Genomic DNA, 57,671 nt, shown 5'->3' on the forward strand with positions numbered 1-57,671 from the left:
CGATCATTACAAAGCACCGCATGAAATTGCCAACCCAGTATTGGATGCCCATCCTTACCTTAGTAACGGCTTTGCTTTTTTAAGTCGTAATAGGGAAGGTCAAAAAATGGTATATGGCCTTTTTGCTTTTAATTATTCCGCTTTAATTAGCTGTGGAATTTCTGCATCCGCTCTTTCAGGGCTAAAATATGCGATACCAAAGCTCGTCTCAGAAGTCGCCAATCAGCTTTTTATTGATAATCGCCATGAGAATTTAACTAATTTCTTTGACTATGATGAGCCTGAATTTATCGGCAGCTGGTCAAAAGACGCTAATCAAGTGAAAACAACATAATAAAACTACATTTTTAACAATGAAAAAGGTGAAGCATATGGAGCCGATCTCTAAAAAGAAGATAGCTACTTTGTATACTCAAATTAGCCAAGAAATTTTTAATGTAGGCGTGAATACTCAAAAAATAGATATTATTGATAATAAAATTCTTATACTAGCTCAATCAAAAAGAATGCCAGCGCTAGACGCCCTCAGTGAAGAATATAAAGAATTAGTGATGTCTCTTGATGCGGCTTTGTCGACTAAATATAAAAAAATGCTAAAGCAAAAAGTGGAGCTATTATTCGATATCCAGGTCACTTCTTTATTTAGAGATTATGATCCTGCTACTGAGAATTCTTGTACGGTTATTTGTTTTAAATAACTTCTATATATAAATAGCAAAACGTTCGATGAAATCGTTTGTTTTGCAAAAAACGTAAAAGACGGATGCTTATCTTCTGTTTACAGAAGCAAAGAGCCGTGAAGATAGAAGGGTTTCCTTCTGTTTTCACGGTTCTTTTTATACATATTTTCATAAAAAAGGAGTGGGGAAATGACTGAATATACACTTGTTGATAAAGCGGCTGTAAAAACTAGTTGAAAAAATCCAATCGATTATTAAAGGAGTGAAAAGCAAGTGGCGATGAATGAAAAAATGGAAACTCAGCATATGGAACTAACAAAAAAATCAGCACCTAATCCTTCATGGGTAGATAAGCTGTTTCATTTAACAGAACGTAAAACAGATGTAAAAACAGAAATTCTTGCGGGAATTACGACTTTTGTGACGATGAGCTATATTATCTTTGTTAATCCGACGATTTTAGCAGATGCAGGCATTCCAAAAGAAGCGGCAATTGCGGCAACAATTTTTGCCACTGTTTTTGCAACTCTTTTGTTTGCACTGTGGGCGAACATGCCTATTGCAGTAGCACCAGGGATGGGGCTAAACGCTTTTTTTACATATACAGTGGTATTGGGTGAAGGGTTAACATGGCAAACAGGTTTAGGAGCCGTGTTTATTTCAGGGGTTGTATTTTTTATTTTAACCATAACAGGCTTACGCAGGAAGATTATTGAAGGGATACCCGCTATTTTAAAAAGTGCTATTTCCGTTGGAATCGGTCTATTTATCGCTTTTATCGGTTTTAAACAAGCAGGAATTATTGTAAGCAACAAAGAAAATTTAGTAGCCCTTGGTCAGCTTACAAAACCGGGCCCATTCCTTGCTTTATTAGGTTTTATCGCGGTAACTGTATTAACTGCTCGAAAAATTAAAGGAGCTGCCCTGATTAGCATTTTGCTAGTATCAATTGCCGGGATGGCGCTGGGCATAGTAGAAGCACCTAAAAGCATCAGCAGCGTTGTGTCATTTTCAATGCCGAGCATGTCAGAAACTTTTTTACAAATGGATATTAAATCAGCTCTTCATTACGGTCTTTTTTCTATTATTTTTTCATTTACGCTTGTGGAGCTATTTGATAATTTAGGATCGATGATTGGATTATCTAAAAAAGCTGGATTAATGGATGAAAAAGGGGAAATTAAAGGGTTAGATAAAGCGCTTATGGCAGATTCTCTTGCGACAGTAGCCAGTGCTGCTATGGGATCTACCGCAATGAACGCGTATGTAGAAAACGCGGCAGGAATTGCAGAAGGAGGCAAAACGGGTCTTAAAGCACTGGTTGTTGCCATGCTGTTTTTAGTCAGTATTTTGTTCACTCCATTGATCAGCATTATTCCTGCTTTTGCTACAGCGCCTATTTTAATTATGGTTGGAGCTCTCATGTTAACGGAAATCAAAAACATCCCTTTAGATGAGATAACAGATGCTGTACCTGCTTTTTGCACTATTATTTTGATGCCGTTAACGTTTAGTATCGGCGAAGGCTTAGCGCTAGGGTTTTTATCTTATACGTTCGTTAAATTGTTAGCCGGCAAGGCGAAAGAAATCCACTGGATTATGTACATCATTAGCGCCGCTTTTATTATCAACTTCATCTGGGCTGCCTGAGCGCATATATCTAGAGCAAAAAAGACTTCTCAGCTGAGAAGTCTTTTTTACTGATCGTGTAGATTTTAATCTCTCTCCCTTACAGAAATAAAAGATAGCGAAGGAAGATATATAACGTTGAAATTAAAAGAGATACGAGCGTGATTGGAGCTCCAATTTTCAAAAAGTCCATAAACGAAAATTTATGTCCTTTTTTAACAGCCATACCAGCTACAATGACGTTGGCAGACGCTCCAATTAACGTACCGTTTCCTCCCAAACACGCTCCTAGAGCCAGTGACCACCATAGTACACTGATTTGAGCAGAATCAGGGCTCATTCCCATTCCATGAGCCATATCTTGAATAAGTGGAATCATTGTAGCAACAAAAGGAATATTGTCAATAACAGCTGAGGCAATTCCGCTAATCCATAAAATGAGGTAAGCTGACAGTGCGATATTTCCGTCTGTAACGTTTAACGCACCAGCAGCCAGCTTTTTAATGATGCCTACATCGATTAAGCCTCCGACAAGAACAAACAAACCTGCAAAGAAAATAATGGTTGTCCATTCCACAGAATCAAACGCGCTTTCTACTTCATCATGAGTTCTTAATCCGATTACTAGTAGCACAGCTGCACCTGTAATAGCTACCATAGCAGCATCGATATGTAAAACGGAATGCAGGGTAAAACCTAGAATCGTTAATACTAATACCGTTAACGATTTTTTCATTAAAACGGAATCTTGAATATAATCTTTTTCATTTAAACTCATTAACTCTTGCTTTTTACTATCTTCTACTTTTAACTTTTTACGATAGATAAGAACAAGAATCCCCAGCGTAACAACACCGATAATCAGCACTGCAGGAGTTAAATTTAATAAAAAAGCATTAAAATCAAGGTGAGGATTCGCTGCCCCAATCATGATATTAGGCGGGTCGCCTATTAAAGTTGCCGTTCCTCCAATATTTGAAAACAGCACTTCTGATATAAGAAACGGAAAAGGATTAATGTTTAAAATAGTAGTAATCGAAAATGTAACCGGAACAATTAACAACACCGTTGTTACATTGTCTAAAAAAGCTGATCCGACGCCTGTTAAAATCGATAAAATAACTAGAATTCGAACCGGATCACCTTTAGCAATTTTAGCAGACTTGATGGCTGCGTATTGAAACACGCCTGTTTTATTTGTGATGCCGACTAAAATCATCATACCCATAAGCAGGACAATTGTTTCCCACTGAATGTGTTCGGTAATAGCATTATTAAAATCGACAATACCTAACAAAATCATCAATATAGCACCTAAAAGAGCTGCTGAAGCGCGATTGATCTTCTCAGTCATAATCAAAAAATATGTAATGATAAATATAATAATGGCTGCGTATACATGAAAACTTGTAATGTGTTGAATTGCATTGTGCATAACAGTAACCTGGCGATATGTCATCTAGTGACGAGAACTTTGGATGTTGTCCAGGTTTTCACCTCATCTTTCATCGTTTAATTTACATCCAACTTTACGGTGAAACTTCTATAAAATCCGCTTTCCTTTAACCAACCTCCTTTAAAAGCTTTGGTGTTCTTTAAAATGAAGACGAGTCCTTCAGCATTATATCATATTTACATAAAAGCTTTCTTGCTAATTATTCATGTGATTTTCAACCCACACGCTTATTATGCACCTTAAATTCAGTTTACATAATTGATTCCTCTAATATCGGACAAAGTTAGACAAAGTTGGAACAGTGTCCAATTTTGTCTAACTTTGTGAGAACAAATAAAACAATGGATTGCTAAGATAAAGCGGTTTTCATATTGGCACGGTACTTGCAAGAGTAATTAAGTGAAGTTTGATAATCAAATGAGGAGGCTTACCATAATGAAAACTGCTCAAAATAAAACAGAAAAGCTTACGAAAGAAAAAGCCAGCTGGATGTATCAGAAAATGGTAGAAATTCGAAAGTTTGAAGATGAAGTACATCAAATTTTTGCAAAAGGTGTACTGCCTGGTTTTGTTCATCTGTATGCAGGTGAAGAAGCGATAGCGGTTGGAATGTGCGCTCACCTTAATGACAGTGACAGTATTACGAGCACTCATCGTGGACACGGTCATTGTATTGCTAAAGGCGGCGATTTAGATGGAATGATGGCTGAACTATTTGGGAAGGTAACCGGGTTAGGCAAAGGAAAAGGTGGATCTATGCATATCGCGGATTTAGATAAAGGAATTTTAGGAGCAAATGGAATTGTAGGAGGAGGATTTCCGCTTGCATGTGGTTCTGCTTTAACTGCTAAGTATAAAAAGACAAAAGATGTAAGCGTTTGCTTTTTCGGAGACGGAGCGGGCAATGAAGGAACGTTTCATGAAGGAATTAACTTAGCAGCCATTTGGAAACTGCCTGTTGTTTTTGTTGCTGAGAATAATGGCTACGGAGAGGCAACTCCCTTTTCTTATGCTTCAAGCTGCAGCACGATTGCAGACCGTGCCGCATCTTACAATATTCCAGGCGTACGAGTGGATGGAAAAGACGTGATGGCTGTTTATGAAGCTGCTGCTGAAGCGATTCAACGAGCTCGCAGAGGGGAAGGCCCAACGTTAATTGAATGTGTAACGTATCGAAATTACGGGCATTTCGAAGGCGACGCACAAACGTATAAATCAGGCAGTGAAAAGAAAGAACATCTTCAGGAAAAAGATGCGATTGCTCTTTTTGAAAACTATTTGCTTTCAGAACAAGTAGTAACAGAAAAAGAGCTTAGAGATATTGAAAGTGACGTAGAAAGAGCAGTAAAACGCGCAGTTGAGCTAGCAGAAACAAGCGATTATCCTGATGCTTCCGAACTATTAACAGATGTTTATGTATCTTACTAATTAAAGGGGGAAAAGAAAATGACTAGAAAATTAAGTATGTCTGAAGCTATCAATGAAGCAATGAAACTAGCGATGCGAAAAGATGAGAATGTGATTCTGCTGGGAGAAGATGTAGCTGGCGGAGCGGAAATTGACCACCTGCAAGATGATGAGGCTTGGGGCGGTGTCCTTGGAGTGACAAAGGGACTTGTACAAGAATTTGGACGTGAACGAATTCTTGATACGCCTATTTCAGAAGCAGCTTATATAGGAGCTGCAATGGGAGCGGCAGCTACGGGGTTAAGACCGGTTGCAGAATTAATGTTTAATGACTTTATTGGCTGCTGCTTAGATCAAGTGCTGAATCAAGGCGCAAAATTTAGATACATGTTCGGAGGAAAAGCAGAAGTGCCCGTCACGATTCGAACGACTCATGGAGCTGGATTCAGAGCTGCGGCTCAGCATTCTCAGAGCTTGTATGCTTTGTTTACTAGCATTCCTGGTATTAAAGTAGTGGTGCCTTCTACCCCTTACGATGCAAAAGGTTTATTATTAGCAGCAATTGAAGACAATGATCCGGTTATCTTTTTTGAAGACAAAACATTGTACAACATGAAAGGTGAGGTTCCTGAAGGCTATTATACGATTCCATTAGGAAAAGCAGACGTGAAACGCGAAGGAACAGATTTAACTATTGTAGCGATTGGCAAACAAGTAAATACTGCACTTACAGCCGCAGATCAATTATCTCACAAAGGAATTGACGTAGAAGTAGTCGATCCGCGAAGTCTATCACCTTTTGACGAAGAGACGATTCTTTCTTCTGTAGAAAAAACGAATCGATTAATTGTTATTGACGAAGCTAACCCAAGATGCAGCATCGCAACAGATATTGCTGCGCTAGTTGCTGATAAAGGATTTGATATGCTTGATGCACCTATTAAACGAATTACAGCACCACATACACCTGTACCATTTTCACCTCCATTAGAAGATATTTATCTGCCAACACCGCAAAAAGTAATTGAAGTTGTATCGGAGTTGCTAGGAGATACATCGCTTCTAAGCGTGTAAGTAAAGAGAAAGGAGGAGGAAGCAAATGGCTGCAGAGGTTGTAATGCCAAAACTAGGTATGGCAATGAAAGAAGGAACCGTTTCGACATGGAATAAAAAAGTGGGAGACTCCGTTTCAAAAGGAGATATGATTGCAAGTATTAATTCTGAAAAAATAGAAATGGAAATTGAAGCGCCGCAGGACGGTGTGATTCTTGATATCCTTGTGCAAGAAGATGTAGGTGTGCCTCCTGGAACGATTATCTGTTATGTTGGAAATCCAAACGAGCAGCTTACTGAGCAAAGCAGTTCAGCAAATGAGCTTCAGGCTCCTAAAAACGAGGTAGCCGCCACTATCTCTTTAGAAGAGCCACCAGCAAACGTAGCTTCATCAAAGAGGAGCAAAGAAACTGTGCGCATTTCACCAATTGCACGGAAAATAGCAGAATCTGAAAACCTTGACATTGAAATGATTAAAGGCACGGGACCAAAAGGAAGAATCACAAAAGCGGATGTAGAGAAAGTGCTGACAGAAAAAGCTTCAGAAACAAGTCATCCACCAGTTGAAATAGATAAAGCTACAAAAAAAGAAACGCTTCCAGTAGCGGGGATGAGGAAAGTCATTGCAGGCAGAATGCATAATAGCTTACTAAACAGTGCTCAATTAACGATTAATATGAAAGCTGACGTGACGGATTTGCTGTCTCTTCAACGAGAAATTAAAGAAGTGATTCAACAACGCCATAGTGTAAAAATCTCTCTAACTGATTTTATTGCTCGCGCTGTTGTTCTTTCACTTCAAGAACACAAGCAAATGAACAGTGCGTATATCGATAACGAAATTCATCTCTATCATCATGTTCATCTTGGAATGGCCGTGGCTTTAGAAAATGGGCTAGTTGTTCCTGTTGTGCAACATGCTGAAAAAATGCCGTTAGTTGAATTAGCTGCAGAGATAAAAACACGAGCAGCAGATGCTCGGCAAGGTCAGTTGAGTACTGATAGCATGCAAGGTTCCACATTCACTATTACTAATCTCGGTGCCTACGGAGTAGAGTATTTTACACCTATATTGAACCCGCCTGAAACAGGAATCCTTGGTGTGGGAGCTACTGAAGATGTACCTATGTATATAGGAGAGAATTTACAAAGAAGAAACGTGCTGCCTTTAAGCCTGACGTTTGATCATCGCGTACTGGACGGAGCACCTGCAGCTAATTTCCTTGGAACTATTAAACAATACTTAGAGCAACCTATTTTACTACTCTTATAGAAAGGTGGTGCATTCCATGAAACCTTTAGTTGTCATTGGCGGCGGTCCTGCAGGATATGTGGCGGCAATCACTGCCGCCCGGCAAGGAAAACAAGTTACGTTAATCGAACAAAAAGATTTAGGTGGAACATGTTTAAATGAGGGTTGTATGCCAACAAAGTCATTATTAGCAAGCGCGGAAGCCTATGAGAAAATAAAGCAAGCTGAGCAATTCGGCATCACTCTTCCTTTAGAACAAGTGAAAATTAACTGGGATGGCGTTCAGCATCATAAAACAACCATTGTTAAAAACTTGGTCAGGGGAATTGGCTATTTAATGAAAAAGAACAGTATTAAAGTCATGAAAGGAGAAGCTTCTTTTTTGACAAATCATCGCCTAGCCGTGCGAAATGAAAATCCAGTAGAAGAAATAGAGGCTGAACAGTTTATTATTGCTGTAGGTTCAGAACCTGCTAGCCTGCCGTTTGCTCCGTTTGATGGAAAGTGGATCATTCACAGTGGACAAGCGATGTCGCTGCCTGCTATCCCTTCATCTCTTTTGATAGTAGGAGGAGGGGTAATTGGGTGTGAATTTGCAAGCATTTACAGTCAAATGGGAACAAAAGTAACGATTGTGGAAGCGGCAGATCAGCTGCTTTCTGGTGAAGATGCCGATATCGCCTTTATGTTGCAGGAAGAGTTAGAGAAAAAAGGCGTAACGATTTATACATCCGCTTCGCTAACAAAAATGCAGCCAGAAGATAAAACGGCTCTATTTAAACATAAAGAAGAACTGCATGAACTGCAGGCTGACTATGCATTAATTTCAATTGGGAGAAAGCCTAGAGTGCTAGGTTTAGGTTTAGAAAAGCTTGGCATACATTTTTCAAAACAAGGAATTGATGTTAATGAGCATATGCAAACGAATATACCTAATATCTATGCTTGTGGAGATGTAGTCGGTGGAATTCAGCTTGCTCATGTAGCCTTTCATGAAGGCACAGTTGCTGCTTTGCATGCATACGGAAAAGATAAGAGCGTGAATTACCGAGCTGTACCACGCTGCATCTATACTCATCCTGAAATTGCAAGTGTGGGTTTGACAGAAAAACAGGCCCGAGAAAAATACGGTGATGTTCGTATCGGAGAATTTTCGTTTACGGCAAACGGCAAAGCGATGATTGAAAATGATTCTGTTGGAAAAGTGAAAGTAATCGTAGAACCGCAGTTTAATGAAATTATTGGGTTTTCCATTGTAGGTGCACATGCTACAGAATTAATTGGACAAGGAACCATCATGCTGCACGGGGAGTTGACCACGGATGTAATGGAAGACTTTATCGCTGCTCATCCTACATTATCCGAAGCAATTCATGAAGCTCTTTTGCATTCAACGGGTCAGGCCGTTCACTCATGATTATACAAGTGCTCAAGTTATTAAGCTCTTTAAGGATGAAAAGTAAAAATGAATGATTTAAAAAGTAAACTAGAGGATGAAGGAATCATGGGAGAGGTATAGGGATTTTCCTGCATCCTCGTCTAGTTTTTCTATTAATTTTTACATAACGTGAGCTTAAGAATCTATCTTTGGTAATGATAACGTTTTCTTTGTGATTTATAATAATAGTAACAAGCCTTGATTTACTATATTCAATTAAGTTTATAGGGGAGAGGTAAGAAATGGAATCCACACTTTCTTTAAACACATGGAAACGTTTTGTAAACGAAGGAGCACTTGAATCTTCAAGGTTAAACGACATCATTGTAAAATCGTGGCACCGCTGTAAAAGCGCAGATGTTAACCCTTACCTAGATAAAGGCAGATCGATTTTAAGAAACGAAGATTTTCATTCTCGAAAACAAATGAACTCTTTATTTCTTGAAACGGCGTTGCCGCACTTAGAAAGAATCAGACAATCAGCGGCAGATTTAGGAATGGTTGCTCTATTAATTGACCCAGAAGGCTATATTTTATCTATTACAGGAAATAGACTTACACTGAATGAAGCAAGAAAAATTAATTTTGTGGAAGGTGCCTGTTGGACAGAAAAAGAAGTAGGAACAAATGCAATCGGGACGGCTCTGCAAACGGAAGAACCCATTATGATAACAGGTACAGAACATTATTCGATTGCTTCGCATCAATGGAGCTGTTCGGCGGCGCCTGTTCGAAATGACGACGGAAATTTAATTGGGATTATTAATATTTCCTGTCCCGTAAACAGAGCGCATCCTTATATGCTTGGAATGGTTACGTCCATTGCGTATACAATCGAACGGGAGTTAAGCATTCGAATGCACAAAGACGAAATTGAGTTGGTTCATGCTTCTATGAATTTTGTCGATAGCAAGCAGCTCTTGCTGCTTTGCAATTACAAAGAAGTGATTGTAGGAGCAAGTAAAACCGTTCGGGAATGTATACCTAAATGGTCAGGACAACAGTTGAATACGATTGTACAACAGGGATTTCGTATAGTGATGGAAGTGCCTGTCATTTCAAAAAGACACGGTCGTTCTATTGGAAAGATTGTTTACTTATCAGAAGAAACGACTCATAACCAAATAACTAAACAGATCTCTGCTCAATCATTTTGTTTTAAAGGAGAAGCAGGCATAAGCCGATCCTTTCAGCGAACATTAGAAGAAATAAAGCAGGCGGCTCCTACGGATACAACGGTCTATATTTTAGGGGAAACAGGTACTGGAAAAGAAGTAGTGGCGAGAACGATTCATGAAAACAGTTCGCGTAAAAACGGGCCTTTTATTGCTCTTAATTGTGGTGCCATTCCGAAGGAACTTATGGAAAGTGAATTATTTGGCTATGCGGAAGGAGCCTTTACAGGAGCACGGCGTCAAGGATATCAAGGGAAGTTTGAACAGGCTAATCATGGTACGATTTTTCTTGATGAAATAGGTGAGCTTCCTCATTCTATGCAAGTTTCTTTGTTAAGAGTATTGCAAGAGCGCAAGGTCACGCCTGTGGGAAGCAATCAGGAAATTCCGGTAGACATCCGGATTATTACCGCTACTCATCGAGATCTTCGCCAACTTGTCAATGAAAGGAAGTTTCGAGAAGATTTATACTACCGGCTTCACGTGTACCCCGTGCATGTTCCGCCTTTACGGGAAAGAAAAGAAGATATTCCGCATCTTATGCGGTACTTTTGTCAAACGAATGATTGGAATATGAATTTCCCCAAGGAACTAGTAGATAAATTGATAGATTACCAGTGGCCCGGAAACGTTCGAGAATTATTTAATGTACTTGAACGCTTGAAAATTTCACTAAACGCGGACACAGAAAAAGAGACAATATTGAGTTATTTGAGTTCTTTACATCTTGGTGGTCAGAGGGACATCTCTCACTCTGATACTTCACAAGAAATAGAAGAAAACGGTTTTACGTCCCTATCCGCACTCACATTTCGTGAAAAAGTTCAAAAAGACTTGATGATGGATGCTTTACGTAAAACGCAGGGAAATGTGTCGCTTGCTGCTAAGCTGTTAGATATACCAAGAAGTACATTTTATAACAGATTAAAAAAATTCAATTTATAAGCTGAGAGTTTCTAGCTGTTTTAAATTTAGAAAAAGTAAAAAACGAACCATTGATTGATCAAGATTTTTGATTAGTGGTTCGTTTTTTTTGTTATGATAAGCGTAGTTTCGATTCGTTTTAAGTTCTTCTAGTAGTTGATTGGAGGGCAAGACGAAAACTCCTGCCGAAAAAGCGGAACAGGGGAGACTCCACAGGAGCGTATGCGACGAGAAGGCTCAGCGGCCGCCCGCGGAAAGCGAAGTCTTGTACGGAATCAACTGCCGTGACACAAGCGTTCAGCTCATGTATCCTATTTGTTCGTCGTTAGATTGAATTGCTTTCGTTATATCTCGATCTTTTTTAAATTTAATGAGGAGTGTACGTATATTTTATTATCAGATTATTCTGTACTATATACAGTATATTGTATACAATATATAATTTAATCAATATCTAATTAACAAAACCAGAGGTGATGAGTGAATGACAGACAAACAGTTTAAAAATGTACAAGACGGAACAAAAGCGGTATGGGCAGGAGAAAAAGAATCGCTTGCTTACAATGCCACTCAAGTTCCCGTCGTCTTCAGCGTAGCTTACAATTATGATGATGTAGACGAATGGCAAGAAGTTGCGTTAGGAAACAAACCAGGCTATACGTATAATCGCATGAGTAATCCTACGGTTAAAGCTTTTGAAGAAAAAGTAAGGATACTCGAAGAAGCAGAAGAAGCGGTCGCATTTTCTTCCGGCATGGCGGCTATTAGCAGCACATTATACACGTTTTTAAAACCCGGAGACCGAGTCGTATCGGTAAAAGATACATATGGAGGAACAAACAAAATCTTCACTGAGTTTCTTCCTAACATTGGAGTGGATGTAACCTTATGTAATACGGGAAATCATGAAGAAATTGAAGCGGCAGTAAATAAAGGATGTAAAGTGCTGTATTTAGAGTCACCTACAAATCCTACGATGAAAATTATTGATATTGAAAGAATAGCGAAAGCAGGGAAATCGGTAGGGGCAGTGGTCATTATTGATAATACGTTTGCGACACCAATTAACCAAAACCCTCTTCAATTAGGAGTAGATCTTGTCATTCACAGCGCCACAAAATTTTTAAGCGGACATGCGGATGCCTTAGGAGGAGTAGTATGCGGCTCTAAAGAATTAATACAGCATGTGTATCACTACCGTGAGATCAATGGCGCGACCATGGACCCTATGTCAGCGTATCTTATTTTAAGAGGAATGAAGACGTTAAAATTACGTATACGTCAACAAGAACGAAGCGCTTTGGAAATTGCTAAATTTCTTCAAAAGAAAGAAGCGGTTGAAGCCGTCTATTATCCTGGATTGGAAACACACCCTCATCATCATATTGCCAAAAAACAAATGAAAGGCTTTGGCGGAATATTAAGCTTTGTGTTAAAAGGAGAAATGGAAGCTATTAAAATTTTGCTGCCAAAGTTAACGTATGCAAATAAAGCCGGTAATTTAGGAGCGGTTGAAACGATTTACGGTCCGGCAAGAACGACTAGTCACGTAGAATGTACGCTTGAAGAACGTAAAGCTCTTGGAATATCCGAAGGACTGGTTCGCATATCTGTAGGAATTGAAGATACGGAAGATTTAATTGCAGACTTAGAACAAGCATTTGCTCACTTAGAATCTGCATCACCTATTAGTAATTAAAAAGACATGTATTACTTTTTTAAATAAAAATAAGGTAAGCAACTCTTTTTAGTTGGTAGACGTTTCTTCAAAATTGCAGAGATATTGTGGAATAAAGCTGAGAAATTAAACTGCACGTGTATTTTTTCGTCTGATTTTGTAGGTATACTGATAAATTAGATGAAATAAAAATGTTTTTACACGCTTTAAAAATAAACTAACTTACAATAGCCTACAAATAAGGAATGATAGTATGTCGAAACAAGAAAATGAATACACAATAAAAGATGCATCATTGTTTGGATTTAAATTAATGCAGGTAAGTAAAGCCATCTGGCGAGCTGCAGAAGATGATTGGGAGCAATGGGTGAAACCTTATGGTCTGAATGTAAATGAGCATCATATTTTATGTTTGGCTAGCAGCACGGGAGAAATCTCGATGTCAGAGTTAGCTAACTTAGGAGCTATGCATATCTCTACAGCATTTAATTTTTCGAAAAAATTAGAAAATCAAGGGTATCTGTATCTATCCAAAAGAGAAAATGATAAAAGAAACACCTATATCAAACTGACTGAAAATGGAGAACAATTATTGCTTGACACGCTCAAAGGGTATGAACCACATAACAGTAAGGTGTGCAAAGGCGCACTTCCTTTAAAAACGTTATACGGAAAATTTCCCGATTTTCCAGAGCTCGTAACCGTTGTTCGTCACGTTTGCGGCGGCGACCTAGTGACCGTTGCTGATCAACCTTTTGTGAATATAGAAGAAGCGGGAATAGAAGAAAATGAAGATAAGAAAGAAGTCCAGCTAACTAGTAATTGAACGCGCTGAATAATGGGCAGAGAATAGGGCCTCGTGAAAATAAGTGAATAACAGACCGAGCTGTTTTATCCGTGAGAAACTTCACGTATAAAACAGCTCTTTTTTATTTTGTGAATAATGATTCTCCATTATATTATGAGAAATTTAGGATAAGCTACCAGTAGTAAATTTACCGGAGAGAAGGAGTGGTTACCATGAATAAGTCAGACTCAATTTCTGTTTTTCAGCTGATCCTTCTTTCGATGACGTTTATTGGCTTAAAAACTCATGTGATGCTTATATCTCCATTAATTAAAACGGCAGGGCGCGATGCTTGGATCACTGTTCTTCTTACTTGTCTTTTAACACTCATATGGGTTCCTTTACTCGTATATGTAAATAAAAAAACAAACGGCGAACATCTTTTTCAATGGATGAAAAAACATATGAATAAGTCATTTACCAATGTTGTTATTTTTCTTATAATCGCTTATTTGACCATTATGGAAATTGCCACCTTACGAGAGACGATTACGTGGATCAATATTATTTTTCTTCAGCGAACACCTTTAATTATACTCATTTTATTATTTGGTTTTACCTGTTGCTTACTTGCCGCTACGAGCATGAGAACGATTAGTATTGTAAACGTGTTTCTTTTATTTTTTATTGTACTATTAGGTTTTTTTGTTTCTTTTACAAACTTTCAATTTAAAGATTATTCTTTATTGCAGCCTGTTTTAGAAAATGGCTATTTTCCGGTTATTAAAAGTATTGTATTTCAAGGATCAGGGATGGTAGAGCTGCTGCTGCTGCTTTTCTTGCAGCACAAAGTACCGCAGCCTATACGCTATAAGCATTTAGCGGTGGCAGGAATTCTCTTAACAGGCCTTACAATTGGGCCTCTCATTGGGGCAATTACTGAATTTGGTCCTGTAGAAGCCTCTAAGCAACGTTTCCCTCCCTATGAAGAATGGGGAATTGCATCGCTTGGAAAGTTTATAGAGCATATCGACTTTTTATCTATTTATCAGTGGCTGTCGGGTACCTTCATCCGCATTTCGACCTTTCTTTTTATTATGAAAGAATTAGTTCCATTTCAAAAAGGCCACAAAAGGTTTCTTTTACTCATTTTAGTGGTTATCACTGTATGCACGCTGGCTCCTATAACAGACTTTACTTTTTCAAATCTTTTATTTTTTACAATCATACCGGCTACTTTCTGGCTGTTTGTTGCTTTTTCTCTTTTCTTAGTAGTCATAGTCTTTCTAATTTCTCATAAAACAAGGAGGGGTAAAAGTGGAATTTTTTAAGAAGCAAAAAGACTACAGCTCTAAAAAACAAGAGAGCGAAAGTCTTTTAAAAGAAAGTTCTTCTTGTTCTCAGATCATCAATGAGCGTACGTTAAGAGATTTATTTGGAAAATGCGGCGATATTAACTTCGAGACCGTTTATTTCTATAACAAACGAGTGCTTATGATTTATTGTACCGGTTTAGTGAGTACGGAAATGCTATATGGAATGATCCCTAAAAGATTAGAGGAATGCTGCGCTAAGTTAGAGGGGGAAGTAGAAGGAGACCAGATCATAAAATTATTAAACCTTCCCTCAGTTTCTATCGTTCAAAATGAAGAACAGGCAGTTTCGGAAATTTTTTCTGGGAAATTATTCATTGATTTTGGATTACCGAACGCTGTTGTGTCTATCGATATTTCTGACCGTCCTCAAAGAAGTCCAGAAGAAACGAAAAATGAAGTAACCATATTGGGTCCTAGAGACAATTTTATTGAAGACTTACCTGTGAATATTGCTTTAATTCGTAAGTGTCTTAAATCGGTTTCCTTGTTAACAAAATCTTTAGAGATTGGAAAACGAACAAAAACAAAAGTAAGCATTTTATACATGGAAGACGTAGCTGACAAGAAGATACTTGACGAAATTATGGAGAAGTTAGGGAATATCGATATCGACGGTATTTTCAGCGGAACACAGCTAGAAGAGCTCATTAATAAAAATCCGTATAGCTTTTTTCCTCGCCACGCTTATACAGGAAGACCTGATTTTGCGGTTCAATCTCTGTTAAATGGCCGGTTCATTATATTAATTGATGGAACTTCATATGCGTATGTTACACCTATTAACCTTTTTTACTTATTAAAAGGATCTGAGGATAAAGAAAATACATATTTATACAGCTCTTTTGAGCGTATTCTTCGAATCTTCGGGCTTTCTATCGCTGCTTTTTTGCCCGGTTTTTGGGTTGCAATGACGGCTTTTCATCAAAATCAGCTTCCTCTCAGCTTATTAGCTACGATTGTTGAAGCAAGAAGAGGTGTCCCGTTTCCTACCTCTCTTGAAGCAATATTAATGCTCCTTTTATTTGAATTGTTTCGAGAGGCAGGGTTTAGACTCCCGACTTCTGTCGGGCAGACACTCAGTGTAATCGGAGGGCTTATTATCGGTGATGCAGCCATTAGAGCCGGTTTAACAAGTCCTGCCATGCTGGTTGTCATTGCAGGCTCTACGATTGCTACGTTTACGCTAGCTAATCAGTCTCTTATAGGAACAATTTCACTAATCCGCTTTTTTAGTATTATCTGTGTTAGCATTTTAGGTTTTTTTGGCTTTTTTATTTCCATCTTTTTAGTCATGATCTATATTACAAACATTCGAACGTTTGGTGTGCCATATTTCGAATTAGCAACCCGATTAGACGCGAAAAATATTTTAAAATCCCTCTTCCGCCTGCCCGAAAGTAAAAAAGCAACGAGAGCTAGTATGCTTAACCCAAGCGATTCCACCCGCGAAGAAGGAGGAAGTTAGTGAAAAGGACCATAAGGAACTTACTTATACTTATTATGAGCACTTTTTTATTGTTTCTTTCGGGATGCTGGGATACGAATGAACCGGAACAAATGGTATATGCACAAGGAATGGGGGTAGATTTTAAAGATAACCGTTACGTTCTTTACCTGCAGACCATCAATTTAAGTTTATTAGCAAAATCCGAGGCAAGCGGTGCTGGCGCGGGTCAAGTCAAAGTAGAAGTTGGTTATGCAACAGGGAAAACCATTGATGAAGCTATTTTTAGATATTATCAAATTTCTCAGCGCAGAATCTTTTTTGGGCACTTAGCTTTCCTTGTTCTAACGGACGATGCGTTAAAGCATGGCGCTGTCAAATCGGCAGTGGATTTTTTAGATCGTTATCGGGAAACGAGATACAACATCTGGATGTATGCTACGAAAAGTCCTTTGAAAAAAACGTTGTTAGCTACGCCTATGTTCGAAGTATCGAACGCTCTTTCTCGCTTGAGCGATCCTAAAGTGATTTTTAAGCAAAACTCGTTTATTCCACCAATCGATTTAAGAGAGCTCATTATCCATCTTAATGAACCTAGTCACGAAGTAAATATTCCTCTCGTTCAGACTAAAGAACATTTAACAACGGATCAAAAAAAAGAAACAGCTATTCAAGTAAACGGAGCAGTGGCTATTACATCATCTGAATTAAAAGGAGTTTTTTCAGAGAATAAAATCAAAGGACTTAGATGGATAACGGATGAATTTGTACGAGCTGGTTTACGGGTAAGGCTCCCTGATCATTCCGATATTGATCTTGTGGTAGACAAGAAAAAAGTAAAAATTGAACCTGTTATAAACGGTAGTAATTTAACATTTAATATAAAAGTTCGTGCAAAAACAACGATTTTAGTTATGCCGCAGCACGAAAAACTATCGACTATAAAAAAAGAAGCTGAACAGAAAATTAAGAAGCAAATTATGGAAACGTACGCGCAAGGCTTAAGTATAAACAGCGATGTTTACAGGCTTTCTCATGTTCTTTATAAAAAAGAACTGCGTAAATGGAAGGCTGTTCAAAGCAACGGGGCAATTCCTTTAACAAAAGACTCAATAAATGTGAAGGTCAACGTACAGGTTAAGCATGGAAACAAACAGCGAATAGGTCCGACTATAGATTAACATACTGAAAACCTGCACACCTCACCTGATAATGTTAACTCATTAAACAAAGGACAAAAGTGGAGGAATAGATAAAATAGAAAAGACCAACCTAAGAACAAATCAAATTAGGAGATTATAGATGGAAACAATCAAACCAATTAAAATAGGTTCAAAAAAAACAAGCGTGCAAGAAAAATTAACAGCCCCCGAAATGGGCAAACTTTGGGCAACCTATATGGGCAACAGCATGTCTTCGTATATTTTAAGTTATTTTCTTGAACACGTTGAAGATCCAGATATAAAAAAGCTGTTACAGCATGCAAAAGGTTTAACGGAAGAATTTCAAAGTAACGTAAAAGACATTTTTACAAAAGAGAATGTGCCAATTCCATACGGATTTACGCAAGAAGATGTGAACCTAGGCGCTCCAAAGCTGTTTGAAGATGAATTTTACGTGCATTATTTAAAATATGCTGCTAAAGCTGGATTAAGCATTTACAGTATCGCACTGCCTCTAATGTATAGAGAAGATGTAAAGACATTTTTAACGTATTGTATGAAAGCAACAATGGAACTGATGGAGCAAATAAAGGCAATCTTAATGGATAAAGGATTTATTATTAAGCCGCCACTTATTCCCGTACCAGAAAAAGTGAACATCGCTACTACTCATTATTTAAGCGGTTTTATAGGAGATGTTCGACCTTTGCATGCATTAGAAATTGCTCATCTGTATGATAACATCGAAAATAATGTGACAAGCAAAGCCTTAATTTTGGCATTTAGTCAAGTTGTTAAAAGTGAAAAAATCCGTACGTTATTTGTAAAAGGTGAAGATCTGACAAATAAAGCGGTAGAACGCTATATTGAAAAGCTTCATCGAGATAATTTACCAGTGCCATCCTTTCTTGATCATTTAATTACTACTTCGACTTTTTCACCGTTTTCGGATAAATTGATGCTGTTCCATAAAATGGATATGTTCTCGATGAAAATGAGGGCTTTTGGAAATTCAGTAGCCGTCAATGGAAGACATGATTTGGCGCTGTTATATGGAAAATCAATGACAAATATCTCGAGGTTTGTAAAAGATGCAGCGGATATTATGATGGAAAACGGCTGGATGGAAACACCACCGGCAGCCGTAGATAGAAATCATTTAAACTCCAACTAATTAAATGACTTGTCTTAGAATATGTAAAAGTTCTTAACCTATATAGCTTGAATGAGTAAAAAACACACAAAACAAATCTCCAAATTGTGTGTTTTTTATTTGAAGAGAAAAAAGCTGTAAATCCTGTTTTTATATTTGATGGTCATTAAACTAAAGCAATTTATGATTACAATTTGTATATGAGCTTAATGTCTCTATGTATAAAAAATGTTATTTATTTGCTGCTCATTATTTTATAGAAATTACTATACATTTATAAGAGATTAAAAAGAAATTAAAGAAATTATAAACATTGCTAAAACGTATATTGGTAAAAACCTTCTGCTGACTGAGTTTAAGAGGTATTAAAGAATCAAAAAAACTGCAGTTAACAACAAGAATTTTCACGAAAAAATATCGGTTTTTTTTATAACAGCTATATTTTTTGCGCAATAGTTAGGAAAATAACGTTTATTCATTGTATTTTTTGTTCATTTAGTTGATTTTTTTCATGAAAACGAAAATCATTATTATTTAAAGAGATTTATTATAGCTGAGAGACAAATATGTTTTAGTAAGTTAAAGAGAAAAGAAGAGTAGGAGGGAAATAGAGTAGAGATGAGGAAAAAAAGGCATAACAAAAAAGAGTATTATAGAGCGTTAATTTTTGCCTGATAATACCCGTTGGCAATTTTGCGGATATACGTAAAGAAGTTTGACTCCATTTCATGCACAAGAGGGCGAAATGCATCCATACTTTCTTCTATGTAAGTTTGTTGCAGGTAAAGCTGAACGGACGTTAATGATTTTTCGATTATATCTAAACCGAACTCATGTACAATGGAATGAATATCTTCCTTTTTAATTGAATAATGACCAAAAGATTTAAAGAAATTCTTAAACTGAGCAAATGCATGCTCTCCACGGATTTTTTCGATTTCTTTTTGTTTTTTACTATCATGAGCACCAGTTAAATTAAAGCTTAAAATAAAACCATCCTTGATTTTTTCAATAATTGCTTTTCTTGGCTGCTTTTCTTCTAATAATGTTTTGACACAATCATCTTTTTCTAGTATATCGATACGGAAAATTGTACTCAATTTACTAGCCATTTCTTTAATAGCAGCTTTATAGCCAATGTATTTTGGAAGAATGTGTTTTACCTCAGTGTAAGATAAAAGTGCTTCTGAATCTTTCTTTACGTTTACATCAGATTCGTATACATACAAAGCACGTAAAGCCAGGCGCAGCATGTTAATATTTTTGATAGCCAGCAATTGATAAATCACTTCCATTGAAACAGAAGTGTAACCACCTTTTGAAGTATATGTATTGTGATCTTTATCAAGCATTTCCGGAGTATATGATATGTTTTGAGCATCAGCAGCTTCTTTTATATGTAAATCTAAAAAATCCTCTAAATAGTTGTTTAAAGAAACTTGAATATAGTCTCCCCATAAACGATCCCAGCGAATGATGTCACAGTCTTCTAAAAGCTTATTATTATTTTGAACGGTCCGAACGGAACATTGGATTGTATTAGCCAGTTCTTGCTCAGAAATAATTGAAATATGACCTTGGCTGTTACATTTGGCTACGTAAGCTAAAATTTGCTTCATCAGAGAACCCGTCCACTTTATGTCTACAAAGTTTTTTGCTAGACCAAATGAATGTTTTTCATAGTAATAGCTGTTGTCTCGTTTCGTCTCTCTATTTAAACCGCTCATGACAATCAGCAGCTTGTTTGCTATAAGAGTGTGCCGCTTTAGTGCCAGCTTTTGTATACTCATGTAGTTACCTCCTTTCCAAAACTATATACGTCATCTTTTACAGTATAGACACAGTCATATAGGCTGTAAAATGACATATTTGCACGGAAAAATGGTGCATTTTTTTAAAAGACTAGTGATACCAAGGGACGAGACATCTATTTACAGGGTGACATATTTGCACGGAGATGTGGAGCAAAAATAGCGTTACATTTCATAAACGTTGATAAAACAGCATTCTTAAGACAAATGTCGTATTATGACGGATGAAATACACGTAATGTGACAAATTCAAAAAAAAATTTGATGTAAAAATGACATATTTGCACGGAGAATAGGAGCAAAAATGATAAAAATAAAGATTTGGGCAACAAAGTGACACATTTGCACGGAAAATAGGGACATAAAACAAAAAAATGCCCTTTTTTAGACACAGAAAGTTCACATTTTTACAAAGAATAAATGAACATTTGCAGAAAAAATCGCGGTTTTTTAAAAAAGTGGCATGTTTGCACGGAAATCTAGAGCAAAAAACACATTTGCACGGAGATTTGGAGCAAAAAATGCAGAAAACGGAGGGGGAAAGTCGCTGTCTCAAGAAAAATTATGTAAAAGTGGCATATTTGCACGGAAGATTGGAGCCAAACTTATAGTAAATGCAGTATAGAAAGAAAAACGACACTTTTGCACGGGAACCGGGAGCAAAAATTAGTTATAACACTTATTTTAGACATAAAAAGTTCACAAAATGATAGGGGAGGTGAAGTTTAATAACTATATCAGCAGGGGAAATAGTATGTTTATATGGAGAATTGGAGCAAAAAAACACTTTTGCACGGAAATGTGGAGCAAAAAATGCAGTAACTAATGGTAGGCAGATAAAAAGAATGCTCTTATAAAGATCATAAGAGCATTCTTTTTTAGCCTATAGAACTTGTTACGTTTTGATAGATAGAAAGGGGAGCATATTCGTAATCACCGGCTAATAAGTCTTTTACTTCACTTTCTCCCACAGGAATAAAGGTGATCTGAAACACTTGGCCCACTCTTTTATAAGATTGGACAGCTAGTTTTTGTTCGACTAGCTCGTCTAAGGCTGTTTCAATTTCGACAAGGTTTTCTTTTTTGCGTCTTTTTCGAAAGCGGACTCTTGTCGAAAAATATAAATAATCTCTTGTGACATTGTATGAAGATTTTGTTTCATAGCAAATGAGACGCTCTTTTTGCATAACGAATAGCAAATGGTAAGCGGCGTCTAAACTTAATTTTTCTACTTTATTTTTGTAAATACGCACCGTTTGGCGTTGAATATAGTCTCTATATATCACTTCATTGACGTGAATTTCAGCAATTCGCGTTCCGTTTGGCATCGTAGTAATATCCACAAAGTCAAAAATACCATAGGCAATTGTCTTATTATGCTGTACTTTTGACATGCTGTAGTGCTTCATTTTTGTAATTCTTTCTTCTATCATCTGGTAATTGCGCTTACTGTCTGTTTTATAAAGTGCTTTCACAAGGTCACCAATCTTTACATTAATGATTTTTTGTGTAGCGAACAACTCGTCGCGTTGGCTCATGATCTCTAAAAACACTTTATAATCAAACCGATCTAAATCACTAATTTTATTTCCATTTTCTTCAGCGTATTCTTTTTCTATTAACAATTCGTAATCTGTCCCGTCTTCAGAGTTATAAGTACTTAAGAAATATTCTTTTCCTTCTTTCTCTAATAGGGGTTGCTCGACGAGAAGCTTTGCTCTTGAGTTAGAGAAAAAAGGGTTCTCTACAGTTGAAAAAGGGCTTTCGATAATACTATGGTTTCCGTTTTGGAAGCTAGGGTCCAGTATAGTCAGCCCAATAATAATAGATATATCCGTATGGATTGCTTTTTCTCGCTGCGTTTTGGTTTTTTGATGAATATAAGGATAATCTGTTAAGAAGAAGCTATCTTCTTGACTCCATTCACGTAGGATATCAATTCGTTTATTAATGACTTCTTCCGGAGACGGTATGTTTTCAAACTGTTTGCAAAAGAGTTCTTTTCCGTTTGTTTTATAATAAGCTGTTAGCGCTCTGTATTCCCCAATCAGCTCTTTATTCTTCTTGGGCTTTTTTTGCTCATAGTCGCGTATAGCAGCATCTAACCACCTGCGCTTCGTACGATTAAGAAAGTCTTTTTTTAAAATCCTCAACGCTTCGTTTACATCTTTATTTTCAAAGTGCTGCTGATAAAGAGGGAGGATGGTGCTCTCTAAATCACCTTTTATACTTTCGTTATAAACAGATAAGAGGCGTAATTTAGATACTCTATCAATGACTTCGCGTATGAGTAAAGATGAATAATCCATACACATCTAACCTCCTTGATCTTAAGTTAGTCATTTTAATTCTTAGTTGGATAGTAGCTTTAAATCTATTGTAATGCACGAAAGTTCGATGCCACAAACAAAAGACGGCTACTATCTATAGTCTATTTTTCATTATACACGTGCAAAGGGGGCGAAGGGGGAGATTTTCTTATTTTCTTTTTTCGCAATCCAAGTTTGGTCATGAAGTATATACATTTGCTGTGTAGCTTATGTAAGAAGGATAACTCTGTTCGCAAGACTGCTAATTCTGCTGCGGAGTTTACTGGATGAATAGCAAGCAATTTAACATAAAAGGATATCAGCGGTTAAAAGAGAATACTTTCTAAAACTACTAAACATACCCTGGAGGTCATGAATGAACCCTATATTAAATGAAGTAGGCACGATTTTTATTCCTGTAGAAGATATACAAAAAGCACGAGACTGGTATTGTGACGTGCTAGGTTTGCCGGCAGATGGAGACATTTTATATGATCATTTATATGTGATACCTATGAATGGAACAGGAATTGTATTAGATAGCAAAACTTATTCAAAAAATACGCTTTTTTAAACACCGGCTTTTCATTTGAATACAAACGATATCAAAGAAGCTTATGAGTATATGAAACAGAAAAAAGTAGAGCTAACGACAGGAATTGAACACGATCACTGGTTTATATTTAAAGATCCAGATGGAAATCATCTTATGGTGTGTGAATGCTGAACCTATGGAATAATAAAAGGACCTTCAAGAGAAGGTCCTTTTATTGTATTGCCTTTGCATTTTATAACTTGATAGATTTGTTTCTGAATTGAATCATTCTTACAATATTTATCACAATTGTTTTTGTTACAGCATAAGCCGGAATCGCTAAGATCATTCCGAGTATTCCTGCAATATTACCCGCAACAAGCAATAAAATAATAATCGTTAAAGGATGAGTGTTTAATTTCTTTCCAATTACCAGCGGAGAAATAATGTTCCCATCGAGCTGTTGAACGATTACGACGACAATAATTACTAATATCGCTTTTGTAGGAGAGTATAATAATCCTACGATTAAAGCGGGTGCTACGCCAATAAAAGGGCCGACGTACGGGATAATATTAGTAAGGGCTCCTATTAGTGCGAGTATTAATGCATAAGGCAACCCGATGATGAGGTAACCAATGAATGTACTAATACCCACAAACAAACAAACGAGCATTTGGCCTTGAATATAAGTAGCTAGCGTATTTGTTGTTTCTTTCATTGTACGCAACGTTTCTTTTCGATAAGAAGCAGGAACCATACGTAGCGTATTTTTACGAAGTTTATGGCTGTCTTTGAGCATATAAAAAAGAATGAAAGGAACGGTTACAACCGTAAGTGTAATATTTGTTACGACGCTTAAAACAGATGAAATACTGTTTGTGAGATTCGTAGGTAAAGTAGACGCGTAGTTTAAAAGTGACTCTTCAATATGATCGAGCGACACATATTTTTGTTCAACGAGCCAGTTAAACCATCTTGAGTTAGATAAATCATTTATGTACTCTCTCGTTTCTACAATGTAAGACGGAATATTCTTAGCCAAATCAGTTAATTGTTTAGATAAGGTAGGTCCCACACCGCCCACAATAGAAGCAATTACGCCGATAAAAACAACGTATAATAGTAAAATGGCCAGTGTTTTTGGCACTTTTTTTCTTGTGAGAAATGACACAATTGGTTCGAATAAAAAGAAAAGAAAACCAGCTACAAGAATAGGGAAAAACAAAGTGGAGATAAACACACCGATTGGTAGAAAAACAAACGAAATATGTTTACAAATGTAAATCAGTAAAGCAATCATTAATAGTTCTAATGTCCAAAAATGCAGTTTCGATTTAAACAAAAAGTTACCCTCTTTCTTTACTATTTTTTACTATCATACATCAAAAAAGAAACCCACTGCACGTTAAAAGTGGGCTTTTTTAGTCTGTATAACTTTCATTTAAATAAAAATTAGGCTTTTTCCTCTTTATCTTCAGTAGTATCCTCTGGAGTTTTTTTGTCGTCATCCTGTATAATTCCTTCTGCTGCATTTTTAAATTCTCGCAGGGAATGTCCAAATGCTCGTCCTATGTCCGGCAATTTACTTGGTCCAAATACAATTAAGGCAGTAATCCCGATTACGACCATGCTTGTGGCTCCTGGCATGATATCCTCTCCTTTAAAAGCAATGAATATATGAAAATTAAAAAGAGATAGTAAATAAAGTGCATGTTTATACTATTCACTTTTCTCTTTAAAATTCCTTTATTTTAAATGATACGAAAACAAGGTGGAGCGGCTATGTATGATTTAAATGCTAGTAGTGATATTTTGCATATGAAATTTATTATAGCATTAAAGACAGCCGTTCGCCTTATTACTCTTGTATAAGCCCTATGTGAAAAAACTTGCTTTAATTCTTATGGAAACATGTCATAAATCCTGTTTTTTAAAATGAAGAATCAGTATATAAAAATAAAGAGAGAAAAAAATTTAAAAATATAAAGATAAATTGTTGTAAAATTTAGAAATAAGTAATAGAATTAAATAAAATGTTAACGTTAACATTTTTGTTGTTGAAGATTATATCTTATTAAAATAGTTATCTGTAAATAAGATTATTTATCAATTTATCTAATTTTGTTAACGTTAACAAAAAAAGAGAAGGAGTGAATGGAAATGAAAAAATTTATGGATGACCATTTTTTATTAACAAATGAAACAGCAGCACACTTGTATAATACTTACGCAAAAGATATGCCGATTATTGATTATCATTGCCACTTAAACCCGCAGGAAGTTTATGAGAATAAACAGTTTAAAACGTTAACTAACGTTTGGCTAGATGGAGATCACTATAAATGGAGACTGATGAGAGCGAACGGAATTGAAGAGGAAAAGATAACAGGATCAGCGAGTGACTATGAAAAATTTCTCGCGTGGGCTAAAACAGTTCCCATGACGATTGGGAATCCGCTATATCATTGGACGCATCTAGAGTTAAAGCGTTTCTTTGATATTGATGAAATATTAAATGAACAGACGGCACCGTTTATTTGGGAAAAAGCAAACGAGAAATTACGCAGCGGTAAGTTTGGTGCAAGAGATCTTATTACACGTTCTAACGTAAAAGTTATCTGTACAACGGATGACCCAACAGATTCATTAGAGTATCATATGAAACTAAGAGATGTCCAAGGTTTTGAGACCCAAGTACTTCCAAGTTTTCGTCCGGATAAAGGGCTTGAAATCAACCAAGAAGGGTTTAAGAGCTGGATTGCAAAGTTGCAAGATTGTTCAAACCGCTCCATTCACACCTATGATGATTTGTTAAAAGCTCTTGAAAGTCGAGCTCGTTTTTTCCATTCCATGGGAGGGCGTTTATCTGATCACGCACTAAATAAAATGGTATATACGAAGACTTCGAAAGAAGAAGTTTCGGAGATTTTCTTAAAAGCCTTAAGAGGTGAAGGCGTAAGTACTGAAGAAGAAAGTAAATACAAGTCAAATACGTTAATCTTTTTAGGGAAGCTGTATAATGAGCTAGGTTGGGCAATGCAATTTCACCTTCATGCTCTTAGAAACAATAACACCAAAATGTTTCGTCAGTTAGGTCCAGATACAGGGTATGACTCGATGTATGACGGACAAGTGGCAGAGCCTCTCGTACAGCTTCTTGATCAAATGGACGTACAAAATAGTTTGCCAAAGACGATTTTATATTCGTTAAATCCAAAAGATAACTATGTATTAGCAAGTATAATTGGCAGCTTTCAAGGAGACGGTATTCCTGGCAAGCTGCAGCTTGGTACGGCTTGGTGGTTTAATGATCAAAGAGAAGGTATGTTAGAACAAATGAAAGCGTTATCAAATATTGGGTTGTTTAGTCGGTTTATCGGTATGTTGACAGATTCTCGAAGTTTTCTTTCGTATACAAGGCATGAATATTTCAGAAGACTAGTATGCAGCTTAATTGGTACGTGGGTGGAAGAAGGGGAAGTACCTAATGACCAGCAGCTGCTTGAGCAAATTGTAAAAGGAATATGTTATGAAAATGCTAAAGACTACTTTAGCTTCCCAGCCTATACGCTGCAAAAATAAAGGCGCAAAATAGTTTAAAGAATTGCAAGGGGAGAAGGGGGATTACCATGAGTGTTGTGGCAACAGAAAGAAAGGTTGAAATAAAAGTAGAAAAGAAAAATCTTAGTGTGAAAGAAAAAATATCTTATGGTATGGGTGATTTTGGTAACGGTTTCATGTTTGATTTAGGGCAGCTTTATTTGTTGAAGTTCTTTACAGATGTGGCAGGCATCCCTGCCGCGGCTGCGGGAGGGATTTTTCTAGTAAGTAAGTTATTTGCAGCAGTTTGTGATCCCATTGTTGGTTCGTCCATTGATTACCGAAAAAACATCGGAGCTAAAGGGAAATTCCGGCCGTATTTACTATTCGGAAGTATGGTGTTAGCCATTTTAACCGTACTCACGTTTATTTCGCCAAATCTTTCACCGGCGGGTAAATTAATTTATGCGTACGCTTCTTATATGATTTGGGGAATTGGCTATTCATTTGTCAATATTCCATACGGATCGCTAGGCGCATCCATGACTCAAAATACTTCTGATCGCACGTCTCTTGCTGCTTTTCGTCAAACAGGATCGCTAGGTGCACTGTTTGTAACCAGCATTGCTGTTGTACCGCTCATTCTGTTATTTCCAAATGAAAAAATCGGTTATCCCGTTGTTATGGGAATTATGTCGGTCATTGGAATCATCGCTTTTTATGTATGCTATCGCAATTGCAAAGAACGCATTGTCGTAAAAGAGAGTCCAAAAGAAAAACTATCAGTCAAGTCTATTTTTAAAACGTTTGTAAGTAACAAACCTCTTTTAATTTTAGTGTTTATGACGGTATTTACCATTTCAGCTTACAATATTAAATCAGCTATGCTTATTTACTTTGCACAGTATAATTTAGGAAATGTTAAATTGATGGCTTACATGAACTTTATTATTATTGGTTCATCCTTTCTAGGAGTCATGATGCTGCCAAAGCTTGTTAGCCGATTTGGAAAAAAGCAAGCTGCAATGATTGGCTTAGGAATCAGTATTGCAGCGGACACAGTAAATTTCTTTATGCCTTCTAACGTCGTAATTTTTACGATTTTAGCAAGTATTGCTTTTATAGGTATCAGCATTCCTAACGGGATTACATGGGCATTTGTATCAGATATTATTGATTATGGTGAATGGAAAACAGGCGAAAGAAAAGAAGGCACAACGTATTCATTGTTCAACTTTTCTCGAAAGCTTGCTCAGTCGCTATCCGGCTTCTTATCAGGTATTGGTTTAGGGTTAGTTGGGTATATCCCAAACGTGGCACAAAAGGCAGGTACATTAGTGGGAATTAAAAGTTTGCTGTTACTATATCCTGCTATTGCTTTGTCCATTGCTGCAGTGATTATTGGTTTTATGTATAAGCTAACGGATAAGAAACACGCGGAGATTGTCCAAGATATTCATGCTAGGTCTTAGTCAAAACTGTCATAACATTCACCATTTGCTTATTATTCCTACTAACTTGTGATATCCTTATAATAAAAATCGATACTGATTCATTAAAGGAAGGTAAATGAAATGGGTGTTACAATTAAGGATATTGCAAAACTAGCAAACGTATCACATACAACGGTTTCACGTGCATTAAACAATAGTCCGCTCATTAAAGAAAAAACAAAAAAGAAAATTTTAGAGATTGCAAATACGCTTAACTATATTCCTGATTATCATGCGAAAAATTTAGTGCTTCAAAAATCTCATACAATTGGATTGTTTTTTACGAGCATGGCAAACGGTACGTCACCAAGTTTTTTAGTAGATAGTATTAGAGGGGTAAGTAAAGTAATTGATGTTCAGTATAATTTATTTGTAAGAGGCATTGACGATTATGATGATTATACGTACATCAACAATAAACGCTTTGATGCGATTATTTTAATGAGTCAAAGCGACCGTGATAACACTTTTATATATAACGTAGTAGAAAAAGGCATCCCGTTGATTGTGCTCAACCGTCAAGTTGACGATTCATCGATTATTAATATTTTGTCAAATGACAAAGAAGGAGCCTACAAAGCCGGCGAATATTTGATTGAATTAGGTCACAGGCATATTGCAATCATAGAAGGAATAGAAGGTTTTAAATCAACCCAACAGCGTAAGGAAGGATTTCTTAACTCGTTAATTGATCACAATGTTTCCATTCGCCAAGAGTATATGATTCAAGGAAATTACGATATGCAAAGCGGATATGAAGGAATGAAAGCACTGTTAAGGTTAAAGCAGCCGCCTACTGCTGTTTTTTGTTCAAATGATGATATGGCAATCGGTGCTATGAACGCCGCATTCGAGTCTGGGCTAAACGTACCGAGTGATATCTCAATTATTGGATTTGATGATATTGAATTAGCCAAATACACCACTCCTTCACTCACAACCGTTAAAAGACCAATCGAGAAAATCAGCATGACCGGAGCAGAAGCAGTTTTATCATTAATGGACAAAGATGACAAAAAGATGCTGCAAAATAAAGTTTTAATTAATACCGAATTAATGGTTCGCCAGTCTGTAAAGTCACGCTCATCTATGTAGCCGGTTATTTAGTATAACCGGCCCAAAAATGTTAACGTTAACATTTTTGAGAAATAAAACAATATAAAAAGCTATAAAAATAATAATGTTAATGTGTGCAAAGAAGGAGATGCTAACATGAAGTTAAACCGTCAGATGCAAGCTAACACACGTATATACCCAGAAAAAGTACTGCAGTTTGGAGAAGGCGTATTTCTAAGAGGGTTTGCTGATTGGCAAATTCATCAAATGAACAAACACACTGCATTTAAAGGCAGTATAGTAGCTGTCAATCCGAGAATTACGGGAAATGCAGGTAAATTGAATGAGCAAGAAGGTTTGTTTACGGTTTCTCTTCAAGGAATTCAAGACGGTAAAGCAGTCAAAGAACATGAAGTAATTGAATCTATTAGCCGCGGTCTAAATCCATATGAAGATTATGAGGCGTATATGCAATTAGCGGAGAAAGAAGAGCTAAGATTTCTTATTTCTAATACAACAGAAGCAGGTATCGCATTTTTAGAAGAAGACCGCTTGGAACATGCACCGCAAACGAGTTTTCCTGGTAAAGTTACGGCATTTCTATATAAGCGGTTTCAAGCTTTTCAAGGAGATCCAACAAAGGGACTTATTATCCTTCCTTGTGAATTAGTGGAGCGAAACGGGGATTTGTTAAAGAAAATGGTATTGCGCTATGCCGACAAATGGAATTTAGAGAAAAAGTTTACCGAATGGATACACGAAGCAAATGCTTTTTGCTGCACGCTTGTTGACCGAATTGTGCCAGGTTATCCAAACGATGAAAATCTGCTCAATGAACTGAGTTATGAAGATGAGTTTTTTGTGATCGCAGAGCCATTTTACTTATGGGTTATTGAGGGACCTGAGTGGGTAAAAGAAGAGTTTCCCGCGGAAGAAGCTGGTTTGCATGTGAAATTTGTGAACGACATTGCACCATATGCGCTGCAGAAAGTCAGAATTTTAAATGGGATTCATACTGCTATGATGCCTGTTGCGTATTTAGCGGAACTAAATACGGTCAGAGAAGCAGTCGAAGATGATGTAATCGGAACGTTTATTCGAAAGTGTCTGTATGAAGAAATTATTCCTAGTTTACCAGTTTCGGAAGAAGAGTCTTTGCCATTTGCTAAATCTGCATTAGAACGCTTTCAAAATCCGTTTATCCACCACGCATTAATGAGCATCTCTTTGAACAGCATGACAAAGTTTAAAACGCGAAACATCCCAACTCTTAAAGAGTACGTTGAAAAGCAAGGAGCGCTGCCGGCTTTGCTTACATTTTCTCTCAGTGCCCTCATTTCTTTTTATAAAGGAAAAAGAGAAGGAGAAAAAATTGAACTATCAGATGACCCTGCAGTTCTAAAAATGTATGAATCTCTTTGGAATACGTTTGACGGTACTGAAAAAAGCATTTCTTACATTGTAAAAGAAGTGCTGGGATATAAAGAGCATTGGGGAGAGAACTTAAATACGATTCCTAGCTTAACAGAAGCCGTAACAAATGGAGTCTTAGCCATTGAAACTCTCGGAATGAAACAGGCAATAAAAGAAATTCTCTATGTAACCGCAACTAAACAGTAAGAGGTGAAGTATATGAAAGAAGTAATTCGTATTCATGAGGAAGATAATGTAGCAGTAGCTTTACGAGATTTTTTAGCACAAGAGAACCTTATGGTTGATGGAAAAGAAATTTCTCTAAAAGAAGAAGTAAAAAGGGGCCATAAAATAGCTCTTACGCCAATTTCAGCGGGCGGCAACATTATAAAATATGGTTTTCCAATCGGGCATGCGACGCACTCTATTTCACCTGGTGAATGGGTGCATACGCATAACACAAAAACAAATTTAAATAATGTTAACGAATATGAATTTCATCAAAAGTTAGCAGCTCCTAAAGAAAAAAAACAATCGCTAACGTTTAAAGGATATCGCCGCAAAAACGGAGACATTGGAATTAGAAATGAGCTTTGGATTATTCCAACGGTAGGGTGCGTAAATGGTATAGCCGAACAAATGATTAAACAGTTTCAAAAAGAAATAGGTGATATCTCGCCTTTTGAACATGTAACCGTTTTAAAACACAATTACGGATGTTCTCAGCTCGGTGATGATCACCTTAATACAAGAACCATGCTTACGAGAATGGTACAGCATCCAAATGCTGGAGGCGTATTAGTATTAGGGCTTGGATGTGAGAATAATAGCTTAACAGAATTTAAACAAGCGCTAGGTACAATTGATGAAAGCAGAGTGAAGTTTTTACAATCTCAAGACGTCGAGGATGAAATTGAGGCAGGAGTCACTTTGTTAAAAGAAATTTATGCTGCTGCTAAAGATGATAAAAGAGAAGACGTTGATATTTCCAGGCTGAAAGTAGGTCTTAAATGCGGTGGGTCAGATGGATTATCTGGTATTACAGCAAATCCGCTGCTCGGTAAATTCTCCGACTGGCTCATTGCTCAAGGAGGCACAACAGTTTTAACAGAAGTACCTGAAATGTTTGGTGCAGAAACCCTGCTAATGGAAAGAGCTGTTGATGAACAAACATTTGATAAAATTGTTCATCTGGTTAATGACTTTAAAACGTATTTTCTCAATCATAAACAGCCGGTGTATGAAAATCCTTCTCCCGGCAATAAAGCAGGCGGCATTACAACGTTAGAAGATAAATCACTTGGCTGTACTCAAAAAGCAGGCACGGCCCCAGTCGTAGACGTGTTAAATTACGGAGATCGCTTACAAACTAACGGTTTAAATTTACTAAGTGCTCCTGGAAATGATTTAGTTGCCTCAACTGCTTTAGCGGCTTCAGGATGTCATATTGTACTGTTTACAACGGGACGAGGAACGCCGTTTGGAACGTTTGTGCCCACTATAAAAATTTCTACAAACACCGCTCTTTATAACAAGAAGCCGCATTGGATTGATTTTAATGGAGGGGTACTGGTTGAAGGTGACACAGAAGAAGCTACATTAGAAAGCTTTATTGAGTACATGATCGGGGTTTCTAGCGGAGAGCTTGTAAATAACGAAAAAAATGATTTTAAAGAAATGGCCATTTTTAAAACAGGCGTTACTTTATAAATAAGTCAGTTACTAGATTGTTAAACGAAAGGGGAAAAGCTAGTGAAAAAATATGTGCTTTCTTTGTTTGTGATGACTCTTATGCTTATTTTACCGTTTTCTGCCCAAGGAGAAGCTCTTTCAGCAAGTGAAAAAATAACAGCAGTTAAAGAACAAATTCAGCCTCCTTCATTTCCGAACCGTACGTTTAATGTTAAGCGGTACGGAGCAGCAGGAGATGGAAAGTCTGATTCAACGGCTGCTTTTAAAAAAGCAATCGAAGCGGCTAACAAAGCAGGAGGAGGGCGCGTTGTTGTTCCACCAGGAACTTATGTTACCGGTGCGATTTATTTAAAAAGCAATGTAAATCTTCATGTAATGAAAAAAGCTACCATTAAGTTTAGTCAAAATCCTGACAAATACTTACCTGCTGTCTTAACAAGATGGGAAGGCGTGGAGCTATATAATTATTCACCGCTTATCTATGCTTATAACGAAAAAAATATTGCGATTACAGGAGAAGGTACGTTAGATGGACAGGGTGATAACGAACATTGGTGGCCCTGGAAAGGAAAAAAGGAGTTTGGATGGAAAGCAGGAGAGCCCAATCAACAGCAAGATCGCGATTTGCTGTTTAAAATGGCAGAAGAGAAAGTTCCTGTTAAAGAGCGCGTATTTGGCAAAGGGCACTATTTGAGACCTAGTTTTATTCAGCCTTATCACAGCAAAAATATCATGATAAAAGGTGTAACCATTTTAAATTCGCCTATGTGGCAAATCAACCCTGTCTTAAGCGAGAACATTTTAATTGATGATGTAAAAATTATAGGTCATGGTCCTAATAATGATGGAGTAGACCCTGAATCGAGTAAAAATGTGCTTATTAAAGATTCTTATTTTGACAATGGAGATGACTGTATTGCGATTAAGTCGGGGCGTAATGCAGATGGAAGAAGAATCAACGTACCAAGTGAAAATATTATTATTGAAGGAAACGAAATGAAAGATGGCCACGGGGGCGTTGTGATCGGCAGCGAAATATCAGGAAGCGTCCGGAACGTATTTGCTCAGCACAATGTTATGGACAGTCCCAATCTAGACCGGGCGCTGCGTATTAAAACAAATTCAGTTCGCGGCGGAACGATTGAAGATATCGACTTTAGCAGCAATACGGTCAAAAGCGTTGGCAGTGAAGTGATTCAAATAGACATGTACTATGAAGAAGGAGACACAGGGAATTTTACGCCCGTCGTTCGTAATATCAACATAGAAAACTTGCAAAGCAATGGAGGGAAATACGGCTTATGGATTCGAGCCTATGAACGTTCTCCCGTTACAAACCTAACAATTCGCCATTCTAATTTCCAGCATGTTGCAATCCCATTGTTAATGGAGAATGTAAAGAACCCTGTGTTTGAAGAGTTTTGTATAAATGGCAGCTGCATGAATACAAATCCGTAAAAGGGCGTGTTCATAATCAGCTGCAAGTAAGAGGTAGAACAAACGTATTTTAGCCCAAGAAGTATCCGCACAATGAATCGAGATTATCGATTCATTATGCGGTCTTTTTTTTGTTGTGATGGTGAACGTAGAATCAATGTGTTAATAATGGTAAAAACCTGCTCTGGAATTTTTACTATTTTATAGATAAGTCAAATGACTCTTACTAATTGATAGATAACATGTATGAAAGAAATGACTTTTGAAGATTGTTTTCTAAGCAATTTATTACCTAAATGTGGATGTGGGGAGTGTGAGGGAAGATATATAAAAGAATTATAAAAACATTTGTCTTTATAAGCGTTTTATTCTTTATTTTAATAAAGAGCAAAAAAAGGATGTTTTTCTCTAAATTTTTACCATTGAATATTTTGAATAAAGTTCATAAAATAAACTTGTAAGCGTTTTAAAAGATTAGAAAGTATGTATCTTAAAAGTTGAATAGAGAATTATTTATGAAGATAGGAAATGTGATTTTTTTGCTTTTGGTCACCGTTTCCAAGAATACCTTAACAAGTAACAGCAAATCGTTCATTTAATGAAATAAAGAAATAGATAGGAGTAGAGAAAAATGTACATCGGCGTCGATTATTACCCTGAACATTGGCCAGAGAATATGATAGAAGAAGATATCCAAGGTATTAAAGAGTTAGGATCAAATATGGTGAGAATAGGGGAGTTCGCTTGGCATCTTATGGAGCCTAAAGAAGGGCAATATGACTTTTCTTTTTTTGATAGCGTTATCAATAAGCTTAAAAAACAGAATATTGACGTTATGTTTGGTACCCCTACTGCCACTTTTCCGGCTTGGCTTGCGAAGCAGCATCCTTCTATTTTATCAAAAGATGAAAATGGGGCGGTCAGAGCATTTGGAGGAAGACGTCAATATTGTTTTAATTCTCCTCTTTACCGGCAGTATAGCGCTCAGATTACAGAACAACTAGTAAAGCACTACTGCTCAGAAGAAGCAATCGTAGCATGGCAAGTTGACAATGAATTTGGCCATGAAGGCAGTGATATGTGTTACTGCGAACAATGTCGTAAAGAGTTTCAGCAGTTTTTGGAAAGAAAATATAAAGATATTCATGAGTTAAATGAAAAGTATGGCACTATTTTCTGGGGACAAACGTATAACGACTTTACCGAAGTGCCTATGCCTGTAAAAACAATTACGACACACAGCCCTTCGTTAAAGCTAGACTGGGCCCGCTTTCGCTCTTTTTCGTTAAACAGATACGCTCACGAACAAACAGCGATTGTGAAGAAATATAAAGGTGATCACCAGCTGTTGACCACGAACGTATCAGGAGGCTTTTTTGATAAATGGTTCGATCATGAAGAAAACCTAGAAGTAATGGACTTTGTATCCTATGATAATTATCCGGTATGGGGCGGTCAAACAGAGCCAATTACCCCGGCTCATATTGCACTAGGGCATGATTTTAATAGAGGCTTGTTACATAAAAATTTCTGGATTGTAGAGGAATTAATGGGTGCTCAAGGTCATGATATCATCGGTTATCTACCGCGACCTAATCAGGCAAAAATGTGGTCTTATCAAGCTTTTGCTCATGGATGCACGAATATGCTGTATTTCCGTTGGCGCGGAATGACAAGAGGAGCTGAGCAATACTGCTACGGAATTGTAGGTCACGATAATCACTATGGAAAACGTTACAAAGAAGTTCAGTCGTTATTTAGTGAAATCGTTCATTACGAACATGTGCTTGAGTCTGATATTAAATCGGAGGTTGCCGTTTTATATGACTATGAAAATATATGGTCATGGCGCTTTCAGCAGCAAAGTGAAGGATTTGACTTTACGCAAGAGCTTCTTAGAGGGTATACACCGTTTTATAAGTTGAATACACCAATTGATGTTATTCCTGCTACAAGAGATTTTTCAAGCTATAAAGTACTGGTTGTTCCGGCTTTGCAAATCATTGATAAAGAACTAGGTAAAAGATTTACTGAATTTACTGAAAGCGGAGGCGTCATCGTTTTTACGTTTAGAACCGGCATTAAAGACAAACAAAATAATATTCATTTTAAACAGACGCTGCCCGGATATGTAAAAGAAATAACAGGAATTGAAATTCATGAAGTGGAAGCACTGTCTTCTACTCAAAAAGCAGCTATTAAAGGAGTAGGACCGTATGAAGGAGAACAAGCAAGTGCGTCCGTGTGGAGAGACATTATCACACCTATAACAGCTGAAGTGCTGTATGAGTATGATGATCCATTTTATAATCAAGCCGCTGTAACAAAAAATCAGTTTGGTCGCGGGACGGTTTATTATGTAGGCTGTGGAATTGAAGGGCAAACGTTTGAAAAAATGGCGCTTGATATTGTAAAACAGCAGCAGATTGAGCATACGGAAAGTGAAGATGGAGTTGAAGTATATCCTCGCAAGCTTGGAGAGAAAAGTTATTACTTCCTTATGAACCATACGCCAGAAGTAAAAGTATTTAAAGGTAATGTTCTGCAGCCTTATGAAAGTCGTATTATAGAAAACATGTAGTAGCAACAGGACACTAGAATCTCATAAAGCAATGAGATTCTAGTCACTCATAATATGATATGAAAGCGTTTTATAGAAGAAGGGAGTTAGGTTACATGAACATGGGGGTACAGTCAAAAGTTTCTCTAAAGACCGTATTATCATACGGAATGGGGAGCTTTGGAAACAATATTATTTATGCATTAACAAGTACATATTTAATGATTTTTTATACGGACAGCGTAGGATTAAATGCTGCAGCCGTAGGAACCTTATTTCTTATTGCAAGGATATGGGATGGAATTGCGGACATTATTATCGGAATGATTGTTGATAATACAGAAACGAGATTTGGTAAGTTTAGGCCCTATCTTTTAATAGGCGGATTTTTTGCAGCTGTTGCTACAGTCGCGTGTTTTATTAGTCCGGATCTTTCTCACACAGGAAAATTAATTTATGCTTATATCACTTATATCGCGTGGGGAACAAGCTTTGCTATCATGGATATTCCTTATTGGTCGCTTTCAGCAACGATTACACAAGATGTAAAAGAACGAAATAAAGTTGTAGCTTTTCCTAGAACAATTGCAGCAGTAGGGTCTTTATTTGCTAGTTTATTAACTCTTCCACTAGCTCATTATTTTGGAAACTGGTTTATGCTTAGTCTTATTTATGCGTGTATCTTAATGATTACAATGATCATCACATTTTCAGGAGTAAAAGAAAACTATACCGTAAAAAGACAGGAAAAGCAGACGCCAAAAGCAGTTTGGAACTTATTTATTCAAAATAGACCGTTGCGCTACCTGATTTTCTCAATGCTTTTAGTTGAAACAATTTTAACGATTCGAACTACGTTTTCTATTTACTATTTTAAATACAATTTAAATGCAGAGAACATCGCGTCTCTTTATTTAACCTTATTTTTCACAGCACAAATTGTAGGAGCGATCGCGTCTCCTTTCATTTCAAATAAATTTGGAAAGAAACGTGCAGCAATAGGGGGAATTGCCCTAAATGCTGTAGCCACTCTTACAATGTTTGCAACGGGTTTCCACGTTATGCCAGTGATGATTTTAAGCTTTTTAGCTTCTTTTGGCGGTGGGGTTAGTAACATTGCTCAAACATCTATGCTCGCTGACTGTGTAGAATACGGCGAATGGAAAACGGGGAACCGAGCAGAAGGAATGGTGTTTTCTACGAATATTTTCAAAACAAAGGTCGCTTCAGCAGTGGGTGGAGCAGTAGGTGGGTACATCCTTTCAGCAGTAGGGTACGTGCCAAATCAAATTCAGTCACACAGCACGCTCATTTGGATTGCTTTAATCTTTACGATTATTCCGGGTATTCTTTGCTTGTTATCACTTGTCCCACTCGTAAAATATGAGTTGACGGAAAAGAGATATTTAGAGATTTTACAGGATATGAAAAAACGCTCAAGCCGCATAAAAGAAAAACCGGCTATGAAAGTGTCTAGCTAATTCAAATCAGCACAAGCATTGTACACAAAAATAACAAGAAAAAAAGACTGCATTTTCTCAGCTCCTCTTGCTATGATGTCAGGTAGACAGATATCAATGTAAAGAGGAGTTTTGTTTATGTTTATTAATTTTTCAAAAGAAGACAAAGATAAAATGCTGAATGAAATTCAAACGTTTTTTTATAACGAACGAGATGAAGAAATCAGTGAATTTGCAGCGGAAAATGTATTGGAGTTTATTAAAGAACATATAGGTCCTCACTTTTATAACCAAGCCATTAAAGATGCGGAAGATATTATGAACCAGGTCATGCTTTCTGCAGAAGAAAATTTACATGCATTAAAAAAACCAATCGAAAAGTAGTTCGAAAAAGAAAATATGAAATAGGAAAAAAGCGTTTTATGTACAAAAACATAAAGCGCTTTTGTTTGTTTATGAAACAAATTATTTGTTCGCCCAAGTGATATATGATACATTCGTTTTAAGATAATATTAACGTTAACGTAAAGGTTATATTTAAAGTGTTTCGATTTAACTCAATGAGGGCATAACTTCAGCAAGCAGGGACATAATGAGGTAATTATATGAGGAAAGAAGGGACTACACATGAGCAACATTACGAAAGGTCAGCTAACAAAATCTATTGTGAAAGCAAATGAAAATCGTTTAACGGATAATAGTGATTTTGATATCTATCAAGAGCTGGAAAATGTGCTTCAAGGAGTCGGCTTATCAGCAAAAGACAGCGGAGGAAACATTACATTTTACGGAGAAGATCCGATTGTTCCTAGTACGCTGCGACTTGCCTCAGCAGCAGCTATTGCACTGGTTGCTAAGTCAGTAGCTGTCTCAAAAATTTGGAGAATACGCGGAGGAAAAGGTCAAGATATTCATATGGATTTGCGAAAAGCGATCCGAAGATTATCACCTTTTTACGATAAAAAATGGGAAAAGCTTAATGGATATGCCCCGAGTAAAGCAAATGATCCTTATAATCCATTAGGCTTTCGCTTTTATCAAACAAAAGACGGCAAATGGGTAATGCCGCTGAATCCGTATCCACGCTCTAAGCATGAAACGCTCAAGCTATTAAATTGTATAGAAGACCCTGATGCAGTGGCAAAAGCGATTCGCGGATGGAATGCAGAAGAATTGGAAAAAGCTGCAGCGGAGCGAGGAGTTATCATGCCTGTTGTGCGGACAATTAAAGAGTTTATGAATGAGTCCGTGTATGAAGAAGTAGCGCAGCTTCCTTTAATTGAAATTGAAAAGATTGGAGAAAGTGAGCCGATTCCTTTTTCCAAGAATCCTAAAACTCCGCTAGACGGTATTCGAGCATTAGGGCTTGGTCACGTTATTGCAGGAGCAGGATTCGGTAGAGCTCTCGCTTTACACGGTGCGGACGTCTTAAATATTTGGAAGCCAACGGATTGGGAACATGATACGATTTACGCTACGTCTAATGTCGGTATGCGCTCTTCAACGCTGGATATCGGTGAAAAAGAAGGAAAAGAAAAAATGGTTGAACTTCTACAAGGAGCAGATATCTTTTTTGCGAACCGTCGCTACGGATTTCTAGAGAGATACGGTCTAACAGCTGAAGAGTGTGCAAAATTAAAACCTGGAATCATCCACTGCACCGTTAACCTGCACGGGACGCAAGGAGAGTGGGCAAAAAGAAATGGATTTGACCAGACAGCGGGAAGCGTAACGGGAGTCATGGCGTTAGAAGGATCGCCAGAAAATCCTAAGCTGCCTCCTATTGTAGTTGTCAATGATTATGCAGTTTCTTGGCTGCTTGAAGTTGGTGCTTTAATGGCACTAGAAAGAAGAGCAAAAGAAGGAGGCAGCTACCGCGTGCGTGTATCATTAGATCGCGTATCTTTATGGATTTTATCAATGGGCATCTATGATAAAACATATGCTCATCAAACAGCTGGTTCGTCAGAGAAGCATGAGTACATTGCACCGGATCTCTTTACAGCCCAAACACCTTTAGGATTGTACCAAGGGCTTACAGAACAAATCGAAATGTCGGAAACTCCAGGGGAATATAAGACGGTTCTCGTTCCTCGAGGTTCTTCACGCCCAGAGTGGTTGTGATAACAAGAGGCTGAGAAAAAATTATTTTAGTGGAAAGAAAATCCGAACGATGAATCGAGATTCTTGATAAAGGATCCAACTCGTTCGGATTTTTTTGTTATTGTGATGAACGTAGGTTTCGTTTATGGGGGTAGATGCTTCTAGCGGTTGCACAGAAATCAACAGCGGTGTCACAAGCGGTTCAGCTCATGTATCCAATTTGTTTGTCTTTAGATTGAATTGATTTCGCTATGTCTTAATCTCGGTTTTTGGGGGTCAAATTTAAAATGAAAAATAAGAAAAAATATTTGAATAATTATATGATTTCTTATATAATAGCGAAAAGGATGAGGAGTTGACTTGTAATGGAAAACTATACGTCCCGCAAAATGACACGAGAAGAAGTAAAAGTATCAGACGCGACAGCAGCTCAACTAGTGCTAAACAAATCTCTTCGTGACTTTAAAAAAGCACAGCTTTTACTGCAAATCGATCAGTCTTTAGAAAAAAGAGATAAAGAAACTTTTTTACGTTTAACTGAAGAGTTAAAAGAAGTTTGTTAAATAACCTACTAACATAAACAATCAGCCTTTGCTTCTAGTGAGCAAAGGCTTTTCATATGGAAAAAAACGGATAAATGTTTTGTTTTTTCTGAAAGCGGTAAAAGTATAGTATGGATGATAAAGCAAAAATCAAGAAGTCTCTTACTTTATTATTTTTTGCTTTATCATCTACAGCATCTAGATGGTAATACATCATGAAAGAACAAAAAGAGAGAGGGTTCTTGATATGTATAACAAAATTTTAGTCGCCTTTGATGGTTCCGCACCTTCTATTCGTTCTCTTCAACATGCAAGTAAACTAGCTGAAAGCGTAAATGCTAATAAGCTGACAATTGTACATATTAAGGAAAGAATTCACTTGCAGCAGCCTGTTTTTAGCGTTGACTTGGACGCACTGATAGAAGAAGAAAACCGCGATATTTTATCTGAAGCTCACAATCATTTAACTCAATCAGGTATTCCATACGAGGCATACGGTTTAGAAGGCACCGCTTCAAAGAAAATTATCGAATACGCACGTGATAATCAACAAGACGTCATTGTAATAGGAAGCCGAGGAAAGGGCTTTGTTAAAGAGACCTTTCTAGGAAGTGTAAGTCACGAAGTTGCTCAATCCGCAGAATGTCCTGTTATTATTGTTAAATAAAAAGAGGCTGAGGCAAATTTAGTTAAAGAAAAATCCGAACGATGAATCGAGATTCTTGATGAAGAATCCAACTCGTTTGGATTTTTTTATTGGTATGGTGAACGTAGGTTTCATGTATATAGTTGCTTCTAGCAGTTGATTGGAGGGTAAGACGAAGACTCCTGCGGGGAAAGCGGAACAGGTGAGACCCCCCAGGAGCGTAAGCAACGGGGAGGCCCAGCGGCCGCCCGCGGAAAGCGAAGTCTTGCACGGAAATCAACTGCGGTGTGACCAGTAATTTATACTAGCTCCCTTATCCAATTTGTTCGTCTTTAGATTAGAGTGATTTTGTTAGGTCTCAATCTCTTTTTGCTTTTGGATTATGTATTGCTGTACGCTTCGTAAGTTCGAAATTTGCTGTATGATAAACTTACTTCATACGCTAAGCTGTCAGATACCCGTGGTAAAATGTCAAAGAATAATCGTTATTTAATTAGGTATGTTTTATTCTGCACAGTTTCTTCATTTATTACTTTTATAATGAAAGCAAGGGATGTGAATAAATGAATCGTATTTCTATTAAGCTTGGACTCTTGTTTTTAATGTTCATTTTACTAATTGAAGCCGCTCTCTTTTTCTATTTATATAGCGGTCTTGCCAATACACGAATTTCAGAGGAGCTGCAAAGCTTGCGTTTAAGAGGAAACAGTCACCGGGAAGTATTAGAGAAGCATCCTGATTCTGCTACGCTTAACCATGTTGCACTGATGGAATCAGAAGCAGAAACTGATGTTATCATAACGGATAAAACAGGGAAAATTATCAGTTCATCTAGACCTTTAATTCAAGGTGCAAGAAAAGCAGTAGAGAAATGGAAAGGAAAGTCTCTTACATATAAAGGTGAAATTATGCAAGGCGACTGGAAAAGCAAACCTTATATCGCCACGGCATCACCTATTAAAGAAGGCCATCAACAGTTCGGAACGGTTTATATGTTCAAAAACACAAAGGATATTCACGAAATGATTGCGAGACTACAGCATCATTTTTACGTAGCGGGAGCTGTGTCCGTTTTATTTTCCATTGTGACTATTTTTGCTCTGTCTAAATTTATAACCGCTCCTTTAATCAAAATGAAAAAAGCAACTGAGAAGCTGAGTCAAGGAGATTTGTCTGTGAAACTTGGCGCTCATTCAAGAGATGAACTTGGACAATTAGGGATGTCCATTCAGTCGTTAGCGAATGAGCTGCAGCGGTTACGAAAAGAGAGAAATGAATTTTTAAGCAGCATTTCACATGAACTTCAAACGCCTTTGATGTATTTAAAGGGCTATGCAGACGTAGCAAGAAGGCCTTCTAATACACCGCAAGAACGTGATAAGTACCTTGCTATTGTGGAAGAAGAAGCAGGAAGAATTTCACAGTTAGTCAAAGATTTGTTTCAGCTGGCGCAGCTGGATCAGCATACATTTTTTATTCAAAAACAAAAAGTAGAGCTAGCTACGTATTTGCACACCGTATGCGCGCATTTTCATTTAGCTTTAAAAGAAAAGGAGATGGAGCTGGAGATAAGCTGCCCTCAAGGTCTTTACGTTTCACTAGATCCTGAAAGATTTCAGCAAGTGATTATCAATTTACTTGATAACGCAATGAACTATTCAAAAGAAGAGACCAAAATTGATTTAATTGTAAAAAAATCAGCTGAATCATTGACAATAACTCTTAAAGATCAAGGAATAGGCATTCCAGAAAAAGATCTACCTTACGTATTTGACAAGCTGTATCGAGTGGAAAAATCCCGCTCGAGAAAAAGCGGAGGCTACGGATTAGGTTTATCAATTGTAAAGGAGATTGTAGAAGCTCATGGAGGAGAAATAACAATCACGAGCGAGACGGGAAAAGGTACGACTGTAGAGATTGTATTAAGAAAGGATGGGTAGGATGGCAACTATTTTATTAGTAGATGATGAAGCAAGGATGCTGGATTTACTAGAACTTTATCTGCTGCCAAACGGATTTACATGTATAAAATTTGAAAAAGGCACAGAAGCGCTGCGCTATCTTTATGAAGGTAACAAAGCAGATTTGATGTTATTAGATATTATGATGCCAAGCGAAGATGGGTGGGAGATTTGTCAAAAAGTAAGAAAAATGTCTGATCTACCGGTCATTATGCTCACAGCCCGCAGCCAAACGTTAGATGTAGTAAAAGGATTAAATATAGGGGCAGACGACTATATTACCAAACCGTTTAGCGAAGAAGAATTGGTTGCACGCATCGGTGCGGTTCTTAGACGTTCGTTAAAGGAAAAACATGAAATCACCTACAAAGGGTTAGTATGGAGCAAGGAAAATCACGTATTACAATATAAAGATCAGCAGATTCAAGTAACGCCTAAAGAGTTTGAATTGGTGGGGTTACTTCTTCAGCATTTAAATCGTGTGTTCAGCCGAGACGACTTGCTTGTGTTAGTGTGGGGATATGAGGCGGAGATTGGAGACCGTACTATTGACTCTCATGTGCGAAATGTTCGGGATAAGCTTAGAAAAGCGGGCTTTCCCGTAGACGAATACTTGCAAACCGTATGGGGAATAGGCTATAAGTGGGTTGATGTTAGTTGAAAATGATATGAGCATAGCTACTGAAATTGGTGAAAAGATAAAGTAAGCAGAAGCCAGCTTTTCGCTTTACATAGGGTAGGGGGGTATAGTATCATGAAGTTATGAAAGGAGGATGTTAGATGGTCGAAGCGAATCACATGAATAGTGAAGAAAAATGTTGTACGATAAATAGTGAAAGAAAAAGTCACCATTCTCCAGAAGTGAAAAAAAACCTAACAAGCCGATTAAATCGAATTGAAGGACAAATTCGAGGAATTAAAGGATTAATTGAAAAAGATACGTATTGTGACGACGTAATTACTCAAATCGCAGCTGCGCAGTCTGCTTTGAATAGTGTAAGTAAAATTTTGCTTGAAGGTCACTTGAAGCATTGCATTGTAGAACGTGTGCAAGCTGGTGATGAAGAAGTAGTGGATGAATTATTAACAACCATTAAACGATTAATGAAATAAAGGAGATGCTAGAAATGGAAAACGTAACATTATCAGTACAAGGAATGTCTTGCGGTCATTGTGTCAAAGCTGTTGAAGGCGGCGTAGGCGAACTTAATGGCGTTAAAAGCGTAGAAGTAAGCTTAGAAGATGCAAAAGTAACGGTTGCATTTGATCCAAGTCAAGTAACGGTCGAAGATATTAAAGAAGCTATTGATGACCAAGGTTATGACGTAGCATAAACAGCATCGCGTGCGAACCTTCGCACGCTTGATTTAGGAGAAATATATACCCCTTATAGGTATATAACAGGAGGCGAAATGCGGTGAGTGATAAACAAAAAGAAGCCACCTTGCAAGTTACGGGTATGACATGCGCAGCGTGTTCTAACCGGATTGAAAAAGGGTTAAAAAAAATAGAAGGTGTAAAAGAAGCAAACGTGAATTTGGCTTTGGAAAGATCTACTATCATATTTGATCCGTCTAAAACAAGTCCACAGGCCTTTGAAGAAAAAATCGAAAAGCTTGGGTACGGAGTTGTAAGTGAAAAAGCCGAATTTGCTATTACGGGCATGACGTGCGCCGCTTGTTCGACTCGTATTGAAAAAGGGTTAAACAAATTAGAAGGCGTGACAAAGGCAAGTGTTAACCTTGCTTTAGAAACGGCTTCTGTTGAATACAGCCCTTCTCAAATAGATCCGCAAGACATAACGCAGCGAGTTGAAAAGCTTGGATACGGAGCCAAGCTAAAGTCAGAAGAAAAAGAAGAAGAGCAAAGCTACAGAGAAAAAGAAGTGAGTAAACAAAAAGGAAAGTTTTGGTTTTCATTTATTTTAAGCGTACCGTTATTATGGGCAATGGTTAGTCATTTTACGTTTACGTCGTTTATTCCTTTGCCTCATATGCTGATGAATCCATGGGTTCAGCTCGCCTTAGCTACGCCTGTTCAATTCGTCGTAGGGAAGCAATTTTATATAGGCGCATTTAAAGCTCTTCGTAACAAAAGTGCCAACATGGATGTTTTAGTAGCACTAGGTACAAGCGCAGCTTATTTCTATAGTTTATACTCTTCTCTTAAATCGCTTGGCTCATCTGCTCATACTACTCAGCTTTACTATGAAACGAGTGCTATATTAATTACGCTGATTCTTTTAGGGAAATTATTTGAAGCCAATGCCAAAGGCCGTTCTTCAGAAGCAATTAAAAAGATGATGGGTTTACAAGCTAAAACGGCCGTTGTAGTAAGAGACGGAGCGGAAATTGAAATTCCAGTGGAAGAAGTGCAAAAAGACGAAGTTATTTTTATTAAACCCGGTGAAAAAGTACCTGTAGACGGAGAGATTATTGAAGGACAATCGGCTTTAGATGAGTCCATGCTGACAGGGGAAAGCGTACCGGTAGATAAAAGCATTGGAGATAAAGTAATTGGAGCCACACTCAATAAAAATGGTTTTCTAAAAATAAAAGCTACAAACGTTGGAAAAGAGACGGCGCTTGCGCAAATTATTAAAGTAGTAGAAGAAGCGCAGGGGTCTAAAGCCCCTATTCAGAGATTAGCTGATTATATTTCAGGTATATTCGTGCCAATTGTGGTTGGAATTGCTCTTCTTACGTTCTTTGTCTGGTACATTTGGATTGTGCCTGGCGAATTTGCACCGGCTTTAGAAAAGCTTATCGCCGTATTAGTGATCGCATGTCCATGCGCATTAGGTTTAGCTACTCCAACTTCCATTATGGCGGGGTCGGGCCGCGCAGCAGAATTTGGTATTTTGTTTAAAGGCGGCGAGCATTTAGAAGCGACGCATAAAATCGATACGATTCTTTTAGATAAAACGGGAACTGTTACAAATGGAACGCCTGAGCTAACCGATGTACGTATTGCACAGGGCTACGAAGAAAATGAGCTATTACAGTTAGTTGCATCAGCTGAGCGTTTATCGGAGCACCCTCTAGCTCAAGCACTCGTAGCAGGTATAAAAAATAAAGGTATAGAAATTCAAGATCCGTTATCTTTTGAAGCGATTCCAGGGCATGGAGTAAGGGCAACTGTACAAGAACGAGAGCTGTTAGTAGGAACAAGAAAGCTTATGAACCAACATAAAGTGAATATTGATGCAGCTTTAGAAGAAATGACAAATTTAGAACGAGAAGGAAAAACGGCCATGCTCGTTGCTCTTGACGGAAAATATGCCGGCATGCTTGCTGTTGCAGACACTATTAAAGAGACTTCTAAAGAAGCAGTTTCTAGGTTAAAAGAGATGGGCTTAGAAGTGATGATGATTACCGGAGATAATCGTCAAACAGCTCAGGCTATTGCGATGCAAGCGGGTATTGAGCACGTTATAGCAGAAGTGTTGCCAGAAGGCAAAGCAGAAGAAGTGAAAAAGCTTCAGCAGCAAGGTAAAAAAGTCGCAATGGTAGGAGACGGTATTAACGATGCTCCTGCACTTGCGTTAGCTGATATTGGAATGGCCATCGGAACAGGAACGGATGTAGCGATGGAAGCCGCTGATATTACGCTGATGCGAGGAGACTTGATGAGCATTGCAGATGCGATTGAAATGAGTAGAAAAACGATTTCTAATATCAAGCAAAATCTATTCTGGGCGGTGGGTTATAACACGCTCGGTATTCCAATTGCAGCAGTTGGGCTGTTAGCTCCTTGGGTTGCTGGTGCCGCGATGGCTTTTAGTTCCGTATCGGTTGTATTAAATGCACTGCGATTGCAGAGAGTGAGGCTATAAGGTATGAAAAAGTGGATCATCTCAGCTATTTTGTACGTGCTTGCCGTTATAGCAGTATATGCTGTGTGGGAAATATAAACTAAAAAATATTGGAGTCATCGAGCCACTCTCCGTGAAAGTGATCCAAAAGCAAAGCTGCTAAAGAATATTCTTTAGCAGCTTTGTCAGGTGCAAGGAATTCTTTTGATTCAATTCATATCCTTTAAGATGAAGGTCTTCTGGATGCTTTTGCTGAGCAATTAACACATCACGTCCATCATCCATAATCCAAATGAAATAATGACGGCTAGAACCATCTCCATAGGTAATGGTCATTTTGCAATCGATGCTCCCAGCAGACTCTTCATCTAAGAGAAGTTTCATGCGCTCAGCCTTTTTTATACTATTGGTGAATGTATTCATATCTTGTTCATCGATAAACGTTTTGAGTGTTTTCATTTTAATGGACGTTACTTCTATCTTTTGTACGCTAGGTGAGAGCGTGGAGTGTGCGGAAGCAAAGGGGGCTCCCATCACCAAGCTAACTACAAGTAAGAGTGAGGATAGAGCAAAGCGTATTTTTAGCATGTTTCTTTCCTCCTTTTATTTTTATACTTTTTCCTAGTGGTAAGTGTTTCATACGAAGGCCTTTTTTAGGCACAGGAAATTTTCGTACCTAATTACCTTCATCTTCACAAAATCTGCACAAAGTCTGGCTACAATAAAGAAAAGAAGAAGAGTATGCAAAGATAAGTTGTTTCTAAGGATTAAAGGATTTTTATTTTAAAATTTATTAGGTGGAAAAGAGGGACTGTCATGAAAAAACAGCTATTTATTCTTGGTGCATCTGTCATTATTGGACTAAGCGGATGCGGAAACGATTCTAGTCATGAAAAACCTTCAGCTGACAAAAATGAATCCATGCACGATCACTCAGAGATGAATCACTCTAGTTCAGGAGAGGTTCCAAAAGGATTAAAGCAAGCTGAAAATCCAACATATAAAGTTGGAGATAAAGCCGTTATGAAAGCAGATCATATGAAAGGCATGAACGGGGCTGAAGCAACGATTGTTGGTGCTTACGATACTACGGCCTATACCGTTTCGTATACGCCAAAGACTGGCGGGGAAAAAGTAAAAAATCATAAGTGGGTTATTCAAGAAGAAATAAAAGATGCGGGTAACGAGCAGTTAAAGCCAGGCAGCGAAGTGACGCTTGAAGCAGATCATATGAAAGGTATGAAAGGGGCAAAAGCAACGATTGATTCAGCCGAAAAAACAACGGTATATATGGTAGACTACACGCCGACTACAGGCGGAGAGAAAGTGAAAAATCATAAGTGGGTAACGGAAGATGAGCTTTCAGCAAAATAGACTGTTAGCGAGAAAAAAGGCTGGACAAAAGTATTTTTGGTGAAAGAAGATCCGAACGATGAATCAAGATTCTTGATTGAGAATCTCGATTCATCGTTCGGATTTTTTATGGGTAGGGTGAGCTTAGGTTTTATGTAGTGTCTTCTAGCTGTGGTATTAAGTAGAATGCTACGGTAATAAAACGAACAAACTACTGATGAAAGGAGCTAGCTATGAGTGAACATACAGTAAAGCGAACAGGACGCACACGATGGTTCATTTCATCTTTGTTGAGCAGTATGATTATTTTAAACTATTTTGATCGTGTAGCGGTGTCAGTGGCCGCTCCTGCAATACAAGATGCATTTCACTTAACGGGAACAGAGCTTGGAATTGTCTTTTCTATTTATACGTATTCTTATACGATCATGCAAATACCTGCGGGAAGCTTGCTTGATCGGTTCGGAGTAGCATGGGTGACAAGAGTCGGTATGGTGATTTGGAGTTTATTAACGATGTCGATGGCTTTTTTGCAAGGAAAACTTCTTCTCTATATTGTCCGATTTTTAATAGGAATAATGAGTGCTTCTGCATTTCCGGCAGCATCAAAAGCTACGTCGCTATGGTTTCCTCCAAATGAAAGAAGCTTACCAAATTCTTTGTTTGATTCAGCAGCCAAATTTTCGAATGTACTTGGCGCGCCTCTTGTAGCGTTTCTCATCACCAAATTTGATTGGCGCACAGCATTTTTATCTATTGGAATTATAAACGTGCTGTTTACGCTGCTGTTTTGGTTTTATTACGAAAAGCCAGAAAAGCATAGACGCATATCAGATGATGAGCTGAAGTATATTCAAGAAAATAATTTAAATGCAAACGATGAGCAAACATCAAAATTTTTACATACCTTGAAAGTATTATTTACGAATCGAAAAGTTTGGGGGCTAATGATTGGGTTTACAGGCTATGGATATACGTTTAATTTACTGTTAACGTGGCTGCCAACTTTTTTAAAAGAAAAATACGGTATGGATATCATGTCATCGGGCCTGCTTACGGCAGTACCTTGGCTAATTGCTACATTTGCTGGCATTTTAGTAGGCGGGTGGCTTGTTGATTACCTCATAAAAAAAGGTTATGACAGTCAAAAAGTATATCGCACCATCATTGTTATAGGATTATGCTTAGGGTTTGTTTTTTTAGGCTCTATTTTCACTAATAGTGTCGTCTTAGCGATGATTTGTATCTCGATTGGACTGGCAGGTATATCTGCAACCGCACCAATCGGCTGGTCTATTTCTGCAGAAATTGCACCTGCAGGCTCTATTTCCCTTCTTAGTTCTATTGTTAATTTAGCTAATAATTTGTTTGGAGGAATTATAGCTACAGCTTTAACAGGGTACATTTTAGATAAAACAGGTTCTTTTAACCTAAGCTTTATGGTAGCGGGAATTGTATTGTTGCTAGGCTTAATTTTTTATATTTATGTGCTAGGAGATATTAAACAAATTAAAATTCCAAAAAATTAACGTACGAAGTAAAACCCCATGACTCGTTATGGGGTTTTACTTTTGATTATAAATAACGACCTTGCTTGTGCGTTTAGCGATGTGAGAAACGCTATTAAGAAGGGAAATAAGGTAAATTTGTTTGTTTAAAACATATGATAGAGACTTATTTTAAAACAGAATTGTTAGTATAGCATGTTCTTAAAAAGGTTAAGATGGTTTTTATGAAGAAACCTTGTGTCTAGTTTTGTGATTTCAGCAGAAGTAGATACGAACCGCACTATAAAAAAATAGAAAGGCAGAGGAACATGAATCATAAAGAAAGTGAAAGCAATACTGAGTTAAATCAAAGTCATTTGTTAAAGGAGCCTCAGCGCATAGAATTATCTAAGTACCAAATTTTAAAGGCACTAATACCTGTTATTATACTTGGGCTTGTCGTTTTAGTGGCCGTATTACAAAATGATGGTCTTCTTAATTGGATTTAGGCATGTAAAAGGAGTTTATAACGTACAACAGACGTCGCAATCAGTAGAAATAATGGATTGCAACTTAGGCATGCAATAAAAAAACTGCATAGAGTGTAATTCAAATCGCTTGGATACAGTAGAGGGAAAGAGGGAGATATATGCCAAGAGTAACCGTTTTAGGATACGGTAGTTTTGAAGTGGCAAAAGGAAAAAAGCTTGTCTTGGCACTCGAAGACAAAGGTATAAATATTCTTCATCGGTGCGGTGGGAAAGCTAAATGCACGACTTGCAGGGTAGAAGTGCTCGAAGGTGAATATTGTGATTTAACACACGCGGAGAAAAACGCATACTCAGAAAGTTCAATTGAAGATCATTTGCGCTTATCATGCCAAATTCGTGTAAATGAAGATGTCACCGTTCGGCCAATACTAACGGTAGAAAGCTCAGGACGAGAAGCAGGACCTCGACCCGCAGAGTAGTCATGTAATTGCAAAAAGCAGCGTGTGGAATGTTTACATGCTGCTTTTTGTATGTTTACTAAAAAAATAACAAGAACAGCTACGGGGAGTAGCAGCTGTTCTTGTTCAAGTAAAATACCTACGGAATGATTCCTTTAAATTTTAGCATTCTGTAAAGCGGGCAGTAAATCACTCAAAAGAGTGATTATAAAGGCTTTTTTCGAACGGTTATCTGCAAATAGATTTAATTGGATTCTTCAATCACATCACCACTTTTGTAAATATGATACCAGCCTATGGTACCTGATCCCCCTTGATCCATCCAGTCTTTATTTTTTGCTACGAATCTATAGTAAGCTTTATCGTTGTTATCTTTCCGTAAGCGGTCGTCTGTACTGAAGACAATGTTGTCACCGAGTTCTTTTTTACCGAATGCAATAGCCGTGCTGACAGGAAATTGCTTTCTTTCTACCTTGTTCTCATCTAAAGCTGCCCATGTTAAGGGGCCAACAATACCATCTGGAGACAAGCGGTGATCGGTTTGAAATTCTTTTACTACATTTTGCGTTCGCGTACCGAAAATGCCATCAACTGATGTGTTATACTTCAAATCCTTTAAACTTTGCTGTAAGTCTCTTACGTAGCTAGAGTGGGAACCTTTACGAAGCGTAGGCCTCGTTTCTGCTTTAGCTTCAATTTTTTGTGAGTAGGCATCTTCAGCAGCTGCTTCAGTAGTTGGAGTGCTGAATGCTACGCATGTTGTTGCAAGCGTAAGAGTAGAAAGCATGACAAGTGTTTTTTTCGTTAACATGAAATAACCTCCTTGTTTTTAGCAACTATTTGTCGCTTTTCATGAGCTTTATAACTAATTAGTAGCTATAAAGTCAACTTATTATAGCGCAGCCAGTTTTCTATTTGTTTTTATATTCCTATGATTATATAAGATAGTCATAAAAAACTAGTGAAGTAGATAAATCGTTCTATGTTTTCACTATAATTTCATTTTTCTCTGATACAGTACGGAAGGGAAAAAACAGCAGGTTTAAGCGTCTTGTGTACCTGGAGTATGTCTTGCTCTATAACGCTCATAATAAACGAATGAAAAGACTGCAAAGGGAATTTGGATCTCTTTGCAGTCTCTTCATGTTCAAAAGCTCTGCGTTCAACTGATAACCAGAAAGGAAAGTATTTATGTCTACTTTGTATGCTCAGCACATAAGGAACCTTTTTTCGAAAATAAAGTCCAATAAATCATCACGGAAACAAATTTTTCTCTACATATTAGGGATTTGCTGTTTGTGTATAGCGCTCATTGTAACAAACCACAATTATTCTCTTTATAAAAAACCAATAGCTGAGGTAGTGAAGACGAATGTTGTAGAAAAAAACAAATCTGCTGATTTAAATCATAACAAAGATACCCTATACTCTCAGGAAATTGTTGCTAAAATAATGAACGGAAAATATAAAGGAAGGCTTATCCATTTAGAGAATACGTACTCATATTCACGTGCTTATGATCAAAAGTATACTGTCGGAACAGATCTTTTTGTCTCCTTAGAAAAGAATTCACAGCATGCTCTAAATGGAACGATTGAAGGAGTGAAGCGGGACAAGCAGGTTACCGCTGTCGCTGGTTTATTTATATTAATTTTGCTGGCTATTGGAAGAAAACAAGGTTTTTATTCAATCATTAGCTTATTTATTAATATTGTTCTTTTAATAGGGGCCCTCAATGTATATTTAGCACTAGGAAATGTGAGCTTGCTAGCTGTATGTATGGTAGCTCTCGTTCTTTTTACGGTTATTTCTTTGTTATTAGTAAGCGGTAATAAAGAAAAAACGCATGTAGCGATTATTTCAACTTTAATAGGTACATTTGTTTCTCTTTTAATCGCGTATGGTGTCATGCAACTGACAGATTCTAATGGCCTTCATTATGAAGGAATGGAGTTTGTAACGATTCCTCCTCAAAAAATATTTATGAGTGAGGTATTAATAGGATCTTTAGGAGCTGTTATGGATGTAGCGATTACGATTACTTCTTCTGTCTATGAACTATATGAAAAAAATAAAGAGATTGCGCGCAAAGATTTACTGAAATCAGGCAAAGAAATTGGCGGAGACATCATGGGAGCTATGACGAATATTTTATTTTTTTCATATATAAGCGGAACAATCCCAATGGTTCTTCTTTATTTAAAGAATGGCTCTCCTCTAGGATATACGTTTTCGATGAATTTCTCCTTGGAGTTAATCCGTGCTCTTACTGGCAGCGTTGGCATTGTTTTAACGATTCCCATTACACTCTATCTTTCGATTCTTTTTATTTTTAGAAAGGGGAACAGAAAGTGAACGTTTTACTATTGCTTGCTCTTATTTTATTTATTCTAATGAGTATTGTGGGCGGAAAAAAAGGAATCCGGTCTTTCCTTGCGCTGTTCTTGAATTTTGGCGTTATTTTTCTCACCATTCTCTTTATGCTGTCTATAAAAAATACGATTGTTGTTACGTTAATCGCTTGTACAATCATTAGCTGCATTAATTTATTTTATATTAATAAATTCAATCGTAAAACGCTTGCTGCGTTTGTTTCAACGATTATTACCTTAGCTGTTTTAGTACTCTTTATTTTTATTATTGAACATCATGCAATGATTCAAGGATTTGGAGAAGAACAGGAAGAAGAAATTAACGCTTTTTCACTTTATGTTGGAATTGACTTTGCTAAAATAGCCATTTGTACAATTATTATGGGTGCCATAGGAGCGATCATTGATATTTCGCTATCTATTTCGTCTTCTATGAATGAATTATTTGTTCATGATCCGTCCGTAACTAAAAAGAATCTCTTCAATTCTGGTTTGAAAATCGGAAGAGATATTTTGGGCACCACAACCAATACACTGTATTTTGCCTTTGTAGGCGGATATTTGACGTTAATTATCTGGTTTAAGAGATTGTCGTATTCGTTTGGAGACATTATCAATTCAAAAACCTTTTGTGCAGAAGTCATTTCTATTTTAAGCGGAGGCATTGGTGTAGCCATTATTATTCCGATTACCTCTTGGATTAGTGCCTCTATATTCTTACAAAAAAGAGAAAAAGGGAAGCAGTACAAGGAAATAAAGTAGAGAAGCGTATGGACAAATAAAAACAGAAAGTCATAAGAAACTGCCCCTCCAATGGTTAACCATTGGAGGGGCAGTTCAAATTAACCTCGGCCTATTTGTGGGATTTTGAGAGGAAACTAGGTGGAGGATGGGAGTTGTAATAGCATTAAGGATTACAATCTGTTTTTCTTACTGATAGATAATACGAAAAGGCCAAGAAGCAGAATTTACAGGAGAAGCAGCTTTTACAAGGACCGTCTCACCATTAGCTGGAAGCAGATTCTTAAAAGCATAAATTCTACGTTCACCTCTTGGAGATCCACGTCCTCGAGAGGTCTTTTGAGGTATAATATTTCGTTCATTTTTTGGGTCAAGTATCCAGTGTACGTACCAAATCTGACGTAAAAATTGTCTATTTGTACTTTGTGGACGTTCATCAAATATACAGTGATTCACTTGGCCTGTCCAATATAGATATCGCCCGTTTCCTATATGCCATTCATCTTCTGACCGATATCTGATTCCTACACATTCACCGGGATAGATAATATCAGGGATGTTGTAATGACTTTCTCTTTGACAGCTAGGGTCACTATATTGTGTATAAGGTGTGACTTCTACCTTTTCCAATTGATTTTTTCTAAAATACAAATATTGCTGCGTGACTTGCCCTGTCGTTCGATTTACGGCTCGGTGACTTAGAAGAATACCATTATAGGTCTGTAACTTTGTGTTATCGATGCTTTTTGTAACCGTTAAGGTACCGGCATTTGAGCTTATGACGCCGCCTACTAATCTTCCATTATGAACACAGTACCCGTTTCTGCATGATGCACCGGCATTAGCTCGATATAGAACTCCTACGCATGTCCCACTAGTAATTAGAGTCAATTATATTCACCTCACATTTCAACGTTGTTTATAGAAATAGCTTTCGAAAGTACTCTTCGTTTGAAGTGATTTCTATAGATCATCCGGGCCATATCGATAGGAAGGCTGTGTTTGAATAAAATAGCCATTTCGTACTTGAGCTATCCAGTTTTGAAATATTTCTCTCCATTCAACACGGTTAAAAAACTCATCAAGCGGCTTTGAAGAATCCCATTCAATGATAAAGAACGGAACTACTGATGGATTCCATACGCCTATACTATTGACACCTGCTTCTTTGATAAGAAGTAAAGGCAGGCCTCGTTGGTAACCCATGCTTGGCTCTATTTGTAAAAATGGAGCACCTTCCCATGATGGTGGCGGAGGTGTACCGCCGGGAATATTCGTCATGGTATAATTGGCGAAGACTTGCTGCATATTCACCGCAATCAATCCATAGCTAGAGAGGATCATTCGGCGAACGCTTGTAATCGTTTTATTAGGATATTGCTCCGTATCAGGCAGTGTACGAGGGAAAAGAAGAGCACGTTCAATTTCATCAATTAAACGATTAAGAAATCTTGTTTGAGTAGCATTAAGCATAGAAGGGTGGCTAAGGAATACAGGAATTTTATAAGCTCTGTCGGCTGTATTTTTTAAAGGGATTTTAGGGGCAGCAGAGGGGGATACTTTATCGTCTCTAAGAGAGTAAGGCTTGTCTACATAATATTTACCATCTTGCGGATTATAATAGGAATAATGTTTTTTAATCGTAATCATCCTTTCTTATTTTTCTCTATATTTTATTCAGATAGACAAAATAAGTATGTATGTTTGTCCAAGGACATTAGGAGCATTTTTACGAGAAAACATATCTATATTATCGTATGTTAGATTTGACTTAAATTAGTAGGGGAAAATAATTCCTTAAATCCAATCCTTAAACAACTACTAAATCACTCTTAGTTCACTAAAAAATTGTAAATCAGTTAAAAATCAATTATAGTAATGAAGCATTAATACATAAGCCCATTTATACATCAGCTGAAAGGGAGTAGGAGGTGTTCATTAATGAGTACAAAATCTATAGATAGTATTGAAAAGGCAGCTCAAATCTTAAAATTATTGGGAGATAAAACAAGGCTTTCGATGGTGAAATTAATAGAGAACAATGAATGTTGTGTGTGTGAGTTCGTGGATATCTATCAAGCTAGCCAACCTTCAATTAGTCAGCATTTGCGAAAATTAAGAGATGCTGAGCTTGTGAAGGAAAGAAGAAAAGGGCAATGGGTTTTTTATTCTCTTAATAAAGAAAGCCGGTACTATGAGTTTGTTCTAGGTATACTTGAATCTGTACCAAGTCAGGACGAACGTTTAAAAGAGCTAGAAAAACAAGGACTGCGTATTAGTTGTTGTGAATAATTGGAGGTTTAAAAAGTGGCATCAGTTGTACTAGCATCATTGATTTTTTTAGTAACACTAATTTTTGTCATTTGGCAGCCGAAGAATTTGTCAATCGGCTGGTCGGCTTGCGGGGGAGCTATCCTTGCTTTACTGGCAGGCGTTGTTGATTTTCAAGACGTTCTTGAGGTAACCAGCATTGTGTGGAATGCGACTCTTACGTTTATTGCTATTATTATTATTTCTTTAATTTTAGATGAAATTGGTTTCTTTGAATGGGCAGCGCTTCATATGGCTAGAGCTGCAGGAGGGAACGGCGTGCGTATGTTTGTCTACGTATCTCTTCTTGGAGCCGTTGTAGCAGCGCTATTTGCTAATGACGGAGCAGCTTTGATTTTAACACCCATTGTTTTAGCCATGGTTCGGGCATTAAAGTTCGACGACAAAATGGTTTTTCCGTTTATCATCGCAAGTGGATTTATTGCGGATACAACTTCACTGCCGCTTGTTGTTAGTAACTTAGTGAATATCGTATCAGCGGACTTCTTTGGCATTAGCTTTTCTGAATTTGCATCACGCATGATTGTTCCAGATTTAGTTTCTCTGTTTGCAAGTATTATGGTCTTGTATCTGTATTTCCGCAAAAGAATTCCTAAGAAATACAATGTAGCAGATTTGCAGAAGCCAGTGGATGCCATCAAAGATGAAAAGATGTTCCGGCTATCTGGAATTGTCTTAGTTTTGCTAGTGCTAGGCTATTTAATTGGAGAATTCTTTAGCGTCCCCGTTTCGATCATCGCAGGTATTATTGCTATTCTGTTTTTGATGATGGCAAAAAAAAGCCGAGCGGTTCATACAAAAAAAGTGCTAAAGGGAGCTCCATGGGCGATTGTCTTTTTTTCTATCGGCATGTATGTCGTTGTATACGGCTTGCGTAATGCTGGTTTAACAGAAATTCTGGCTGATGTGATCCAAGCAACGGCTAGTCATGGACTGTTTGCGGCAACAATTGGCATGGGATTCACTGCCGCTATTCTTTCATCAATTATGAACAATATGCCAACCGTTATGATTGATGCACTAGCAATCGATGCAACACACGCAGCTGGCACAATCAAGGAAGCGCTCGTTTATGCAAACGTCATTGGATCGGATTTAGGTCCGAAAATTACCCCGATTGGTTCTTTAGCAACGCTTTTATGGCTTCATGTTCTGTCAACAAAAGGCGTGAAAATTTCCTGGGGAACGTATCTTAAAACGGGTATTATTTTAACGATTCCGACATTGTTTATTACGCTTGTTGGTTTGTATATTTGGTTGCTGATTATTTCATAACGCGTACTAAAGGAGATTTGTTTTAGTCGATAGGATGATAATCGCTGTTATCCGAAAATTTCAGATGTGTATCGAAGCTGTAGAAAATAATCTACAGCTTTTTTATTGAAAAAGTATAACGGACACTGACACACTTTTAAGATGGGATATGTATTTCTCATTGAAACTACTTT

Annotated in this window: 48 protein-coding genes and 1 pseudogene (1 of these 49 only partly in view); 40 read left to right on the top strand and 9 right to left on the bottom strand. The window is 37.5% G+C overall.

From position 1 onward, the window contains the following. From ACH0CI_RS15545 to ACH0CI_RS15555, 3 genes are all read left to right on the top strand, one after another. Positions 1 to 334, top strand: partial view of an NAD(P)-binding domain-containing protein gene (locus ACH0CI_RS15545; protein WP_406901810.1) — the final stretch only. The gene continues 1,103 nt to the left of window position 1, outside the view; only the last 334 of its 1,437 coding nucleotides appear in the window; the start codon falls outside the window, past its left edge; the stop codon is at positions 332 to 334. Positions 335 to 371: 37 nt separating this feature from the next. After that, complete coding sequence (locus ACH0CI_RS15550; protein WP_014460548.1) at positions 372 to 698, top strand: Na-translocating system protein MpsC family protein; 327 nt, start codon at positions 372 to 374, stop codon at positions 696 to 698. A gap of 255 nt (positions 699 to 953) precedes the next feature. After that, on the top strand, positions 954 to 2,330 hold the full coding sequence (locus ACH0CI_RS15555; protein ID WP_406901812.1) for an NCS2 family permease: 1,377 nt from the start codon (positions 954 to 956) through the stop codon (positions 2,328 to 2,330). Between the two features lie 79 nt (positions 2,331 to 2,409). Here the strand turns inward: ACH0CI_RS15555 and ACH0CI_RS15560 are convergent, their stop codons facing one another. Then, positions 2,410 to 3,744: an ArsB/NhaD family transporter gene (locus ACH0CI_RS15560; RefSeq protein WP_209151511.1), complete on the bottom strand. Its 1,335-nt coding sequence runs from the start codon at positions 3,742 to 3,744 to the stop codon at positions 2,410 to 2,412. 456 nt (positions 3,745 to 4,200) lie between these two features. Between ACH0CI_RS15560 and ACH0CI_RS15565 the strand changes: the two genes are divergently transcribed. The 12 genes from ACH0CI_RS15565 to ACH0CI_RS15620 all read left to right on the top strand — a co-directional run bounded on the left by ACH0CI_RS15565 (position 4,201) and on the right by ACH0CI_RS15620 (position 18,636). Beyond that, positions 4,201 to 5,193 carry a thiamine pyrophosphate-dependent dehydrogenase E1 component subunit alpha gene (locus ACH0CI_RS15565; protein ID WP_406901814.1) on the top strand — a complete coding sequence of 331 codons (993 nt, stop codon included), beginning with the start codon at positions 4,201 to 4,203 and terminating at the stop codon, positions 5,191 to 5,193. Between the two features lie 18 nt (positions 5,194 to 5,211). Beyond that, entirely contained in the window at positions 5,212 to 6,246 is a 1,035-nt protein-coding gene (locus ACH0CI_RS15570; protein ID WP_406901815.1) for an alpha-ketoacid dehydrogenase subunit beta, read from the top strand. 25 nt (positions 6,247 to 6,271) lie between these two features. Next, positions 6,272 to 7,498, top strand: a complete 1,227-nt coding sequence (locus ACH0CI_RS15575; RefSeq protein ID WP_406901816.1) for a dihydrolipoamide acetyltransferase family protein — start codon at positions 6,272 to 6,274, stop codon at positions 7,496 to 7,498. A 16-nt stretch (positions 7,499 to 7,514) separates the two neighbouring features. Beyond that, the gene (gene lpdA / locus ACH0CI_RS15580; protein ID WP_406901818.1) at positions 7,515 to 8,894 is read left to right on the top strand and encodes a dihydrolipoyl dehydrogenase; all 1,380 of its coding nucleotides are present in this window, start codon (positions 7,515 to 7,517) and stop codon (positions 8,892 to 8,894) included. Between the two features lie 263 nt (positions 8,895 to 9,157). Beyond that, positions 9,158 to 11,035: a sigma-54-dependent Fis family transcriptional regulator gene (locus ACH0CI_RS15585; protein ID WP_406901819.1), complete on the top strand. Its 1,878-nt coding sequence runs from the start codon at positions 9,158 to 9,160 to the stop codon at positions 11,033 to 11,035. 135 nt (positions 11,036 to 11,170) lie between these two features. Further along, positions 11,171 to 11,302: a hypothetical protein gene (locus ACH0CI_RS15590; RefSeq protein ID WP_255900469.1), complete on the top strand. Its 132-nt coding sequence runs from the start codon at positions 11,171 to 11,173 to the stop codon at positions 11,300 to 11,302. Between the two features lie 196 nt (positions 11,303 to 11,498). Continuing rightward, on the top strand, positions 11,499 to 12,713 hold the full coding sequence (locus ACH0CI_RS15595; RefSeq protein WP_335387890.1) for a cystathionine gamma-synthase family protein: 1,215 nt from the start codon (positions 11,499 to 11,501) through the stop codon (positions 12,711 to 12,713). A 232-nt stretch (positions 12,714 to 12,945) separates the two neighbouring features. Further along, positions 12,946 to 13,518: an HTH-type transcriptional regulator Hpr gene (locus tag ACH0CI_RS15600; RefSeq protein WP_028413706.1), complete on the top strand. Its 573-nt coding sequence runs from the start codon at positions 12,946 to 12,948 to the stop codon at positions 13,516 to 13,518. Between the two features lie 194 nt (positions 13,519 to 13,712). Beyond that, on the top strand, positions 13,713 to 14,810 hold the full coding sequence (locus tag ACH0CI_RS15605; protein WP_028413705.1) for a GerAB/ArcD/ProY family transporter: 1,098 nt from the start codon (positions 13,713 to 13,715) through the stop codon (positions 14,808 to 14,810). Beyond that, the gene (locus ACH0CI_RS15610; RefSeq protein ID WP_406901820.1) at positions 14,797 to 16,320 is read left to right on the top strand and encodes a spore germination protein; all 1,524 of its coding nucleotides are present in this window, start codon (positions 14,797 to 14,799) and stop codon (positions 16,318 to 16,320) included. Before ACH0CI_RS15605 ends, ACH0CI_RS15610 begins: the two co-directional genes overlap by 14 nt. Then, positions 16,320 to 17,480, top strand: coding sequence for a Ger(x)C family spore germination protein (locus ACH0CI_RS15615; protein WP_406901822.1), 1,161 nt, complete (start codon positions 16,320 to 16,322; stop codon positions 17,478 to 17,480). The genes ACH0CI_RS15610 and ACH0CI_RS15615 overlap by 1 nt, the downstream gene beginning before the upstream one ends. A 121-nt stretch (positions 17,481 to 17,601) precedes the next feature. Next, positions 17,602 to 18,636, top strand: coding sequence for a DUF3231 family protein (locus tag ACH0CI_RS15620; protein ID WP_406901823.1), 1,035 nt, complete (start codon positions 17,602 to 17,604; stop codon positions 18,634 to 18,636). Between the two features lie 629 nt (positions 18,637 to 19,265). Here ACH0CI_RS15620 and ACH0CI_RS15625 read toward each other — a convergent pair. Both ACH0CI_RS15625 and ACH0CI_RS15630 read right to left on the bottom strand, forming a co-directional pair. After that, a complete protein-coding gene (locus ACH0CI_RS15625) occupies positions 19,266 to 20,405 on the bottom strand; it encodes a hypothetical protein (protein WP_406901825.1) in 1,140 nt (379 codons plus the stop codon). A gap of 899 nt (positions 20,406 to 21,304) precedes the next feature. Beyond that, on the bottom strand, positions 21,305 to 22,735 hold the full coding sequence (locus ACH0CI_RS15630; RefSeq protein ID WP_028413700.1) for a hypothetical protein: 1,431 nt from the start codon (positions 22,733 to 22,735) through the stop codon (positions 21,305 to 21,307). Between the two features lie 376 nt (positions 22,736 to 23,111). Between ACH0CI_RS15630 and ACH0CI_RS15635 the strand changes: the two are divergent. After that, positions 23,112 to 23,462, top strand: a pseudogene (locus ACH0CI_RS15635) (VOC family protein). A gap of 61 nt (positions 23,463 to 23,523) precedes the next feature. On the opposite strand, the gene ACH0CI_RS15640 reads toward ACH0CI_RS15635, so the two are convergent. Both ACH0CI_RS15640 and ACH0CI_RS15645 read right to left on the bottom strand, forming a co-directional pair. After that, the gene (locus tag ACH0CI_RS15640; protein ID WP_025751972.1) at positions 23,524 to 24,615 is read right to left on the bottom strand and encodes an AI-2E family transporter; all 1,092 of its coding nucleotides are present in this window, start codon (positions 24,613 to 24,615) and stop codon (positions 23,524 to 23,526) included. A gap of 110 nt (positions 24,616 to 24,725) precedes the next feature. Next, positions 24,726 to 24,920: a twin-arginine translocase TatA/TatE family subunit gene (locus ACH0CI_RS15645; protein ID WP_033578725.1), complete on the bottom strand. Its 195-nt coding sequence runs from the start codon at positions 24,918 to 24,920 to the stop codon at positions 24,726 to 24,728. Between the two features lie 513 nt (positions 24,921 to 25,433). On the opposite strand from ACH0CI_RS15645, the gene uxaC reads away from it, so the two are divergent. The 17 genes from uxaC (at position 25,434) to ACH0CI_RS15730 (ending at position 47,011) form a co-directional block, all read left to right on the top strand. Continuing rightward, positions 25,434 to 26,855 carry a glucuronate isomerase gene (gene uxaC / locus ACH0CI_RS15650; protein ID WP_335708472.1) on the top strand — a complete coding sequence of 474 codons (1,422 nt, stop codon included), beginning with the start codon at positions 25,434 to 25,436 and terminating at the stop codon, positions 26,853 to 26,855. Between the two features lie 47 nt (positions 26,856 to 26,902). Next, positions 26,903 to 28,285 carry a glycoside-pentoside-hexuronide (GPH):cation symporter gene (locus ACH0CI_RS15655; RefSeq protein WP_049164150.1) on the top strand — a complete coding sequence of 461 codons (1,383 nt, stop codon included), beginning with the start codon at positions 26,903 to 26,905 and terminating at the stop codon, positions 28,283 to 28,285. Positions 28,286 to 28,387: 102 nt separating this feature from the next. Next, the gene (locus tag ACH0CI_RS15660; protein ID WP_028413696.1) at positions 28,388 to 29,401 is read left to right on the top strand and encodes a LacI family DNA-binding transcriptional regulator; all 1,014 of its coding nucleotides are present in this window, start codon (positions 28,388 to 28,390) and stop codon (positions 29,399 to 29,401) included. Positions 29,402 to 29,518: 117 nt separating this feature from the next. Continuing rightward, on the top strand, positions 29,519 to 30,982 hold the full coding sequence (locus tag ACH0CI_RS15665; protein WP_406901829.1) for a tagaturonate reductase: 1,464 nt from the start codon (positions 29,519 to 29,521) through the stop codon (positions 30,980 to 30,982). A 12-nt stretch (positions 30,983 to 30,994) separates the two neighbouring features. After that, positions 30,995 to 32,485: a UxaA family hydrolase gene (locus ACH0CI_RS15670; protein WP_034264545.1), complete on the top strand. Its 1,491-nt coding sequence runs from the start codon at positions 30,995 to 30,997 to the stop codon at positions 32,483 to 32,485. A gap of 42 nt (positions 32,486 to 32,527) precedes the next feature. After that, complete coding sequence (locus ACH0CI_RS15675) at positions 32,528 to 33,925, top strand: glycoside hydrolase family 28 protein (protein WP_406901830.1); 1,398 nt, start codon at positions 32,528 to 32,530, stop codon at positions 33,923 to 33,925. 610 nt (positions 33,926 to 34,535) lie between these two features. Next, the gene (locus ACH0CI_RS15680; protein WP_406901831.1) at positions 34,536 to 36,485 is read left to right on the top strand and encodes a beta-galactosidase; all 1,950 of its coding nucleotides are present in this window, start codon (positions 34,536 to 34,538) and stop codon (positions 36,483 to 36,485) included. Between the two features lie 95 nt (positions 36,486 to 36,580). Beyond that, positions 36,581 to 37,945: a glycoside-pentoside-hexuronide (GPH):cation symporter gene (locus ACH0CI_RS15685; protein WP_028413691.1), complete on the top strand. Its 1,365-nt coding sequence runs from the start codon at positions 36,581 to 36,583 to the stop codon at positions 37,943 to 37,945. A 117-nt stretch (positions 37,946 to 38,062) separates the two neighbouring features. Beyond that, the gene (locus ACH0CI_RS15690) at positions 38,063 to 38,308 is read left to right on the top strand and encodes a DUF2164 domain-containing protein (protein ID WP_013082790.1); all 246 of its coding nucleotides are present in this window, start codon (positions 38,063 to 38,065) and stop codon (positions 38,306 to 38,308) included. A 243-nt stretch (positions 38,309 to 38,551) separates the two neighbouring features. Further along, positions 38,552 to 40,048 (top strand): CoA transferase, encoded by a 1,497-nt coding sequence (locus tag ACH0CI_RS15695; RefSeq protein ID WP_406901832.1) that lies wholly within the window; start codon positions 38,552 to 38,554, stop codon positions 40,046 to 40,048. A 344-nt stretch (positions 40,049 to 40,392) separates the two neighbouring features. After that, a complete protein-coding gene (locus ACH0CI_RS15700) occupies positions 40,393 to 40,590 on the top strand; it encodes an IDEAL domain-containing protein (RefSeq protein WP_013082792.1) in 198 nt (65 codons plus the stop codon). A 226-nt stretch (positions 40,591 to 40,816) separates the two neighbouring features. Next, the gene (locus ACH0CI_RS15705; protein WP_406901833.1) at positions 40,817 to 41,236 is read left to right on the top strand and encodes a universal stress protein; all 420 of its coding nucleotides are present in this window, start codon (positions 40,817 to 40,819) and stop codon (positions 41,234 to 41,236) included. Positions 41,237 to 41,778: 542 nt separating this feature from the next. After that, positions 41,779 to 43,155: a sensor histidine kinase gene (locus ACH0CI_RS15710; protein WP_406901834.1), complete on the top strand. Its 1,377-nt coding sequence runs from the start codon at positions 41,779 to 41,781 to the stop codon at positions 43,153 to 43,155. Between the two features lies 1 nt (position 43,156). Further along, on the top strand, positions 43,157 to 43,837 hold the full coding sequence (locus ACH0CI_RS15715) for a response regulator transcription factor (protein ID WP_047751141.1): 681 nt from the start codon (positions 43,157 to 43,159) through the stop codon (positions 43,835 to 43,837). Positions 43,838 to 43,956: 119 nt separating this feature from the next. Next, complete coding sequence (locus ACH0CI_RS15720) at positions 43,957 to 44,289, top strand: metal-sensitive transcriptional regulator (RefSeq protein WP_014460516.1); 333 nt, start codon at positions 43,957 to 43,959, stop codon at positions 44,287 to 44,289. Positions 44,290 to 44,303: 14 nt separating this feature from the next. Next, positions 44,304 to 44,510 carry a copper chaperone CopZ gene (gene copZ, locus ACH0CI_RS15725; RefSeq protein WP_013082796.1) on the top strand — a complete coding sequence of 69 codons (207 nt, stop codon included), beginning with the start codon at positions 44,304 to 44,306 and terminating at the stop codon, positions 44,508 to 44,510. 83 nt (positions 44,511 to 44,593) lie between these two features. Then, on the top strand, positions 44,594 to 47,011 hold the full coding sequence (locus tag ACH0CI_RS15730) for a heavy metal translocating P-type ATPase (protein WP_406901835.1): 2,418 nt from the start codon (positions 44,594 to 44,596) through the stop codon (positions 47,009 to 47,011). A gap of 138 nt (positions 47,012 to 47,149) precedes the next feature. Here the strand turns inward: ACH0CI_RS15730 and ACH0CI_RS15735 are convergent, their stop codons facing one another. Then, positions 47,150 to 47,578, bottom strand: coding sequence for a YhfM domain-containing protein (locus ACH0CI_RS15735; protein ID WP_406901837.1), 429 nt, complete (start codon positions 47,576 to 47,578; stop codon positions 47,150 to 47,152). A 228-nt stretch (positions 47,579 to 47,806) separates the two neighbouring features. Here ACH0CI_RS15735 and ACH0CI_RS15740 point away from each other — a divergent pair, with 228 nt between their 5' ends. The 3 genes from ACH0CI_RS15740 to ACH0CI_RS15750 all read left to right on the top strand — a co-directional run bounded on the left by ACH0CI_RS15740 (position 47,807) and on the right by ACH0CI_RS15750 (position 50,800). Next, positions 47,807 to 48,364 (top strand): YdhK family protein, encoded by a 558-nt coding sequence (locus ACH0CI_RS15740; RefSeq protein ID WP_047751138.1) that lies wholly within the window; start codon positions 47,807 to 47,809, stop codon positions 48,362 to 48,364. A gap of 212 nt (positions 48,365 to 48,576) precedes the next feature. Continuing rightward, the gene (locus tag ACH0CI_RS15745; protein WP_335708162.1) at positions 48,577 to 49,872 is read left to right on the top strand and encodes an MFS transporter; all 1,296 of its coding nucleotides are present in this window, start codon (positions 48,577 to 48,579) and stop codon (positions 49,870 to 49,872) included. Positions 49,873 to 50,479: 607 nt separating this feature from the next. Beyond that, positions 50,480 to 50,800, top strand: coding sequence for a 2Fe-2S iron-sulfur cluster-binding protein (locus ACH0CI_RS15750; RefSeq protein WP_406901838.1), 321 nt, complete (start codon positions 50,480 to 50,482; stop codon positions 50,798 to 50,800). A 223-nt stretch (positions 50,801 to 51,023) separates the two neighbouring features. On the opposite strand, the gene ACH0CI_RS15755 is transcribed toward ACH0CI_RS15750, so the two are convergent. Further along, the gene (locus ACH0CI_RS15755; protein WP_406901840.1) at positions 51,024 to 51,590 is read right to left on the bottom strand and encodes a peptidoglycan-binding domain-containing protein; all 567 of its coding nucleotides are present in this window, start codon (positions 51,588 to 51,590) and stop codon (positions 51,024 to 51,026) included. 551 nt (positions 51,591 to 52,141) lie between these two features. Here ACH0CI_RS15755 and ACH0CI_RS15760 point away from each other — a divergent pair. After that, positions 52,142 to 53,134, top strand: a complete 993-nt coding sequence (locus ACH0CI_RS15760) for a YibE/F family protein (RefSeq protein WP_406901842.1) — start codon at positions 52,142 to 52,144, stop codon at positions 53,132 to 53,134. Then, positions 53,131 to 53,913, top strand: coding sequence for a YibE/F family protein (locus ACH0CI_RS15765; protein ID WP_165635869.1), 783 nt, complete (start codon positions 53,131 to 53,133; stop codon positions 53,911 to 53,913). The genes ACH0CI_RS15760 and ACH0CI_RS15765 overlap by 4 nt, the downstream gene beginning before the upstream one ends. Before the next feature lie 168 nt (positions 53,914 to 54,081). Here ACH0CI_RS15765 and ACH0CI_RS15770 read toward each other — a convergent pair whose 3' ends face one another. After that, positions 54,082 to 54,783 carry a hypothetical protein gene (locus tag ACH0CI_RS15770; protein WP_406901844.1) on the bottom strand — a complete coding sequence of 234 codons (702 nt, stop codon included), beginning with the start codon at positions 54,781 to 54,783 and terminating at the stop codon, positions 54,082 to 54,084. Positions 54,784 to 54,855: 72 nt separating this feature from the next. Then, positions 54,856 to 55,542 (bottom strand): hypothetical protein, encoded by a 687-nt coding sequence (locus ACH0CI_RS15775; protein WP_223260162.1) that lies wholly within the window; start codon positions 55,540 to 55,542, stop codon positions 54,856 to 54,858. 291 nt (positions 55,543 to 55,833) lie between these two features. On the opposite strand from ACH0CI_RS15775, the gene ACH0CI_RS15780 reads away from it, so the two are divergent. Next, on the top strand, positions 55,834 to 56,184 hold the full coding sequence (locus tag ACH0CI_RS15780; protein ID WP_033578743.1) for an ArsR/SmtB family transcription factor: 351 nt from the start codon (positions 55,834 to 55,836) through the stop codon (positions 56,182 to 56,184). A gap of 15 nt (positions 56,185 to 56,199) precedes the next feature. Beyond that, the gene (locus ACH0CI_RS15785) at positions 56,200 to 57,498 is read left to right on the top strand and encodes an arsenical efflux pump membrane protein ArsB (protein WP_033578744.1); all 1,299 of its coding nucleotides are present in this window, start codon (positions 56,200 to 56,202) and stop codon (positions 57,496 to 57,498) included. Positions 57,499 to 57,671: the final 173 nt, after the last annotated feature.

It is taken from the genome of Priestia sp. 179-F W1.4 NHS (assembly GCF_045369295.1).
Taxonomy (GTDB): domain Bacteria; phylum Bacillota; class Bacilli; order Bacillales; family Bacillaceae_H; genus Priestia; species Priestia zanthoxyli.

Bases quoted from the DNA above. Each gene is read 5' to 3' on its own strand.
- ACH0CI_RS15550 (WP_014460548.1), top strand. From the start codon at position 372: ATGGAGCCGATCTCTAAAAAGAAGATAGCTACTTTGTATACTCAAATT.
- ACH0CI_RS15560 (WP_209151511.1), bottom strand. From the start codon at position 3,744: ATGCACAATGCAATTCAACACATTACAAGTTTTCATGTATACGCAGCC.
- ACH0CI_RS15565 (WP_406901814.1), top strand. From the start codon at position 4,201: ATGAAAACTGCTCAAAATAAAACAGAAAAGCTTACGAAAGAAAAAGCC.
- ACH0CI_RS15570 (WP_406901815.1), top strand. From the start codon at position 5,212: ATGACTAGAAAATTAAGTATGTCTGAAGCTATCAATGAAGCAATGAAA.
- ACH0CI_RS15575 (WP_406901816.1), top strand. From the start codon at position 6,272: ATGGCTGCAGAGGTTGTAATGCCAAAACTAGGTATGGCAATGAAAGAA.
- lpdA (WP_406901818.1), top strand. From the start codon at position 7,515: ATGAAACCTTTAGTTGTCATTGGCGGCGGTCCTGCAGGATATGTGGCG.
- ACH0CI_RS15585 (WP_406901819.1), top strand. From the start codon at position 9,158: ATGGAATCCACACTTTCTTTAAACACATGGAAACGTTTTGTAAACGAA.
- ACH0CI_RS15595 (WP_335387890.1), top strand. From the start codon at position 11,499: ATGACAGACAAACAGTTTAAAAATGTACAAGACGGAACAAAAGCGGTA.
- ACH0CI_RS15600 (WP_028413706.1), top strand. From the start codon at position 12,946: ATGTCGAAACAAGAAAATGAATACACAATAAAAGATGCATCATTGTTT.
- ACH0CI_RS15605 (WP_028413705.1), top strand. From the start codon at position 13,713: ATGAATAAGTCAGACTCAATTTCTGTTTTTCAGCTGATCCTTCTTTCG.
- ACH0CI_RS15620 (WP_406901823.1), top strand. From the start codon at position 17,602: ATGGAAACAATCAAACCAATTAAAATAGGTTCAAAAAAAACAAGCGTG.
- ACH0CI_RS15625 (WP_406901825.1), bottom strand. From the start codon at position 20,405: ATGAGTATACAAAAGCTGGCACTAAAGCGGCACACTCTTATAGCAAAC.
- ACH0CI_RS15630 (WP_028413700.1), bottom strand. From the start codon at position 22,735: ATGGATTATTCATCTTTACTCATACGCGAAGTCATTGATAGAGTATCT.
- ACH0CI_RS15645 (WP_033578725.1), bottom strand. From the start codon at position 24,920: ATGCCAGGAGCCACAAGCATGGTCGTAATCGGGATTACTGCCTTAATT.
- uxaC (WP_335708472.1), top strand. From the start codon at position 25,434: ATGAAAAAATTTATGGATGACCATTTTTTATTAACAAATGAAACAGCA.
- ACH0CI_RS15655 (WP_049164150.1), top strand. From the start codon at position 26,903: ATGAGTGTTGTGGCAACAGAAAGAAAGGTTGAAATAAAAGTAGAAAAG.
- ACH0CI_RS15660 (WP_028413696.1), top strand. From the start codon at position 28,388: ATGGGTGTTACAATTAAGGATATTGCAAAACTAGCAAACGTATCACAT.
- ACH0CI_RS15665 (WP_406901829.1), top strand. From the start codon at position 29,519: ATGAAGTTAAACCGTCAGATGCAAGCTAACACACGTATATACCCAGAA.
- ACH0CI_RS15670 (WP_034264545.1), top strand. From the start codon at position 30,995: ATGAAAGAAGTAATTCGTATTCATGAGGAAGATAATGTAGCAGTAGCT.
- ACH0CI_RS15680 (WP_406901831.1), top strand. From the start codon at position 34,536: ATGTACATCGGCGTCGATTATTACCCTGAACATTGGCCAGAGAATATG.
- ACH0CI_RS15685 (WP_028413691.1), top strand. From the start codon at position 36,581: ATGAACATGGGGGTACAGTCAAAAGTTTCTCTAAAGACCGTATTATCA.
- ACH0CI_RS15690 (WP_013082790.1), top strand. From the start codon at position 38,063: ATGTTTATTAATTTTTCAAAAGAAGACAAAGATAAAATGCTGAATGAA.
- ACH0CI_RS15695 (WP_406901832.1), top strand. From the start codon at position 38,552: ATGAGCAACATTACGAAAGGTCAGCTAACAAAATCTATTGTGAAAGCA.
- ACH0CI_RS15700 (WP_013082792.1), top strand. From the start codon at position 40,393: ATGGAAAACTATACGTCCCGCAAAATGACACGAGAAGAAGTAAAAGTA.
- ACH0CI_RS15705 (WP_406901833.1), top strand. From the start codon at position 40,817: ATGTATAACAAAATTTTAGTCGCCTTTGATGGTTCCGCACCTTCTATT.
- ACH0CI_RS15710 (WP_406901834.1), top strand. From the start codon at position 41,779: ATGAATCGTATTTCTATTAAGCTTGGACTCTTGTTTTTAATGTTCATT.
- ACH0CI_RS15715 (WP_047751141.1), top strand. From the start codon at position 43,157: ATGGCAACTATTTTATTAGTAGATGATGAAGCAAGGATGCTGGATTTA.
- ACH0CI_RS15720 (WP_014460516.1), top strand. From the start codon at position 43,957: ATGGTCGAAGCGAATCACATGAATAGTGAAGAAAAATGTTGTACGATA.
- copZ (WP_013082796.1), top strand. From the start codon at position 44,304: ATGGAAAACGTAACATTATCAGTACAAGGAATGTCTTGCGGTCATTGT.
- ACH0CI_RS15735 (WP_406901837.1), bottom strand. From the start codon at position 47,578: ATGCTAAAAATACGCTTTGCTCTATCCTCACTCTTACTTGTAGTTAGC.
- ACH0CI_RS15740 (WP_047751138.1), top strand. From the start codon at position 47,807: ATGAAAAAACAGCTATTTATTCTTGGTGCATCTGTCATTATTGGACTA.
- ACH0CI_RS15745 (WP_335708162.1), top strand. From the start codon at position 48,577: ATGAGTGAACATACAGTAAAGCGAACAGGACGCACACGATGGTTCATT.
- ACH0CI_RS15750 (WP_406901838.1), top strand. From the start codon at position 50,480: ATGCCAAGAGTAACCGTTTTAGGATACGGTAGTTTTGAAGTGGCAAAA.
- ACH0CI_RS15755 (WP_406901840.1), bottom strand. From the start codon at position 51,590: ATGTTAACGAAAAAAACACTTGTCATGCTTTCTACTCTTACGCTTGCA.
- ACH0CI_RS15775 (WP_223260162.1), bottom strand. From the start codon at position 55,542: ATGATTACGATTAAAAAACATTATTCCTATTATAATCCGCAAGATGGT.
- ACH0CI_RS15780 (WP_033578743.1), top strand. From the start codon at position 55,834: ATGAGTACAAAATCTATAGATAGTATTGAAAAGGCAGCTCAAATCTTA.